This window comes from Phycicoccus sp. DTK01, from assembly GCF_017312765.1.
Classification (GTDB): domain Bacteria; phylum Actinomycetota; class Actinomycetes; order Actinomycetales; family Dermatophilaceae; genus Phycicoccus; species Phycicoccus jejuensis.
Genome location: NZ_BOPU01000011.1, coordinates 1 through 55,877, shown reverse-complemented (window position 1 = coordinate 55,877; position 55,877 = coordinate 1). Strand labels below are relative to the sequence as shown.

The 55,877-nt window shown below is 73.5% G+C and carries 53 protein-coding genes, 3 tRNA genes and 1 pseudogene (1 of these 57 running past the window's edge); 9 read left to right on the top strand and 48 right to left on the bottom strand.

The annotated features are described in order from the left end of the window. The 21 genes from rpoB to J3473_RS17460 all read right to left on the bottom strand — a co-directional run. A protein-coding gene (rpoB, locus tag J3473_RS17560; protein WP_207025145.1) for a DNA-directed RNA polymerase subunit beta crosses the window boundary here: on the bottom strand, positions 1 to 1,119 show its 5' portion. The gene continues 2,367 nt to the left of window position 1, outside the view; 1,119 of the gene's 3,486 nt are visible here — the first part of the coding sequence; it begins with the start codon at positions 1,117 to 1,119; its stop codon lies off the left edge, out of view. A 350-nt stretch (positions 1,120 to 1,469) separates the two neighbouring features. Next, entirely contained in the window at positions 1,470 to 2,189 is a 720-nt protein-coding gene (locus tag J3473_RS17555) for a hypothetical protein (RefSeq protein ID WP_207025144.1), read from the bottom strand. Further along, positions 2,173 to 2,658: a hypothetical protein gene (locus tag J3473_RS17550; RefSeq protein WP_207025143.1), complete on the bottom strand. Its 486-nt coding sequence runs from the start codon at positions 2,656 to 2,658 to the stop codon at positions 2,173 to 2,175. The genes J3473_RS17555 and J3473_RS17550 overlap by 17 nt, the downstream gene beginning before the upstream one ends. Further along, complete coding sequence (locus J3473_RS17545) at positions 2,655 to 3,911, bottom strand: MCE family protein (protein ID WP_207025142.1); 1,257 nt, start codon at positions 3,909 to 3,911, stop codon at positions 2,655 to 2,657. The genes J3473_RS17550 and J3473_RS17545 overlap by 4 nt, the downstream gene beginning before the upstream one ends. Then, positions 3,908 to 5,140, bottom strand: a complete 1,233-nt coding sequence (locus tag J3473_RS17540) for an MCE family protein (RefSeq protein WP_207025141.1) — start codon at positions 5,138 to 5,140, stop codon at positions 3,908 to 3,910. The genes J3473_RS17545 and J3473_RS17540 overlap by 4 nt, the downstream gene beginning before the upstream one ends. Next, positions 5,137 to 6,324, bottom strand: a complete 1,188-nt coding sequence (locus J3473_RS17535) for an MCE family protein (protein ID WP_207025140.1) — start codon at positions 6,322 to 6,324, stop codon at positions 5,137 to 5,139. Before J3473_RS17535 ends, J3473_RS17540 begins: the two co-directional genes overlap by 4 nt. Next, positions 6,321 to 7,346 (bottom strand): MCE family protein, encoded by a 1,026-nt coding sequence (locus J3473_RS17530; protein WP_242525948.1) that lies wholly within the window; start codon positions 7,344 to 7,346, stop codon positions 6,321 to 6,323. Before J3473_RS17530 ends, J3473_RS17535 begins: the two co-directional genes overlap by 4 nt. Further along, complete coding sequence (locus J3473_RS17525; RefSeq protein ID WP_207025139.1) at positions 7,343 to 8,374, bottom strand: MCE family protein; 1,032 nt, start codon at positions 8,372 to 8,374, stop codon at positions 7,343 to 7,345. Before J3473_RS17525 ends, J3473_RS17530 begins: the two co-directional genes overlap by 4 nt. Beyond that, on the bottom strand, positions 8,371 to 9,669 hold the full coding sequence (locus J3473_RS17520) for an MCE family protein (RefSeq protein ID WP_207025138.1): 1,299 nt from the start codon (positions 9,667 to 9,669) through the stop codon (positions 8,371 to 8,373). The genes J3473_RS17525 and J3473_RS17520 overlap by 4 nt, the downstream gene beginning before the upstream one ends. Beyond that, the gene (locus J3473_RS17515; protein ID WP_306790196.1) at positions 9,666 to 10,430 is read right to left on the bottom strand and encodes an ABC transporter permease; all 765 of its coding nucleotides are present in this window, start codon (positions 10,428 to 10,430) and stop codon (positions 9,666 to 9,668) included. Before J3473_RS17515 ends, J3473_RS17520 begins: the two co-directional genes overlap by 4 nt. Before the next feature lie 68 nt (positions 10,431 to 10,498). Further along, on the bottom strand, positions 10,499 to 11,266 hold the full coding sequence (locus J3473_RS17510; RefSeq protein ID WP_030526807.1) for an ABC transporter permease: 768 nt from the start codon (positions 11,264 to 11,266) through the stop codon (positions 10,499 to 10,501). Next, positions 11,263 to 12,234: an ABC transporter ATP-binding protein gene (locus tag J3473_RS17505; RefSeq protein ID WP_207025136.1), complete on the bottom strand. Its 972-nt coding sequence runs from the start codon at positions 12,232 to 12,234 to the stop codon at positions 11,263 to 11,265. The genes J3473_RS17510 and J3473_RS17505 overlap by 4 nt, the downstream gene beginning before the upstream one ends. 283 nt (positions 12,235 to 12,517) lie before the next feature. Then, entirely contained in the window at positions 12,518 to 12,910 is a 393-nt protein-coding gene (gene rplL / locus J3473_RS17500; protein WP_030526805.1) for a 50S ribosomal protein L7/L12, read from the bottom strand. A gap of 68 nt (positions 12,911 to 12,978) precedes the next feature. Next, positions 12,979 to 13,596, bottom strand: a complete 618-nt coding sequence (gene rplJ, locus J3473_RS17495) for a 50S ribosomal protein L10 (RefSeq protein ID WP_207025135.1) — start codon at positions 13,594 to 13,596, stop codon at positions 12,979 to 12,981. 330 nt (positions 13,597 to 13,926) lie between these two features. Then, positions 13,927 to 14,754 carry a hypothetical protein gene (locus J3473_RS17490; RefSeq protein ID WP_207025134.1) on the bottom strand — a complete coding sequence of 276 codons (828 nt, stop codon included), beginning with the start codon at positions 14,752 to 14,754 and terminating at the stop codon, positions 13,927 to 13,929. A 178-nt stretch (positions 14,755 to 14,932) separates the two neighbouring features. Further along, positions 14,933 to 15,649: a 50S ribosomal protein L1 gene (gene rplA / locus J3473_RS17485; RefSeq protein WP_030526802.1), complete on the bottom strand. Its 717-nt coding sequence runs from the start codon at positions 15,647 to 15,649 to the stop codon at positions 14,933 to 14,935. A gap of 77 nt (positions 15,650 to 15,726) precedes the next feature. Beyond that, entirely contained in the window at positions 15,727 to 16,158 is a 432-nt protein-coding gene (rplK, locus tag J3473_RS17480) for a 50S ribosomal protein L11 (RefSeq protein ID WP_030526801.1), read from the bottom strand. Positions 16,159 to 16,246: 88 nt separating this feature from the next. Then, the gene (gene nusG, locus J3473_RS17475) at positions 16,247 to 17,137 is read right to left on the bottom strand and encodes a transcription termination/antitermination protein NusG (protein ID WP_207025133.1); all 891 of its coding nucleotides are present in this window, start codon (positions 17,135 to 17,137) and stop codon (positions 16,247 to 16,249) included. 59 nt (positions 17,138 to 17,196) lie between these two features. Then, positions 17,197 to 17,454 (bottom strand): preprotein translocase subunit SecE, encoded by a 258-nt coding sequence (secE, locus tag J3473_RS17470; protein ID WP_051750194.1) that lies wholly within the window; start codon positions 17,452 to 17,454, stop codon positions 17,197 to 17,199. A gap of 125 nt (positions 17,455 to 17,579) precedes the next feature. After that, positions 17,580 to 17,652, bottom strand: a tRNA-Trp gene (locus J3473_RS17465). Positions 17,653 to 17,805: 153 nt separating this feature from the next. Continuing rightward, positions 17,806 to 18,672: an endonuclease/exonuclease/phosphatase family protein gene (locus J3473_RS17460; protein WP_207025132.1), complete on the bottom strand. Its 867-nt coding sequence runs from the start codon at positions 18,670 to 18,672 to the stop codon at positions 17,806 to 17,808. A 162-nt stretch (positions 18,673 to 18,834) separates the two neighbouring features. On the opposite strand from J3473_RS17460, the gene J3473_RS17455 reads away from it, so the two are divergent. From J3473_RS17455 to J3473_RS17440, 4 genes are all read left to right on the top strand, one after another. After that, positions 18,835 to 20,136 carry an aminotransferase class I/II-fold pyridoxal phosphate-dependent enzyme gene (locus tag J3473_RS17455; RefSeq protein WP_207025131.1) on the top strand — a complete coding sequence of 434 codons (1,302 nt, stop codon included), beginning with the start codon at positions 18,835 to 18,837 and terminating at the stop codon, positions 20,134 to 20,136. Positions 20,137 to 20,140: 4 nt separating this feature from the next. Beyond that, a complete protein-coding gene (locus J3473_RS17450) occupies positions 20,141 to 20,644 on the top strand; it encodes a DUF5709 domain-containing protein (protein WP_030526795.1) in 504 nt (167 codons plus the stop codon). A gap of 29 nt (positions 20,645 to 20,673) precedes the next feature. Further along, positions 20,674 to 21,729: an adenosine deaminase gene (locus tag J3473_RS17445; RefSeq protein ID WP_207025164.1), complete on the top strand. Its 1,056-nt coding sequence runs from the start codon at positions 20,674 to 20,676 to the stop codon at positions 21,727 to 21,729. A gap of 425 nt (positions 21,730 to 22,154) precedes the next feature. After that, positions 22,155 to 22,757, top strand: coding sequence for a helix-turn-helix transcriptional regulator (locus J3473_RS17440; protein ID WP_207025130.1), 603 nt, complete (start codon positions 22,155 to 22,157; stop codon positions 22,755 to 22,757). Between the two features lie 78 nt (positions 22,758 to 22,835). Here the strand turns inward: J3473_RS17440 and J3473_RS17435 are convergent, their stop codons facing one another. The 8 genes from J3473_RS17435 to J3473_RS17400 all read right to left on the bottom strand — a co-directional run bounded on the left by J3473_RS17435 (position 22,836) and on the right by J3473_RS17400 (position 26,984). Further along, entirely contained in the window at positions 22,836 to 23,906 is a 1,071-nt protein-coding gene (locus J3473_RS17435; protein ID WP_207025129.1) for a UDP-N-acetylmuramate dehydrogenase, read from the bottom strand. Next, positions 23,906 to 24,328: a MaoC family dehydratase gene (locus J3473_RS17430; RefSeq protein WP_030526791.1), complete on the bottom strand. Its 423-nt coding sequence runs from the start codon at positions 24,326 to 24,328 to the stop codon at positions 23,906 to 23,908. Before J3473_RS17430 ends, J3473_RS17435 begins: the two co-directional genes overlap by 1 nt. Then, positions 24,328 to 24,777 (bottom strand): MaoC family dehydratase N-terminal domain-containing protein, encoded by a 450-nt coding sequence (locus J3473_RS17425; protein WP_030526790.1) that lies wholly within the window; start codon positions 24,775 to 24,777, stop codon positions 24,328 to 24,330. The genes J3473_RS17430 and J3473_RS17425 overlap by 1 nt, the downstream gene beginning before the upstream one ends. Positions 24,778 to 24,902: 125 nt before the next feature. After that, on the bottom strand, positions 24,903 to 25,070 hold the full coding sequence (gene rpmG, locus J3473_RS17420; RefSeq protein ID WP_030526789.1) for a 50S ribosomal protein L33: 168 nt from the start codon (positions 25,068 to 25,070) through the stop codon (positions 24,903 to 24,905). A gap of 130 nt (positions 25,071 to 25,200) precedes the next feature. Then, positions 25,201 to 25,274: transfer RNA gene (locus tag J3473_RS17415), tRNA-Met, on the bottom strand. A gap of 52 nt (positions 25,275 to 25,326) precedes the next feature. Then, a tRNA-Thr gene (locus tag J3473_RS17410) sits at positions 25,327 to 25,399 on the bottom strand. A 50-nt stretch (positions 25,400 to 25,449) separates the two neighbouring features. Further along, positions 25,450 to 26,220: a helical backbone metal receptor gene (locus tag J3473_RS17405; protein ID WP_256437961.1), complete on the bottom strand. Its 771-nt coding sequence runs from the start codon at positions 26,218 to 26,220 to the stop codon at positions 25,450 to 25,452. Between the two features lie 2 nt (positions 26,221 to 26,222). Then, complete coding sequence (locus J3473_RS17400; protein ID WP_207025128.1) at positions 26,223 to 26,984, bottom strand: SDR family NAD(P)-dependent oxidoreductase; 762 nt, start codon at positions 26,982 to 26,984, stop codon at positions 26,223 to 26,225. A gap of 78 nt (positions 26,985 to 27,062) precedes the next feature. Here J3473_RS17400 and J3473_RS17395 point away from each other — a divergent pair, with 78 nt between their 5' ends. Together J3473_RS17395 and J3473_RS17390 are read left to right on the top strand one after the other, a co-directional pair. Then, positions 27,063 to 27,860: a deoxyribonuclease IV gene (locus J3473_RS17395; RefSeq protein WP_207025127.1), complete on the top strand. Its 798-nt coding sequence runs from the start codon at positions 27,063 to 27,065 to the stop codon at positions 27,858 to 27,860. A 97-nt stretch (positions 27,861 to 27,957) separates the two neighbouring features. Then, a complete protein-coding gene (locus J3473_RS17390; protein WP_207025126.1) occupies positions 27,958 to 29,208 on the top strand; it encodes a glycoside hydrolase family 76 protein in 1,251 nt (416 codons plus the stop codon). A gap of 41 nt (positions 29,209 to 29,249) precedes the next feature. On the opposite strand, the gene J3473_RS17385 is transcribed toward J3473_RS17390, so the two are convergent. From J3473_RS17385 to aroQ, 4 genes are all read right to left on the bottom strand, one after another. Further along, a complete protein-coding gene (locus tag J3473_RS17385) occupies positions 29,250 to 32,723 on the bottom strand; it encodes an ABC transporter ATP-binding protein (RefSeq protein WP_242525949.1) in 3,474 nt (1,157 codons plus the stop codon). Positions 32,724 to 32,857: 134 nt separating this feature from the next. Then, positions 32,858 to 36,100 (bottom strand): fused isobutyryl-CoA mutase/GTPase IcmF, encoded by a 3,243-nt coding sequence (gene icmF / locus J3473_RS17380; RefSeq protein ID WP_207025124.1) that lies wholly within the window; start codon positions 36,098 to 36,100, stop codon positions 32,858 to 32,860. Between the two features lie 61 nt (positions 36,101 to 36,161). Continuing rightward, positions 36,162 to 37,211, bottom strand: a complete 1,050-nt coding sequence (locus J3473_RS17375) for a diguanylate cyclase (RefSeq protein ID WP_207025123.1) — start codon at positions 37,209 to 37,211, stop codon at positions 36,162 to 36,164. A gap of 92 nt (positions 37,212 to 37,303) precedes the next feature. Next, positions 37,304 to 37,750, bottom strand: a complete 447-nt coding sequence (gene aroQ / locus J3473_RS17370) for a type II 3-dehydroquinate dehydratase (RefSeq protein WP_207025122.1) — start codon at positions 37,748 to 37,750, stop codon at positions 37,304 to 37,306. A gap of 59 nt (positions 37,751 to 37,809) precedes the next feature. Between aroQ and J3473_RS17365 the strand changes: the two genes are divergently transcribed. Continuing rightward, on the top strand, positions 37,810 to 39,264 hold the full coding sequence (locus tag J3473_RS17365) for a M20/M25/M40 family metallo-hydrolase (protein ID WP_207025121.1): 1,455 nt from the start codon (positions 37,810 to 37,812) through the stop codon (positions 39,262 to 39,264). A gap of 78 nt (positions 39,265 to 39,342) precedes the next feature. Here J3473_RS17365 and J3473_RS19605 read toward each other — a convergent pair whose 3' ends face one another. From J3473_RS19605 to J3473_RS17345, 5 genes and pseudogenes are all read right to left on the bottom strand, one after another. Beyond that, positions 39,343 to 40,659 (bottom strand): DUF4153 domain-containing protein, encoded by a 1,317-nt coding sequence (locus tag J3473_RS19605; RefSeq protein ID WP_306790195.1) that lies wholly within the window; start codon positions 40,657 to 40,659, stop codon positions 39,343 to 39,345. A gap of 373 nt (positions 40,660 to 41,032) precedes the next feature. After that, a pseudogene (locus J3473_RS19770) lies at positions 41,033 to 41,737 on the bottom strand (ATP-binding protein); the annotation flags it as partial. Between the two features lie 227 nt (positions 41,738 to 41,964). After that, positions 41,965 to 42,663 carry a response regulator transcription factor gene (locus J3473_RS17355; protein WP_207025120.1) on the bottom strand — a complete coding sequence of 233 codons (699 nt, stop codon included), beginning with the start codon at positions 42,661 to 42,663 and terminating at the stop codon, positions 41,965 to 41,967. Between the two features lie 91 nt (positions 42,664 to 42,754). Next, positions 42,755 to 43,438, bottom strand: a complete 684-nt coding sequence (locus tag J3473_RS17350; protein WP_207025119.1) for an NADPH-dependent F420 reductase — start codon at positions 43,436 to 43,438, stop codon at positions 42,755 to 42,757. 40 nt (positions 43,439 to 43,478) lie between these two features. Continuing rightward, entirely contained in the window at positions 43,479 to 44,438 is a 960-nt protein-coding gene (locus J3473_RS17345) for a GlxA family transcriptional regulator (RefSeq protein WP_207025118.1), read from the bottom strand. 82 nt (positions 44,439 to 44,520) lie between these two features. Here J3473_RS17345 and J3473_RS17340 point away from each other — a divergent pair, with 82 nt between their 5' ends. Continuing rightward, positions 44,521 to 44,811, top strand: coding sequence for a hypothetical protein (locus J3473_RS17340; RefSeq protein WP_207025117.1), 291 nt, complete (start codon positions 44,521 to 44,523; stop codon positions 44,809 to 44,811). A gap of 24 nt (positions 44,812 to 44,835) precedes the next feature. Here J3473_RS17340 and J3473_RS17335 read toward each other — a convergent pair whose 3' ends face one another. The 10 genes from J3473_RS17335 to J3473_RS17290 all read right to left on the bottom strand — a co-directional run bounded on the left by J3473_RS17335 (position 44,836) and on the right by J3473_RS17290 (position 54,219). Next, positions 44,836 to 45,603, bottom strand: a complete 768-nt coding sequence (locus J3473_RS17335) for an SRPBCC family protein (RefSeq protein ID WP_207025116.1) — start codon at positions 45,601 to 45,603, stop codon at positions 44,836 to 44,838. Positions 45,604 to 45,610: 7 nt separating this feature from the next. After that, positions 45,611 to 46,459: a xanthine dehydrogenase family protein subunit M gene (locus J3473_RS17330; protein ID WP_207025115.1), complete on the bottom strand. Its 849-nt coding sequence runs from the start codon at positions 46,457 to 46,459 to the stop codon at positions 45,611 to 45,613. After that, positions 46,456 to 48,936, bottom strand: a complete 2,481-nt coding sequence (locus tag J3473_RS17325; protein ID WP_207025114.1) for a xanthine dehydrogenase family protein molybdopterin-binding subunit — start codon at positions 48,934 to 48,936, stop codon at positions 46,456 to 46,458. The genes J3473_RS17330 and J3473_RS17325 overlap by 4 nt, the downstream gene beginning before the upstream one ends. Further along, the gene (locus J3473_RS17320) at positions 48,936 to 49,418 is read right to left on the bottom strand and encodes a (2Fe-2S)-binding protein (RefSeq protein ID WP_030526772.1); all 483 of its coding nucleotides are present in this window, start codon (positions 49,416 to 49,418) and stop codon (positions 48,936 to 48,938) included. The genes J3473_RS17325 and J3473_RS17320 overlap by 1 nt, the downstream gene beginning before the upstream one ends. Before the next feature lie 213 nt (positions 49,419 to 49,631). Further along, complete coding sequence (locus tag J3473_RS17315; RefSeq protein WP_207025113.1) at positions 49,632 to 50,798, bottom strand: XdhC/CoxI family protein; 1,167 nt, start codon at positions 50,796 to 50,798, stop codon at positions 49,632 to 49,634. Then, the gene (locus J3473_RS17310; RefSeq protein WP_207025112.1) at positions 50,791 to 51,927 is read right to left on the bottom strand and encodes a VWA domain-containing protein; all 1,137 of its coding nucleotides are present in this window, start codon (positions 51,925 to 51,927) and stop codon (positions 50,791 to 50,793) included. Before J3473_RS17310 ends, J3473_RS17315 begins: the two co-directional genes overlap by 8 nt. Before the next feature lie 14 nt (positions 51,928 to 51,941). Continuing rightward, the gene (locus J3473_RS17305; RefSeq protein ID WP_030526769.1) at positions 51,942 to 52,832 is read right to left on the bottom strand and encodes a MoxR family ATPase; all 891 of its coding nucleotides are present in this window, start codon (positions 52,830 to 52,832) and stop codon (positions 51,942 to 51,944) included. 44 nt (positions 52,833 to 52,876) lie between these two features. Continuing rightward, positions 52,877 to 53,224: a DUF202 domain-containing protein gene (locus J3473_RS17300; protein ID WP_157577319.1), complete on the bottom strand. Its 348-nt coding sequence runs from the start codon at positions 53,222 to 53,224 to the stop codon at positions 52,877 to 52,879. Positions 53,225 to 53,231: 7 nt separating this feature from the next. After that, positions 53,232 to 53,606 carry a DUF202 domain-containing protein gene (locus J3473_RS17295; protein WP_207025111.1) on the bottom strand — a complete coding sequence of 125 codons (375 nt, stop codon included), beginning with the start codon at positions 53,604 to 53,606 and terminating at the stop codon, positions 53,232 to 53,234. Positions 53,607 to 53,613: 7 nt separating this feature from the next. Beyond that, complete coding sequence (locus J3473_RS17290; protein WP_242525945.1) at positions 53,614 to 54,219, bottom strand: NTP transferase domain-containing protein; 606 nt, start codon at positions 54,217 to 54,219, stop codon at positions 53,614 to 53,616. A gap of 90 nt (positions 54,220 to 54,309) precedes the next feature. Between J3473_RS17290 and J3473_RS17285 the strand changes: the two genes are divergently transcribed. After that, positions 54,310 to 55,431, top strand: coding sequence for a crosslink repair DNA glycosylase YcaQ family protein (locus J3473_RS17285; RefSeq protein WP_207025110.1), 1,122 nt, complete (start codon positions 54,310 to 54,312; stop codon positions 55,429 to 55,431). Positions 55,432 to 55,877 lie beyond the last annotated feature (446 nt).

The following is a 55,877-nucleotide window of genomic DNA, read 5'->3' as shown; positions in this document are numbered from 1 at the left end:
CTGGATGAGCTCGCCGACGTTGCGCAGGCGGCGGTTGCCGAAGTGGTCGATGTCGTCGGTCTCGACGCGGATGTCGACGGTCTCGCCGCGGCGGGTGCCCGGCATCGTCTCCTCGCCGGCGTGCAGCGCGACGAGGTACTTGATCGTGGCGACGATGTCCTCGAGCCCGAGGGTCGAGGTCGACAGCTCGGTGTCGAGGCCGAGCTTCTTGTTGATCTTGTACCGGCCGACCTTGGCGAGGTCGTAGCGCTTGCCGTTGAAGTAGAGGTTGTCGAGCAGGGTCTGCGCGGCCTCCTTGGTCGGCGGTTCGCCCGGGCGCAGCTTGCGGTAGATGTCGAGCAGCGCGTCGTCCTGACCCGTCGTGTTGTCCTTCTCGAGGGTCATGCGCATCGACTCGTAGTCGCCGAACTCCTCGAGGATCTCGGCCTCGGACATGCCGAGGGCCTTGAGGAGGACCGTGACGGACTGCTTGCGCTTGCGGTCGACGCGCACGCCGACCATGTCGCGCTTGTCGATCTCGAACTCGAGCCAGGCGCCGCGGCTCGGGATGACCTTGGTGGAGTAGACGTCCTTGTCGGAGGTCTTGTCCGGGGTGCGCTCGAAGTACACGCCCGGGGAGCGGACGAGCTGCGAGACGACGACGCGCTCGGTGCCGTTGATGATGAAGGTGCCGCGCTCGGTCATGAGCGGGAAGTCGCCCATGAAGACCGTCTGGCTCTTGATCTCGCCGGTCGTGTTGTTCATGAACTCGGCGGTGACGAACAGGGGCGCGGAGTAGGTCTGGTCGCGCTCCTTGCAGTCCTCGATCGAGTACTTGACGTCCTCGAAGCGGTGGTCGCGGAAGCTCAGCGACATCGAGCCGCTGAAGTCCTCGATCGGGGAGATCTCCTCGAAGATCTCCTCGAGGCCGGAGCGCTCCGGGACGTCGTCGCGGCCGGCCTCGAGGGCGGCGGCGACGCGCTCCTGCCAGCGCTCGTTGCCGAGCAGCCAGTCGAAGCTCTCGGTCTGCAGGGCGAGGAGGTCCGGGACCTCCAGCGGCTCACGGATCTTGGCGAACGAGAGACGGCCCGAAGCCGTCAGAGCGGTGGTCATCTTGGACGTGGTGCGCGAGGCAGCCAAGGAGGGTTCCTTCCACGGGCCTGGTCTGTTGTGCGAACTGGCCGCTCCCGACCCCTCCGACCACCGTGTGCCGTGCCCACGCGGGTCCACCCGGGACAGCCGGGGGCATGGCGATGGGACGACTCGACGACGAGCGAGGGAAGGTTAGGGGCAGCGCAAAGAGATAGCATACCCGAAGAAGGCAGCACCGTCCAACCGCGTCAAGCCCCCAGGCTCCCGGTGCGGCCCCCCGCGTGAGCGGGTGACGCGCAACAGGATGACGCCGCCGGGTGCCCGCGTCAAGCGAAACCGCCGTTCCCGGCGTGCCGCGCCGCGCCGGACGGGCCCGCAGGGCGCCCCGGCGGGTCGTGTCAGTAGGCCGAGAGCCGCTCGACGAGCCAGCGTCCGTCGACCTTGCGCATCGTCGCGATGACCCGGTTCTGGTCCACCGACGGCTGCTCCTCGCCCTCGGCCGTCTTGGCCTGGTTGAGGAAGACCTGGACGGTGACGGTGTCCGGGGTCTGCCCCATGACGCCGGCCTCGTAGCTGCGCGCCTGGACCGTCACCTTCTGCTTCTCGGCGACCGGGGCGATGGCCCCGGCCATCGTCGTGGCGTACTCCGTCCGGAACGAGCCGGTGAGCAGGCCGGCGTTGCGCTGCGCCTGGGCGTCGAGGGTCTTCCAGCTGTAGGAGAGCAGCTGCTCGAGGGAGGTGCGCGCGGCCGCGGTCGCCGCGCGGGCGTCGCGCTCGCGGTCCCCGGGGTCGCGCAGCGACACCGTGAGGACGAGCGCGAAGGCGACGAGGGCGAGGACGAGGAGGGTCAGCGGGGTCGCCGCACCGGCCGGCAGGCGGCCGCGGCGGCCGGCGTCCTCGTCGGGCTCCACCGTCTCGACCGGGTCGGCCGTCTCGGGCTCCGCCGAGGCCTCGGGCACCTCCGGCTCGACGGTCTGGGGCTCGAGCACCTCCGGCTCGACGACCTCGGGCTCCGGGGCCGGCGTCGTCGCGGGCGCGGGCGGCTCCCCCGACGGGCGGCCGTGCCGGCGGCGCTGGCCCGCGACCCGGGGGCGACGACGGTCATCCGACGAACTCAAGGCGCTCCACCTTCCACGTGCCGCCGAGCTCCCGCAGGCCGAGCTTGACCCGGTAGGTCTTGGTCTCGCCGTCCGGGACGTTGGTGTTGGTCGTCGGCGCGACGATGCCGACGATGACCTGCGCGGAGTCGCGGTCTCCCGAGACGAGGGCGGCCTCGGCCCGCTCGACCCGTGAGGTCGACTTGTTCTGGACGACGACGCTGCGCAGGTCGGCGAGGCTCTTGCCGTAGCTGTCGAGGAACTCCCCCGTGGCCCCGTCCTCCACTCGCTTGGTGTCGGCGTCGACCTGCCGGTAGTCGAGCGTCGCGAAGTTGACGGCCAGCTGCCGGCCGGCCGCGAGCGCGTCGCGCTGGGCCTGCTCGAGCTGCCGGCCCTCGTACCAGGCGCGGCCGCGGGTCGCGCCGAGCACGACCGTCGCGACGACGACGAGCGCGACGAGGGCCCACAGGACGCGGACGGTGCGGGTCATCGGGTGGCCTCCTCCATGATCCAGGACAGGCCGCCGCCGGCGGCCGGGGCGACGGGCGCCGAGACCGTGGCCGGCGCCCCGTAGGCGGTGGTCCCCAGCGGGACCGGCTCGGAACCGTACGCCATGGCGTACGTAGCGCTGCCGGCCGGGCGGGCCCCCGGCGCGTTCTGGGCGCCGCGGACGGTCGAGGCCGAGCCGCGCGGCAGCGAGCACCGGGCGTCGGTGTTGGCCTTCGGCAGCCCGCTCGTCCGGTTGGGGTCGGTCCTCGTCGTGCCCCCGTAGCCCTGCGTGCACGGGCCGGGCGACTGCGAGAGCTGGAGCCCGAAGTGCGCGGTGCCGTCACCGGGGACGACGGTGTAGCCGCCCGCGACGACCTCGGGGTAGGTGATGAGCAGCTGGTCGATTCCGTCGACGCGGGCGCTCGTCACCTGCCCGACCGTCACGAGGTTGGCGAGGAGCGTGGCCAGTGAGGTGCGGTTCTCGGCGACGACGGCCTCGAGCTCGGCGGACGCCACCGCACCGCGGTCGAGGACCACACGCAGGTCGGGGTCGGAGTCGCGCAGCGTCTCGGAGATCCGGGCGAGGTTGCCCGAGAACGTCCTGATCTGCGAGGCGCCGTCGCGCTGGGTGTCGAGCACGACCTTGCCCGAGCGCAGCAGGGCCACGGTGTCGGGCAGCGCCTCGATCGCGCTGCGCGTCAATGCGTCCCCGCCGTCGATGAGCCGGCCGAGGTCGTCGCCGGTGCCCTCGAAGCCGGTGCCGAGCTCGTCGACGACGGTCGAGAGGTCGTCCTTGGGGACCGAGCGCACGGTGCGGTCGACGTCGAGCAGCAGCTGGTCGACGCGCAGCGGGGTGGCGGTGTCGTCGCGCGGGATGACGTCGCCGTCGGCGAGGTAGGGGGCGCCGTCGGCCCGCGGCTGGAGGTCGAGGTACTGCTCCCCCACCGCCGAGCGGTTCTCGACGACGGCGCGGGTGTCGGTCGGCACCTCGACCCCGCTCTCGAGCTTCGCGTGGGCGCGGACGCCGTCGGCGCTGAGCGTCAGGTCCTCGACGCGGCCGACCCGCACGCCGCGGTAGGTCACCTCGGCGCCCTCGAAGATGCCTCCGGAGCTCGCGAGGTCGACGACGACGGTCGGGCCGGTGCCGAAGACGCGCTCGGTCAGCCCGACGTAGCTCGCCGAGAGGATCGAGGTCGCGACGACGGTGATGACGAGGAAGAGCCCGAGCTGGACCCGGGTCAGGCGACGGATCACGGCTGCCCCCCGGTGTAGAGCGTCGTCCACGAGGCGTCGTCGGCCGCACCGCCCCCGAGGCAGACCGGCGGGCAGAGCGGGCCGCCCGAGCGCGTCGGCAGCGGCAGGCTCGGGAGGATGGTCGGCACCGGCACCGTGACGGTCGGCAGGACCGTGGGCAGCGACGTCGGGAGGACCGTGGGCAGCGACGTCGGCAGGACCGTCGGCAGCGACGTCGGGAGGATCGTCGGCAGCGCGGTCGGCAGGGGCAGGGTGAGGCCCCGGAGGTCGAGGTCGGCCGTCACGTGCAGGTTCGTGTAGTCGCCCTTGATCGCCTGGAGCGAGGAGTCGGGGAAGGGGTAGGTGAGGAGCAGCTGGAGGCTCTTCGGCAGGTCGTCGCCGGCCTCGTTCAGCTGCGCGAGAACCGGCTTCAGCGCGGCGAGGTTCGCCAGCGTGTCCTCGCGCGAGGCCCGGACGACCCGCGTGCCGACCTTCCCGAGCCGGTCGAGGGAGGTGAGCATCGTCGTCAGCTGCTCGCGCTGGTCGGCGAGGATCGCGAGACCCTTCGGCAGCTCGCGCAGCACGCCCTCGAGCTCGCCGCGGCGCTGCGCGAGGCTCGCGCTCAGCCGGTCGATGCCGTCGATGGCCCGGACGATCTCGGCCTTCTGGTCGTCGAGACCGCCGACGAAGGTGTCGAGCTGCGTGACGAGGCTGCGGATGTCGTCGGTCCGGCCGCGCAGGGCGTTGTTCAGCTCGCTCTCGATGACCTTGAGCTGGCCCACTCCCCCGCCGTTGAGCAGCATCGAGAGGGCGGCCAGCACCTCCTCGACCTCGGGGTTGCGCCCGGTGCGCTCGAGCGGGATGAGGTCGCCGTCGCCGAGCCGGCCGGTGCCACCACCCTCGGGACGCTCGAGGGCGACGTACTTCTCGCCGAGCAGCGAGGTCTGCTTGAGCTCGGCGCGGGTGTCGTCGGGCAGGTCGCTGGCGGCCGGTACCCGCATCGTCACGCGGGCGGTCCAGCCGTCGAGGTCGATGGCCGTCACCTCCCCCACGGTCACCTCGTCGATCTTGACCGACGAGCGCGGGACGAGGTCGAGGACGTCGGCGAACTCGGCCCGGACCGTGATCTGGCGGCCCTCGGCCCGCGGGCCGCCGGGCAGCGGGAGGTCGTAGACGCTCGTGCAGCCCGCGAGGACGAGCGCGGTGAGCGCGCCGACGGCGGCGGTGAGGCGGCGGCGGGTCGTGGTCATCCGAGCAGCCCTCCGAGGGTGGGGTCGGCCCCGCGGAGCAACCCGCCCGTCTCGCCCCGCGAGCCGGTGAGCCCGCCGAGGACGTCGGGCAGCTTCAGGTCGAGGAGGCCGGAGCTCTTGCACAGGTCTGTGTTGCCGGTCCCCGTCGGCCCGGTGATGAGGGAGCAGAGCAGCAGGCCGGGCCGGTCGGTGCCCTGGATGGTCGCCCGGGTGTCGAGCGTGCCCGTCCTCTCGTCGTAGGCGAGCTGGAGGTTGGAGAGGGCGACGGGGGCGTCGTCGAGGGTCTCGGCGAGCGCCTTGCGCTCCTGCGCGACGGCGGAGGTGACGTCGGTGAGGCGCCCGACGTCGTCCGTGAGCACGGCCCGGTTGTCGCGGACGAACGAGGTGACCTGGTCGAGGGCCACCGCGAGGTTGGCCAGCGCCGAGGCGAGGTCGTCGCGCTCGTCGTCGAGGGCCGTGGTGACGGAGGCCAGGTTGTCGTTGAGCCGCCGCACCTGCTTGTCGTTGGCCGCGACCGTCTCGGTGAAGGTGTTGAGGTTCTTCACGGTCGAGAACAGGTCGCCGCGCCCCTCGGCGAACGTCTGCACGGCGCGCGACAGGTCGACCGTCGTGTCGTGCAGCGTCTGCCCGTTGCCGTCGAGGTTGGCGGCGCCGGTCTCGAGCACCCGCGAGAGCGCGCCGTCGGCGTTGGCCCCCTGCGGCCCGAGGGCGACCATCAGGTCATCGAGGCTCTGGCTCACGCGGTCGAGCTCGACGGGGACGGCGGTGCGCTCCAACGGGATCCGTGCGCCGTCGCGCATCCGCGGTCCGTCGGTCCAGACCGGCAGCAGCTGGACGTACCGGTCGCTGACGAGCGAGGGCGCGACGATCGCGGCCTGCGCGTCGGCGGGCACCGGGTGGTCGGTCGTCACGTCGAGGTCGACCCGGACGGTCTCGCCGCGCGGCTCGACCGCCGTCACCTGGCCGACCTTGACGCCGAGGATCCGGACGTCCGAGCCGGGGAAGAGCCCGACCGCCCGGACGAACTCGGCGCTCAGGTGCATCGGCTGGGGCCGCGGCCAGGCGACCGCCACGACCGCGACGAGCGCGAGGACGAGGACGCCGGCCGCGAGCGCGACGCGGCGGGGAGTGCGGCGGGCGACGGCGGCCAGGCGGGCGCCACCGGGGAGCGTGCGTCGGGTCATCCGCGCCCCACCCCCCCGACGGGGTTGGTGAGGTTCTGGATGTAGGTGTCGAACCACGGCCCGGTGCCGAGCGTGTTCGCGAAGAGCCGGGTGAACGGGGCCATCGCGCGGATGGTGTCGCGCAGGTCCTGCTCGTGGGCCTGGAGCGTCGCGAGGACGCCCTTGAGCTGCTCGAGCGCCGGCCGCAGCTCGGCCCGGTTGTCCTCGACCAGGCCGGTGACCTGCTCCGCGAGGGCGCTCGTGTTCGTGAAGAGGGTGTGGATGGCCTCGCGCCGCGTCTCGAGCTCGGCCACGAGGAGGTCGGCGTCCTTGATGAGCTTGTCGACGACCGCGTTCTGCTCGGCGACGGTCCCGGTGACGGAGTCGGCGGCCCGGAGCAGCTCGCGCAGCTTCTCGTCCCGGCTCGCGATGGTCGAGGACAGCCGGCCCAGGCCGTCGAGCGCGCCCCGGACGTTCTCGGGGGTGTCCTTGAACTCGGTCGCGAGGACGTCGAGCGAACGCGCGAGCTGGTCGGTGTCGATCCGCTCGGTCGTGCGGGTGAGGTCGGAGAACGCCGTGACCACGTCGTAGGAGGAGACGGTGCGCGACAGCGGGATCTGCGCGCCGACCTTCATCCGCCCGGTCCCCCGCGGTTCGAGGCCGACGTACTTCTCGCCGAGCAGGGTCTTGATCCGGACCGACGCCCCGGTCGAGGGGCCGAAGGCGACGTCCTCGGTGACCCGGAAGTCCACGCGGACGTGCGAGCCCTCGAGGTCGACGCCGGTGACCTTGCCGACGGTCACGCCGGCGATGCGGACGTCGTCACCGTCGCGCAGCCCGCCGGCCTCGGTGAAGGCCGCGCTGTAGTCGTCACCGCCACCGATGAACGGCAGGCTCGACGCGTTGAACGCCAGCACCATGAGCACGACCATCGCGGTGATGCCGGCGAGGCCGAGGCGCAGCGTGTTGCGGTCGCGCGGGGGCCGCCCGGACCGCGCGTGGCGGGCGGACAGGCGCGGCACCCGCAGCCGGGGCGCCCTCACGACCGGCACCTCGCCGCCGCCACGTCGTACCCCAGCCCGCCGGGCGTCTTGCCGGTCGGCAGCAGCAGGTTCTGCACGTCGAAGCGGCAGAGGTAGAAGTTGAACCACGAGCCGTAGGTGGCCGTCCGGGTGATCGTCGAGATCTTCGTCGGCGCCTGCCCGATGAACCGTTCGAACTCCTTCGTGTTGGCCGGCTCGTTCAGCGTGCTCGCGAGGTCCCCGAGGTTCGCGATGTCGCTCCGGAGGTCGGGCCGGGCCGCCTGCAGGAGGCTCGCGGTGTCACCGGTCAGCGCGTTGATGTTCGTCAGCGAGTCGCCGATGGCCGTGCGGTCCTCGGCGAGCCCGGACACGAACCGTTGGAGCTGGCGCAGGAGGTCGGCGAACGCGGTGTCGTTGGACTCCACCGTCCCGAGCACGGTGTTGAGGTTGTCGATCGTCCGGCCGATCACCGCGTCGCGGTCGGCGAGCGCCTTGGTCAGGGACGCGGTCTGGCCGAGGAGGCTGTTGATGTCACCGCCCTCGCCCTGGAGGACGGAGATGATCTGCGCGGAGAGCTCGTTGACGTCCTGCGGCGAGAGCGCGGCGAAGAGCGGCTTGAACCCGTTGAACAGGACGGTGAGGTCGAGCGCCGGGTGGGTGCGGGTCAGGGGGATCGTGCCGCCCTCGGGCAGCGGCGTGGCGTCCCCGGGCTCCTGGGTCAGCGCGACGTACCGCTCCCCGACGAGGTTGCGGTACTTGATGGTCGCCGCCGTCCCCTGCGTCAGGGTCGAGCTGCGCAGCACCTCGAAGGTCACCTCGGCGCTGACCCGGTCCGTCGCGACCCGGATGTCCTTCACGGTCCCGACGCGCACGCCGGCGATGCGGACGTCCTGGCCGCTGCTCAGGCCCGTGACGTCCGTGAACAGCGCGCGGTAGGTGGCCTTGTCGCCCGGCAGGACGTTGGCGATCGTCGCCGCGAGCACGCCCGTGGCGAGCACGGTGACGACGACGAAGGCGAGGAGCTTGACGAGGCTGGGTCCGGTCCTCACTGGTCGACCACCGCCCCCCGCAGCATCGGCCCGGCGAGGAGGGTCGTGAGCGCCGACGGCTCGCCGTGCCCCTCGGAGGCGAGCGCGATGGCGACGACCTCCTGCTCGGCCTGCGTCCCCGCCAGGCCGGAGTCGACGTTGCCGACGGCGACCCCACCGGGCGCGAGGAGGGCCGAGGGCAGGGCGGAGCGGGCGCTGCCCCCGGTGCCGTCGGCGAAGGTGACCGCGCGGCGCGGGTCCTTCTGGCTCCCGCCGGGCGACGGCAGGCCGCGGCAGGACGGCCCGCGGTCGTCCTGCCAGGCCGGCTCCTGCCCCGGCCGGTAGGCGCTGCGCTGCGGCGGCGTCTCGACGGTGATGTGGAACTGGCCGCCCGCGAAGATCCCCTCGGCCCGCGGGATCCAGGCGACGAGGCCTCGCGCGAGGCAGGGGTAGACGGGCGCGTGCTTGGCGAGGACCTGCAGCGTCGGGCGTTGGACCCGGCCGACCTGGATGATCCGGTCCTCGTTCTGCTCGAGGAAGGACGCCGTGGTGTTGGCGAAGCCGGCCGTGCCGGCGAGGAAGCCCGAGAGCTGGTCCTGCTTCTCGACGATCGTCGTGTTCGTCGTGCGCAGCGCGTTCGCGGCGCGCAGGAGGTCGGGAGCCGCCTCGGCGTAGGTGCTCGCGAGGTCGGCCAGCCCGCTGATGTCCTCCTGGATGAGCGGCAGGCTCGGGTTGAGCTCGGTGAAGTAGCGGTTGACGAGCACGAGGTTCTCGCCGAGCCTCGTCCCGCGGCCGTCCAGCGCGGTCGCGAGCGCGTTGAGGGTGGCGGCGAGCTTCTCCGGCCTGACGGTGCGCAGCAGCGGGAGGAGCTCGTCGAAGACGCGCTCGAGCTCGATGGCGACGGACGTGCGGTCCTGCGGGATGACGTCGCCCTCGCGGATCGCGCGGCCGGGGTCGCCGCTCGGCGCGACGAGGTCGACGAAGCGCTCGCCGAAGAGGGTCTTGGGCAGGAGGCGGGCGCTGACCGACGCCGGGACGAGGTCGGTGGAGGCGGGGTCGAGCGCCAGGGTGAGCGTCGCGCCCTGCGGGCTCGAGCTGATCGAGCGGACCTCGCCGACGACGACGCCGCGGATCTTGACGTCGGCGGCCTCCTGCATCTGGCTGCCGATCCGGTCGGTGCGCAGGGTGACGGTCACGACCTGCGTGAAGACCTTCTCGAAGGTCGCGACCGAGGCCGCGACACCGAGCACGGCGACGAGCAGGAACGCGACGCCGTACGCCCGCTCCCGCAGCCCCGCGAGGAACCCGCCACTCATCCGGCGATCCTCACCGTCGTCGTGGCGCCCCAGATCGCGAGGCTGAGGAAGAAGTCGATGACGTTGACGGCGACGATCGAGGTGCGCACCGCCCGGCCGACGGCCACACCGACCCCGGCCGGGCCGCCGCTCGCGGTGTAGCCGTAGTAGCAGTGGATGCCGATGATGACGACGGCGAAGACGAGGACCTTGGCGAAGGACCAGAGGATGTCTCCGGGGGGCAGGAACAGGTGGAAGTAGTGGTCGTAGGTCCCCTTGGACTGCCCGAAGTAGTCGGTGACGATGAAGCGGGTCGCCGCGTACGACGAGAGCAGCCCGAGGACGTAGAGCGGGATGACCGCGACGAAACCGGCGATCATCCGGGTCGTCACGAGGAAGGGCAGGCTCGGGATGCCCATGACCTCGAGCGCGTCGACCTCCTCGCTGATCCGCATCGCGCCGAGCTGCGCCGTGAAGCCGCAGCCGACGGTCGCGGCCAGCGCCAGCCCGGCGACGAGCGGGGCGATCTCGCGGGTGTTGAGGTAGGCCGAGACGAACCCGGCGAACGCGCCGGTGCCGAGCTGGTCGAGCGAGCTGTACCCCTGCAGGCCCACCTGGCTGCCGGTGAAGAAGGCGAGGAAGGTGAGCACGCCGACGGTGCCGCCGATGACGCTGAGCGCGCCGGTGCCGAGCGAGACCTCCGCGAGCAGGCGGACGACCTCCCGCCGGTAGCGGCGCAGGGTGCGCGGGACCCAGCCGACGGACTGCACGTAGAAGCGCATCTGCCCGCTCAGCTCGTCGAGGAGCCGCAGCGGGGCGCGCGTCACGGAGGAGAGACGGGACATCGGCGTCAGATCTTCTGCGGGACGACTTGGAAGTACACGGCGCTGATGACGAAGTTGACGACGAACAGGAGCATGAAGGTGATGACGACGGCCTGGTTGACGGCGTCGCCGACGCCCTTCGGGCCGCCCCCCGCGGTGAGCCCCTTGTAGGAGGCGACGAGGGCGGCGAGCATCCCGAAGAGCAGGGCCTTGATCTCGGCCGTGACGAGGTCGGCCGTCTGCGCGAGGGCGGTGAACGACGCGACGTAGGCGCCGGGGGTGCCGCCCTGGACCAGGACGTTGAAGACGTAGCCACCGGCGACCCCGACGACCGACACGAGGCCGTTGAGGAGGGCGGCGACGAGCATCGTCGCGAGCACCCGCGGCACGACGAGACGCTGGATCGGCGAGATGCCCAGCACCTCCATCGCGTCGATCTCCTCGCGGATCTTGCGCGAGCCCAGGTCGGCGCAGATGGCCGAGCCGCCGGCGCCGGCGACGAGGAGCGCGGTGACGAGCGGCGAGGCCTCGCGCACGACCGCGAGCACCGAGGCCGCCCCCGTGAAGGACTGCGCCCCGAGCTGGCGGGTCAGCGTGCCGAGCTGGAGGGCGATGACGGCGCCGAAGGGGATCGAGACGAGCGCGGTCGGCACGATCGTCACCGACGCGACGAACCAGGCCTGCTGGATGAGCTCCTTCAGCTGGAAGGGCCGCTTGGGCAGCGCCTTCGCGACGTCGAGCACGAGCCCGAAGAACGACCCGGCCTGGCGCAGGCCGTTGGTCACGACCGTCATGCGTCCGCCCCCGGGCGCACGCCGACGATGCCGGCCGTCGTCGAGGCGAAGCTGCCGGGCGGTGGGGTGACGTCGTTCGCGCGGCACCACTCCCCCGCGGTGCGCTCGGCGCGGCGGGGTCGGCCGTCGCTCGTCGGCAGCTGGAGCGGGATCGGCGGCAGCGGCGGCAGCTCCTGGCCGGACTCGGCCGCGAGCTCGTCGGCGTCCTTCTCCTCGGACATCCCGATCGGGCCGACCGTCTGCGCGTTGAGGAACTGCCGCACGACCGGCTCCTCCGAGGACAGGAGCATCTCGCGGGGCCCGAACATCGCGAGGTGCTTGTGGTAGAGCAGCCCGATGTTGTCCGGCACGGTCCGGGCCGTGTTGATGTCGTGCGTGACGATGAGGAACGTCGCGTCGATCTGCGCGTTGAGGTCGACGAACAGCTGGTTGATGTAGCTGGTGCGCACCGGGTCCAGGCCGGAGTCCGGCTCGTCGATGAGGAGGATCTGCGGGTCGAGGACGAGGGCGCGGGCCAGGCCGGCGCGCTTGCGCATCCCGCCGGAGATCTCTCCGGGGAGCTTCTCCTCGGCGCCCGCGAGGCCGACGAGCTCCATCTTCTCGCGCACGATGGAGGCGACCTCCTTCTCGCTCTTGCGGGTGTGCTCGCGCAGCGGGAAGGCGACGTTGTCGAACAGGCTCATCGAGCCGAAGAGCGCGCCGTCCTGGAAGAGCACCCCGAAGAGCTTGCGCACCTCGTAGAGGTCGTCGCCGCGCAGCTGCACGACGTCGCGGCCGTCGATGACGATCGAGCCGCGGTCCGGGCGGATGAGGCCGACGAGGGTCTTGAGGAAGACCGACTTGCCGGTGCCCGAGGGGCCGAGGAGGACGGAGATCTCGCCGGCGGGGAGGGTGAGGGTCACGTCGTCCCAGATGAGCTGGCTCCCGAACCTCTTGGTCAGGCCGCTCACCGCGATCTCGACACCCATGTCGACCCTTCGTCGTGTGGCGCTTCCGTGCGTGGGCGCCGAAGTTACCCAGTGGTAGGCCCCCGGCGCCGCACCATCAGACCATGGGACGGACGAGGTCGGCGCTTTGAGCACCTATGGGTTTTCTCAGGTGGACGAATGCCCGCGTCGGCGCCCGGACCCGGCCACGCAGACGGGTTCGGAGCCCTCCCCCCGGGCGGATGGGTGCGGACACGCGAGCGGGGCCCGACCGCGAACGGTCGGGCCCCGCTGGTGCGAAGCGAGTCCCCTCACGGGGACGGGCTCACTTGAGGGTGACGGTGGCGCCGGCGCCCTCGAGCTGCTCCTTGGCCTTCTCGGCCGCGGCCTTGTCGACCTTCTCGAGGACGGGCTTCGGGGCGCCGTCGACGAGGTCCTTGGCCTCCTTGAGGCCGAGGGAGGTCAGCGCGCGGACCTCCTTGATGACGGCGATCTTCTTGTCGCCGGCGGCCTCGAGGACGACGTCGAACTCGTCCTGCTCCTCGGCGGCGGCGGCGTCGCCCGCACCACCGGCGGGGGCGCCGGCGGCGGCGACCGCGACGGGCGCGGCGGCGGTGACGTTGAAGGTGTCCTCGAACTCCTTGACGAACTCGGAGAGCTCGATGAGGGTCATCTCCTTGAAGGCGTCAAGGAGCTCGTCGGTGCTGAGCTTGGCCATGATGGCGTCCTTTCGTTGCTGCACTGTGCCGTGAGTGGCGGATTGTGTGGTGAGCGGACCCGCGGGGGTCAGCTCTCGTCGCCACCCTCGGCGACGTCGGTGGCCGGGGCGTCAGCCTCGGCGGGGGTCTCCTCGGCCGCGACCGGGGCAGCGGCGGTGTCCACCGGGCCCTCGGTCTCGACCTTGGCCCGCAGCGCGTCGACCGTGCGAGCGGCCTTCGAGAGCGGAGCCGCGAAGAGGTAGACGGCCTGGCTGAGCGACGCGTTCATGGCGCCGGCCAGCTTGGCCAGGAGCACCTCGCGGGACTCGAGGTCCGCGAGCTTGGTGATCTCCTCGGCGGAGAGGGTCTTGCCCTCGAGCACGCCGCCCTTGATCACCAGGAGGGGGTTGGCCTTGGCGAAGTCGCGCAGACCCTTGGCCGCCTCCACCGGGTCGCCCTCGACGAAGGCGATGGCGGACGGGCCGACGAGCTGACCGTCGAACGCGGTCACCCCGGCGTCCTTGGCGGCGAGCTGGGTCAGCGTGTTCTTGACCACGGCGTAGGTCGCGTTGCCACGCAGGGTGTTGCGCAGGTCGGTGATCTGCTTCACCGAGAGTCCCCGGTACTCCGTGAGGACGGCGGCGTTACTGCTCTGGAACTTCTCCGAGAGCTCGGCGATCGCCGCGGCCTTGTCGGGACGTGACATTCGGGCCTCCTTCCGTCGGGTCGGACCGCACGGGAAGGGCCGAGAACGAGAACGAGCCCCGGCGCAGGGCACGGGGCTCGGGCAGCACGACGGGTCGTGGCGTTCCGGTACTTCGTGGCCTGCGCTGGTCGCCCACTCGCGGTGGAACCTTCGGTCACGTGCGGGTGCACGCGACGACCGGCGGTCTGTGGTCGTGCACCAGCGTACGGGACGTCGCCCCCCGCCCCAAATCGCGGCCGGGGCCGTCCCGGGTCCCCGCACGCCCGCGGCGCCCCGGGAGGTCCCGGGGCGCCGCGGCGGGTGGTGCGGGGTGCGGTTCGCGTCGAGCGATCAGCTCGTCGGCATCTCGAAGGAGCCGACCTCGCTGGCCGGCGGGGCCTCGACGGTGACGGGCTCGCCCCACTTGGAGTACTTCATGACGAGCTTCTGGCCGGCCAGGTCGGTCGTGACCGTCTGGGGCAGGCCCTCGGCGTCGAAGGACATCTCGTACGAGACGCCGTCGGGCATCTGCTTGAGCGCCTCCTCGGTGACGCCCGGCATGCTCGCGGCCTGCTTCTTGACCATCTCGGCGAGCTGCTCCTTGGAGAGCTTGACCTCGTAGGTCGTCACGCCGTTCTCGACCTTGGTGACGGTGCCCGGGACCCCCTCGACGTCCTTGAGCTGCTCGGTCGGGTTGGCCATCGCCGACTCCATCTGCGACAGCATCGGGCCCATCATCTTCGACATCGCGTCGTCGGCCGAGGGGTCGATCTTGATCCACGGCTTGCCGCCGGCCATCTCCTTGAAGGTGTCGCCGCCCATGTACATGACCTTGTCGATGTAGACGACCTTGAAGGACTCGCCGGACTCGCTCATGTCCATCGCCATCTTCGGCGAGGAGCCGCTGTAGTCGAGGTCGGCCTCGATGGTGCCCTCGCTGCCGGTCGTCATCGACATGTGCGCGGTCTTCTTGGCCTGCACGGCCGCGGCGCTCTGCTCGGCGAGGGTCTTGAGCTCGACCGTGTCACCGACCTTGGCGGTCGGGGCCTGCGTCTCCTGCGCGGCCGAGGAGGAGGCGGCGGAGCCGGAGCCGGAGGAGGTCTCGTTGGTGCTCGAGCCGCAGGCGCCGAGCACGAGGGCCCCGGACAGGGCCAGGACGGACAGGACGGTGCGCTTCATACGGTGCTTCCCCCGATGGGTCGTCGTGTGGACGGAGGCGCGTCGAGGCCTCCGGGTGCTTGTCAGCGTACTTCTGCGACGGGGCGTGCGCCCCACCGGTTCCCCGTTCGTGACCACTTCGCGACGGAGCCCGCCGCCCCGGGAAGGGGCGACGGGCTCCGTCGTGGTGGGGCGCCGCTCAGGCGTCGACCTGCTCCTCGAGGAGGTTGCGGGTCTTGCTGGAGTCGAGCGGGATGCCCGGGCCCATCGTCGTCGACAGGGTCGCCTTCGTGATGTACCGGCCCTTGGAGGCGGACGGCTTGAGCCGGAGGACCTCCTCGAGCGCGGTGGCGTAGTTCTCGACGAGCGACTTCTCGTCGAAGGAGGCCTTGCCGATGATGAAGTGGAGGTTCGCGTGCTTGTCGACGCGGAACTCGATCTTGCCGCCCTTGATGTCGGACACGGCCTTGGCGGTGTCCATCGTCACGGTGCCGGTCTTCGGGTTCGGCATGAGGCCGCGCGGGCCGAGCACCTTGCCGAGACGACCGACCTTGCCCATGAGGTCCGGGGTGGCGACGACGGCGTCGAAGTCGAGCCAGCCGCCGGCGACCTTCTCGAGGAGGTCGTCGGAGCCGACGTAGTCGGCGCCGGCCGCGGTCGCGGCCTCGGCCTTGTCGCCGTTGGCGAAGACGAGGACGCGGGCGGTCTTGCCCGTGCCGTGCGGGAGGTTGACCGTGCCGCGGACCATCTGGTCGGCCTTGCGCGGGTCGACCCCGAGGCGGAAGGCCACCTCGACGGTCTCGTCGTACTTGGCGGACGCGACGTCCTTGGCGAGGCGGACGGCCTCGAGCGGGCTGTAGAGCTTGTCCGCGTCGATCTTCTCGGTCGCGGCGTTGTACGCCTTGCTGCGCTTCATGTGCTGCTCCTGGGAGTGGTGGTGGAGTCGTGGTCGTCGGGCCAGCGCAGGCCCTGCCACAGGGGGTGGGACCGGGCTCAGAGCTCGGTCTCGATGCCCATCTGACGGGCGGTGCCGGCGATGATCTTCATCGCGGCGTCGACGTCGTTGGCGTTGAGGTCGGGCATCTTGGTCTCGGCGATCTCGCGGAGCTGGTCCTTCGTGAGTTTGCCGGCCTTGGTCTTGTGCGGCTCGCCCGAGCCCTTCTGGACGCCCGCGGCCTTCTTGATGAGCTCCGAGGCCGGCGGGGTCTTCGTGATGAAGGTGAAGGAGCGGTCTTCGTAGACCGTGATGACGACGGGGATGATGCTGCCGCGCTGGTGCTCGGTCGCCGCGTTGTACGCCTTGACGAACTCCATGATGTTGACGCCGTGCTGACCCAGGGCCGGGCCGACGGGCGGGGCCGGGGTCGCGGCGCCGGCCTGGATCTGCAGGTTGATGTACCCGGAGACCTTCTTCTTGGGGGGCATGTCTGTCCTTCTTCGGTGGTGTGGGCCGACGCCGTGGGCGATGACCCCTTTGCAGTGTCCGCGGGTCCCCCGCGAAAGGGGCCTCCGGTCAGATCTTGGCGACCTGGCCGAAGGAGAGCTCGACCGGGGTCTCCCGGCCGAAGATCGAGACGAGCACCTTGAGCTTCTGGGTGTCGGCGTTGATCTCGGAGATCGTCGCCGGCAGCGTCTCGAAGGGGCCGTCCATGACGGTGACCGACTCGCCGACCTCGAAGTCGACGACGGCGGCGTCGCCCGAGGAGGAACCGGAGGAGGACGCGGCGCCACCGGAGGCGGCCGCGACGACGGGCGTCTCGAGGTCGGCCGGCTTGAGCATCGTGAAGACCTCGTCGAGGGTCAGCGGCACGGGCTGGTGCGCGTTGCCGACGAAGCCGGTGACGCCCGGGGTGTGCCGGACGGCGCCCCACGACTCGTCGGTGAGGTCCATCCGGACGAGGACGTACCCGGGCATCCGGACGCGGCGGACCAGCTTGCGCTGGCCGCTCTTGATCTCGGTGACCTCCTCCATGGGGACCTGCACCTCGAAGATGTAGTCCTCCATGTTGAGGGACTGGGTGCGGTTCTCGAGGTTGGCCTTGACCCGGTTCTCGTAGCCCGCGTAGGAGTGCACGACGTACCAGTCGCCGAACTTCGAGGCGAGGTCGTCCTTGAACGCCTTGACCGGGTCGACCGCGTCGAGGACGTCGCCGTCCTCGTCGACCGGGAGGGCCGGCTCGTCGACCGCGTCGTCGTCGGACGCCTCGTCCGCGGGGTCGTCCGCGACGGTGGCGTCGTCCACGACCTCGTCGGTCGCGGCGTCACCGTCGGTGTCGGCCTCGTGGGCGGCGTCGAAGGACTCGGCCGCGGCGGCGTCGACCTCCTGCACGGGGGTGTCGTCGACGGGAACCTGGGCGGTGTCGTCGGACCCCTGCTCGGGGGTGTCGGTCCACTGGTCGGACACGGGTGACCTCTTCCTTCGTCTGGCGGGTGCCGGGGGCGGGTGGCGCGGGTGGGCGCGCGTCAGGAGCCGAGGACCAGGCCGACGAGCTTGCTGAAGCCGAGGTCGAGACCGGACACGATCGCCATCATCACCGTGACGAACACGATGACGACGAGCGTGTAGTTCCAGAGCTCGTTCCGGGTGGGCCGGACGACCTTGCGGAGCTCGTCGAGGATCTGGCCGACGAACAGCCCGATGGCGCGGAAGAGTCGCGAGACGGGGTTGCCGCCGCGCTCACGGCCCTTGGCGGGGCGGGAGCCGGCCTCGGTCTGGCCCAGGTCGGTCACGACTTGCCTCTTCACGTCGAGCTGGTCGGGTTCGGATGCCTACGGCGCGGCACGACCGTGAAAGGGGGCCCGGACGAGACCGGGCCGCAGATCGTGGACGTACCACACGTGCGACGCAGGGCAGGAGGGACTCGAACCCCCAACCGCCGGTTTTGGAGACCGGTGCTCTACCAATTGAGCCACTGCCCTGTGGGACCACCGTTGGGTGGTGGACCCTGGGTGGTGCGACCTTCTGCCGGGCACGCCGACATGGTGGTCACACCGAACGGACAGCATACGTGAGCCCCGGCCCCGGCGCGAACCCGCCCCGGGGCCGAGGGCCCTCGTCACCGTCCGTGGACCTCACGCCAGGCGCAGCGTGCCCCACAGGATGCGGTGGTTGGACGGCGTGCAGCCGTTGGCGTCACGCTTCGTCGAGTTGCAGGTGCTCTCGCTGCCCTGGCCGAAGACGAACCCGGTCGTCGACCCGAAGATGTAGTCGATCTTCCGCGTCTGCCAGAGGGTCGGCTTGCCGCCCCGGAAGCTCTGCCCGGTCGCAGCCTGGTGGAGCTCGAGGAAGCGGCCTGCGGCGCCGCTGCCGATGCCGTAGATCGAGCTCATGGCCGCCTTATCGGGCTCGGTGTTGAAGTCGCCGGCGAGGATGACGCGGGTGCCGTCGGCCATCCACCCGGCCGACAGGCCGTTCAGCTCCGCGGTCTGTCCCTCACGGACCGCGGCCATGTTGTCGCCGGCGGCGAGGTGCGTGGAGCACGCCTTGTTCTTCTTGCCACCGTAGGTGAACACGACGCACGCGATGCCGTACGTCTGGTCGGACGGCTGGCCCGGCTGCGCGGTCAGGTCGCGCACGTTCTTGCTGACGAAGTCGCCACCGGTCCACACGGCGACCTCACCGATGTTGCTGCCGTCCGCGCAGTGTCCGTGCCGTCGGACGTGCCACGAGTAGTTCTTCCCGAGCTTGCTCTCGATCCGCGAGCGCATCGACCCGCAGACCTCCTGCATCGTGATGACCTCCGGTCCGGAGGTGGCGTTCTTCTTCGCGATGACGGCGTCCAGCGCACCCGGCAGCTTCGCGAGGTTGTGCTGGACGACACGGATCTGGACCGGCGCGGCCTCGGCGGACGGTGCGGTCGCGGTCGTGCCGACCAGGCCGGCGGCAGCGACCCCCACCGTGGCGAGCGCGGCGAGGATCGGACGGGTGCGGAGCTGCATGGGCTTCCCCCAGAGGTTCGTGGGGGACGCCGATCGCCCCCCGGCGGTCCTCAACCTGCCATCTCGCTCGTCCGCTCTCGATGGGGAGCACTCCCCCGACGGGCCCGTTCGCAGCGCGGTCCGCCCCGACGTCACGCCGTCGTGCTCTGCCACGATGGAGCGGTGAGCACCTCAGCCTCCTCCCGCACCCCCCTCGCCGAGCGCTCCCCCGAGGAGCTGCGGGCGTTCGCCGACGAGCAGCGTGCCGCCTACGCCACCCTGCGCGAGCGCGGGCTCTCCCTCGACCTCACGCGGGGCAAGCCCAGCCCCGAGCAGCTCGACCTCGCCGAGCGGATGCTCACCCTCCCCGAGGGCCACCGCGACGGCCAGGGCACCGACGTGCGCAACTACGGCGGCCTCGAGGGGCTGCCCGAGCTGCGCGCGATGTTCTCCGAGCTGCTCGGTGTCGACGCCGACCAGGTCGTCGCGGGCGGCAACGCGAGCCTGACGATGATGCACGAGGTGCTCGTCGACCACCTGCTGCACGGCGGCGTCGGCTCGCCGCGGCCGTGGAAGGACGAGGAGAAGGTCACCTTCGTCTGCCCGGTGCCCGGCTACGACCGGCACTACACGATGCTCGAGCACTACGGCATCGAGATGGTCACCGTCCCGATGCTCGACGACGGCCCGGACGTCGCCGCGGTCGAGGCCCTCGTCAAGGACGACCCGAGCATCAAGGGCATGTGGATCGTCCCGACGTACGCGAACCCGGCCGGCTCGGTCGTCACGCAGGAGGTCGCGGCCCGGCTCGCGTCGATGCCCACCGCCGCCCCGGACTTCCGGCTCTTCTGGGACAACGCCTACGCGCTGCACCACCTGACGAGCGACGAGGCGAAGTCGGCCGACATCCTCTCGCTCGCCTCGGCGGCGGGGAACCCGCACCGGCCGATCGTCTTCGCGTCGACGAGCAAGATCACCTTCGCCGGCGCCGGCGTCGCTTTCCTCGCCGGGTCGCGCGAGACGGTGGCCTGGTACCTGTCGCACCTGAAGTTCGCGTCCATCGGCCCGGACAAGGTCAACCACCTGCGCCACGTCCAGTTCTTCGGGTCGGCCGACGGCGTGCGGGAGCACATGGGCCGTCACCGCGAGATCCTCGCCCCCAAGTTCGCGGCGGTCGGCGAGGCGCTCGCCGCGGAGCTCGAGGGTCTCGGCGTCGCCGAGTGGAGCACCCCGCGCGGCGGGTACTTCGTCAACCTCGACGTCCCGGACGGCTGCGCGTCGCGCGTCGTGCAGCTGGCCAAGGAGGCCGGCATCGCGCTGACACCGGCGGGGGCGTCCTTCCCGTACGGCAAGGACCCGCGCGACCGGAACATCCGTCTCGCACCGTCGTTCCCGTCGCTCGAGGAGGTCCGGACGGCGATGGCCGGCGTGGCGACGTGCGTCGCGCTCGCGGCCTCCGAGCAGCTCCTCGCGGACGTAGGGTGAGGCGATGAGCGACCAGCCGGAGAACGTGACCGACGACCTCGGGAGCTACTCCCTCGACGACGAGGACCAGCTCCAGCCCGAGGACACCCTGGAGGACGGGGTGGACGACCCGCTGGACCGCGGCTACTCCCCGCCCGAGAAGCTGCACGGCTCCCTCGCGCACGGCGTGACCGCCGAGGAGCAGAGCCGCGACGAGACGATCGAGGAGCGCATCCACCAGGAGGTGCCGGACCCCTCGACCGCGTACGGCGCGCCCGACAACGAGTCCGGCCTGGACGTCGACCGCGTCGGCGGCGACGACCCCGACGCCATCGACGCCGAGGACGACTGGCTCGGCGACGGCGAGGTCGGCGACGAGCGCGCCGGGCGCCTCGTCGCCCCGGACGAGGGCCTCGGCGAGGACGACGAGAAGGACCTCGTCGGCGACGACGTGGGTGTCGACGGCGCGGCGGCCTCCGCGGAGGAGTCGGCGATGCACGTCGTCGACGAGGAGACCTCGGAGGAGTGAGCGAGGCACCGACCGGGCGCACCCCGGCGGTGCGTCGTGACGACGGCCGCGTCCCCTCGGGGGCGCGGCCTCTCGCGACCCTGCCGAAGGCGCACCTGCACCTGCACTTCACCGGCTCGATGCGGGTGGCGACCGTGCGCGACATGGCTGGTGCGCACGGGATGCGCCTGCCTGCGACGCTGACCCGCGACTACCCGCCACGCTTCGACGCGGCCGACGAGCGTGGCTGGTTCCGGTTCCAGCGCCTCTACGACGTCGCGCGGGCGTGCGTCCGCGGCGAGGCCGACATGCGACGGATCGTCCGCGAGGCCGCGCTCGACGACGGCGCGGAGGGCTCGCGGTGGCTGGAGATCCAGGTCGACCCGACGTCGTACGCGCCCTTCGTCGGGGGCATCACGCCGGCGCTCGAGATCGTCCTCGACGAGGCGGCGGCGGTGTCGCGCGAGCCCGGGGCGGCGCAGGTCGGTGTCGTCGTGGCGGCCTCGCGGATGCGCCACCCGCTGGAGGCCCGGACGCTGGCCCGGCTCGCGGCGCGGTACGCGGGGAGCGGCCCGGGGGCGGTCGTGGGGTTCGGCCTGTCGAACGACGAGCGACGCGGCGACACGGCGGAGTTCGCGGCCGCCTTCCGCATCGCGCGGTCGGCGGGGCTGGCGTCGGTACCGCACGCCGGTGAGCTGCTGGGCGCCGACGCGGTGGCGGCGACGCTGGACGCGGCGGCGCCGGACCGGATCGGGCACGGCGTGCGGTCCGTCGAGGACCCGCGGGTGCTGGAGCGGGTGGTCGCGGCGGGAGTGGCGCTGGAGGTGTGCCCGGGCTCGAACGTGGCGCTCGGCGTGTACGACGAGGCGCCGGACGTGCCGCTGCGGCAGCTGCTGTCGGCGGGGGCGGTCGTGGCCCTCGGGGCGGACGACCCGCTGATCTTCGGGAGCCGGCTCGTGGAGCAGTACGAGACGGCACGGGCGGTGCACGGCCTGTCGGACGAGGAGCTGGCCGGGCTGGCGCGCTCCTCGCTCGCGGCGAGCAGGGCGCCCGACGACGTGCGGGCCGCGGCCGAGGCCGACGTCGACGCCTGGCTGGCGGGCTGAGCGTCCCACCCACGCCGCGCCGGCTCCGGGCTCGCGGGCCCGTGAGAGGTGCACCGGCCGCTGTTGTTCGCTTCACCCACCGAAGCAACCGGGATGAGCGGTCGCCTGCGTCACACCTCGCAGCAACTGGGATGAGCGGTCTCGGTTGCGTCGCAAGCGGAAGAACCCGACCGCTCGTCCCGATTGCTCCACCCACGGACGCAGCCGACCGCTCGTCCCGATTGCTCCATCACCGGACGCGACCGACCGCTCGTCATGGTTGCCTCACATGTCGGGGCGAACGACAGCGCGAGCGGCGCCCCTCGTCTCCGGGCGGGACGCGACGGGATCGTGACTCGTCCACAGGCGGACCGCGCGGGCGTCGTCGTCCACAGTCCGCTCGAGGGGTCTGGCGCCGGTCGCCGAGCGGGGGCGACGCTCCCGGCATGAGACTCCTCCCCCTCACCTACCCCACGTTCGCCCGCGAGCTGCTCGCGGCCCGGGCGGCGCTGACGGTGCCGCACGAGGTCGGCCTGGCGCTGCGGGCGCACCGACGGACGCTCGGCCTCGGGCAGCGCGCCTACGCCCGGCGCCGAGGCTGGTCGGCGAGCCACGTCGCACGGCTCGAGACCCGCGCCGGCGACCTGCGGCTCACCGACGTGGTCGCCGCCCTCGGACCGACCGGGTACTGCCTGGCGCTGTGCCACCGGGGCGCCACCCCCGACCCGGAGCCAGACCCCGACACCCCGGCGCCGCCGGCCGCCCTCCCGGTGCCGGTGTCGCCCACCCACTGGCCGCGTACGGAGCTCCTCGCCCTCGTGCGCGACGGCAGTCGGCGCTTCCCCGCCCACCACGACACCACGCAGGTCACCTACCCGCCGAACTGGTGGTGGCAGACGGAGGCCACCCGCATCGGGACCCAGCGCCCGACCTGGTACGCCGACCCGTCGGGACTCGCAGCGCGTCGCAGGGCCGCGAGCGCAGAGCCGTCCTCCGGGGTGGCGACACCCGCGACGCGTGACGACGACCAGCACCCGCTCAGCGCATGAGCCCGAACGAGCACGACGACCCGTCCCTCGCACCACCGCACGCCCGTGGGGACGCAGCGGGTGCGACCCGGCCGGGCGTCAGAGGGTCTGGCCGAGGATGACCGGCTCGTTGACGAGGGTCACCCCGAAGACGTCCTGCACGCCGTCGCGCACCTCGCGGGCGAGGGCGACGACGTCCGCCGCACGCGCCTGCCCGCGGTTGGTCACCGCGAGCGTGTGCTTGGTCGACAGCGCCGCCGGCCCGGGCATCGCGTGGCCCTTGCCGAACCCGGCGCGCTCGATGAGCCACGCGGCCGACGTCTTGACCCGACCGCCCGCCTCGGGGAAGCGCGGCGGCGTGACGTCGGCGCCGAGGCGCTCGGCGACGCGCGCCTCGAGGGACTGGAACTCCTCGGCGGTCAGCACCGGGTTGGTGAAGAACGAGCCGCACGACCAGGTGTCGTGGTCCTCGGCGTCGAGCACCATCCCGCGGCGCCGCCGCTGCGCGAGCACCGCCTCCCGCGCGTCGGCGAGGGGCACCCGGGCGCCGACGTCGACCCCCAGCTGCGTCGCGAGGTCCGCGTAGCGCACCGGCCCCGAGAGGTCGGCGAGGACGAGCTGGAACATCACGTCGAGCACGACGTAGCGGTCGGTGCCCTTGAAGAGGGAGTGCCGGTAGGTGAACCGGCAGTCCAGCGACATCATCGTGCGGACGCGCTCCTCGAGCCGGTCCCACACCCGTACCCGGGCGATGGTCTGGGCGACCTCCTGCCCGTACGCACCGACGTTCTGGACCGGCGTGGCCCCGGTCGACCCCGGGATGCCCGACAGCGCCTCGATGCCCGACCAGCCCTCGGCGACCGCCCGCTCGACGAACGGGTCCCACGGCTCACCGGCCGCGACGACGACGTTCGCGCCCCCGCACGAGTCGGCCGAGTCGACCTCGACCCCCTGCGTGGCGACGAGCACGACCGTGCCCGCGAACCCCTCGTCGGGGAGCACGAGGTTCGAGCCACCCCCGAGGACGAGCAGCGGCTCGTCGGCGTCGTCGACCTCACGCACGGCGTCGACGAGCTCGTCGGTGGTCTCCGCGACGACCATCCGCGCCGCCGGGCCGCCGACGCGCATCGTCGTGTACCCCGCGAGGGGCTCGTCGTGCAGCTCGCGCATCAGTCGAGGCGGACCACGGCGACGCACCGGCCGAGGACCTTCTGGCCCTCGCTCGTGGCGGTCAGCTCGACCGTCGCCCGACGCGTCTCCGGGTCGAGCGCCTTGACGGTGCCCTCGACGACGAGCTCGGCGCCGGCGGCCGGGACGACGACCGGCTTGGTGAAGCGCGTGCCGTACTCGAGGACCCGGCCGGCGTCACCGACCCACTCGGACACGACCGTGCCGGCGGCGCCCATCGTCCACATCCCGTGGGCGATGACGTCGGGCAGGCCGACCGAGCGGGCGAAGTCCTCGTCCTGGTGGATCGGGTTCTGGTCGCCCGAGGCGTTGGCGTAGGCGACGAGCGTGTCGCGGGTGACGGGCACGGTGACCGGCCCGACGGTGTCGCCCACGGCGACGGACTCGAGCGTGCGGACGGCCATCAGTCCTCCCCTCCCCGGACGACGATGGTCGAGGTGCACGTCGCGAGCGCCTCGCCGCCGGTCGTCGCGAGCTCGGTGCGGGTCGTGACCATCGAGTGGCCACCGGCCTGCCGGACGGCGTCGACGGTCAGCGTGCCGACGACCTCGTCGCCGGCGGTGATCGGGCGGTGGTGGACGAACCGCTGCTCGCCGTGGACGACGCGGCTGTAGTCGATCCCCGCCTCCGGGTCGGCGACGTACGCCCGGTCCGAGGCCTGGGCGAAGCGCACGGCCATCGTCGGCGGCGCCACCACGTCGGCGTAGCCGGCGGCGCGGGCGGCCTCGGGGTCGGTGTGGACCGGGTCGCTCGAGCCCACGGCCGCGGCGAACGCGGCGATGAGCGCGGCGTCGACGGGGTAGGGCCCGCTCGGCGGGTAGGTGCGTCCGACGAAGTCGGGGTTCACGGCCATGCCGCCCACTCTAGGGGCCGGGGCCGACCGACCGGCGGGAGGACCCGGGCACGACGCGAGGCCGCCCGCACCCCGGGGGTGCGGGCGGCCTCGTCGGCTGCGGGCGCGTCGGTGACGCGCCGGCGTCAGCGGGTCTCGCGGTGCGCGGTGTGCTTCTTGCAGCGCGGGCAGAACTTCGCCAGCTCGAGCCGGTCGGGGTCGTTGCGCCGGTTCTTCTTGGTGATGTAGTTGCGCTCCTTGCACTCCGTGCACGCCAGCGTGATCTTGGGGCGGACGTCGGTGGCCTTGGCCATGGAAGCAACCTGCTCTCGGGAAACGAAGTGTGGATCTCGGGTGGCGCGTCGGCGCGGTCCTGGACTGCGCGCGGCACCAAGCACAACAGGGTACGCGCTCCGTGCGGTGACACGGAAATCGCGACCTCGGTAGCGGGAGCGGGGCTCGATCCCGCGACCTCACGATTATGAGTCGTGCGCTCTAACCAGCTGAGCTACCCCGCCTTGGGGAACGACCGGGAGCCCTTCTCGGGGAGTCGGACTGCGGCCGGACCAGAGCCCCCTGTCGGAATCGAACCGACGACCTTTTCCTTACCATGGAAACGCTCTGCCGACTGAGCTAAGGGGGCGTGCGCGCCAGTGGAAAACCGCTCTGGAGCGCGACGGAGACACTACACGGTCACGCTCGGTCGAGCGAAATCCGGGCCTCCACGAGGGCGGGTCCGTACCAGGTGAGGAGCCGTCCGGAGACGAGCCGGGTGGGTACCCGCGCGAACGCCTCGGGCCCGTCGGCCGCGGTGAACTCGTAGGGCTCGTCGGGCAGCAGGACGAGGTCGGCCAGCGCCGGGTCGTCCAGCGTCGCCACGTCGGCGCTCGGGTAGCGGCCCGTCCCCACCTCTCCCCCGACGACCTCGTACCCGCAGCGCGCGAGCAGGTCGGCGGTGAACGTCGGCCGGCCGACGACCATCCACGGGTCGCGCCACACGGGGACGACGACCCGCGTCGTCGGTGCCGGCACCGGCCCCGACCACGCGGCGCGCGCCTCCCCCAGCCACCCGGGCTCGGGGACCTCCAGCGCCTCACCGAGCAGCCGCGCCATCGAGGCGAGGGACTGCGGGACGGTCTCGATGTCGGTCACCCAGACCGCGAGCCCGCGCTCGCGCATCCGGCGCACGTCGAGCTCGCGGTTCTCCTCCTTGTTCGCGACGACGAGGTCGGGCTCCAGGGCCGCGACGGCGGCGAGGTCGGGGTTCTTCGTCCCGCGCACCCGGGCGACGTCGAGGTCGGCCGGGTGGGTGCACCAGTCGGTGGCCCCGACGAGCCGGTCGGGGCAGGTCGCCGCCAGCGCCTCGGTCAGCGAGGGCACGAGCGAGACGACGCGGCGCGCCGGGCCCGCGAGGGGCACCGGCGCGCCGAGGTCGTCGCGCAGGGGTGCGCGGGTGGCCGCCACGGTCAGCGCGGCGCCATCCGCAGCGCGCCGTCCATCCGGACCACCTCGCCGTTGAGGTAGTCGTGCTCGACGATCGCGAGCGCGAGCTGCGCGTACTCCTCCGGGCGCGCGAGGCGCTGCGGGAACGGGACGCCCGCGGCGAGGCCGGCGCGGAACTCGTCCGAGACGGTCGCGAGCATCGGGGTCTCGACGATGCCCGGGGCGATCGTCATGACCCGGATCCCGTGCTGCGCGAGGTCACGGGCCGCCGGCAGCGTGAGGCCGACGATGCCGCCCTTGCTCGAGCTGTACGCGGCCTGGCCGACCTGGCCGTCGTACGCGGCGATGCTCGCCGTGTTGACGACGACGCCGCGCTGGCCGTCGGCGTCGGGCTCCGTGGCCGCCATCGCCTCGGCGGCGACGGTGAGGACGACGAAGGTGCCGAGGAGGTTGACCTCGACGACCTTGCGGTAGAGCTCGATCGAGTGCGTGCCCTTGCGGCCGAGGATGCGCGCCGACGGGCCGATGCCGGCGCAGTTGACGACGACCCGCAGCGGGCGGGCGTCGTCACCGGCCGCGACCGCGACGGCGGCGCGGACGTCGGCCTCGGAGGTGACGTCGGTGGGGACGTACTCGACGCCGTCGACGGCGGCTGCGTTCTCGCAGGCGTCGGGGAGGTCGAGGGCGACCACGCGGGCGCCCCGGCCGGCGAGGGCGGCGGCGGTGGCCGCGCCGAGGCCGGAGGCGCCGCCGGTGACCAGGGCGGTGGTGTCAGCGATCTGCATGGCGCCATCCTGCCCTGCCCCGGGCGCTGGGCCGGGATCGGGCGACCGCCGGTCGGCGGCCGGTCGTACGGTGGGCGCATGGAGCTGCGCATCGGAGGACACGTCGACCAGGCCGACCCGGTGGCGGAGGCCGTCGCCCGGGGCGCCACCCTCAGCCAGCTCTTCCTCGGCGACCCGCAGAGCTACAAGGGCCCGGTCGTCGAGTACGCCGGGGGCGCCCAGGCGCTGCGGGCGGCCGCCGAGGCCGCGGGTGTCGACCTCTACGTCCACGCGCCCTACCCGATCAACGTCGCCTCGACGAACAACCGCATCCGCATCCCCGGCCGCAAGCTGCTCCAGCAGCACCTGCACGCCGCCGCCGAGATCGGGGCGAAGGGCGTCGTCGTGCACGGCGGGCACCTCGGCAAGGACGAGGACGCCGCGACGGGCTTCGACAACTGGCGCAAGTGCGTCGACGGCCTCGAGATGCCCGTGCCGCTCCTCATCGAGAACACCGCCGGCGGCGACAACGCGATGGCCCGTCGGCTCGAGGCGGTCGAGCGCCTCTGGGAGGCCATCGGCCGGGCCGAGGGCGGCGACACCGTCGGCTTCTGCCTCGACACCTGCCACGCGCACGCCGGCGGCAACGACCTCGCCGACGTCGCCGCCGAGGTGCGGGCCATCACGGGGCGCATCGACCTGGTGCACTGCAACGACAGCCGCGACGAGTTCGACTCCGGCGCCGACCGCCACACCAACCTCGGGTCGGGGCACATCGACGCCGCCGACATCGCGCACGTCGTCCGCGAGGCCGGCGCCCCGGTCGTCGTCGAGACCCCCGGCGGGGTCGAGGGCCAGCGCGCCGACATCGCGTGGCTGCGTGACCGGTTGGCCTGACGCGATCGGACAGGCCGGCCGCCCGCGTCGACGGCCATCCGCCATCTCCGTAGCGTCCTGACGGGTCCACGCCACCGGCCGAGGAGACCCGACGACGATGTCGACCCACCGCGCGACCAGCCCCACGACCCGCCTCTCCCGCCGCACCGTCGGCGGAGCGGCCCTCGCCCTCGGCGCCCTCGGCGCGACGGGCCCCACCGCCTCCGCGGTCACCTCCCGACCCGGGCCGGCGACGGGCCGCGGCCGGTGGGCCGAGCGCGCGGAGGACGCCTACGCGGCCCTGCAGCGGCACTTCGCCGTGCGCGACGGCAGCCGCCTCTACCTCGAGCACTGGCCTGCGGCGCCGGAGGACCCGACCTACTCGTACGAGTGGCCGTTCTCGCAGGCCCACGGGGCGACCCTCGACCTCACCGGCCTGCCCGGCGCCACCGGGCGGCGCTACCTCGACGACCTCGCCGAGCGCCGGACCGGGCAGCGCCGCTACTACAGCGCGGCCGGGTCGACCGGCCTGCCCGGCTACGCGTCCGCCCCGACCGCGCCGTGGGGCAGCGGTGGCGACTTCTTCTACGACGACAACGAGTGGGTCGGCCTCATCGACGTCCAGCGCCACCTCATGCATCGTGACCCCGCGGCCGTGCGCGACGCCCGGATGATCTTCGAGCTCGTCGTCTCCGGCTGGGACGACGACCCCTCGCACCCGGCCCCGGGCGGTGTGTTCTGGACGCAGGCGGACTGGAGCCAGGACCGGAACACGGTCTCGAACATGCCCGGCGCCCAGCTCGGGCTGCGGCTGTTCCAGCTGACCCGCGAGCGCCGCTTCCTCGACTGGGCCCGCCGGATGTACGCGTGGACCAACCAGCACCTGCAGATCCGCGAGGGGGCGCAGGCCGGGCTCTACCACGACCACCTCGACCTCGCGGGGACCGTCGAGAAGACCGTGTGGAGCTACAACCAGGGCGTCCCGGTCGGCGTCAACACGCTGCTGCACCGGGTGACCGGCGAGCGGCGGTACCTGCGCGAGGCCTGCCGCGTCGCCGACGCCGCACGCCGCTTCTACGCCCAGCCCGACCCGGAGCAGCCCGGCCTGACGCGGCTCGACACCCAGCCGGTGTTCTTCAACTCGATCTACTTCAAGAACCTCCTGCTGCTGGCGTCGGTGACCGGCGACCGGCGGGCCGCCGACGACATGGCGGCCTACGCGGACCGGCTGTGGCGCACCCGCCGCGACCGGGAGACCGGCGTCTTCCGCTTCGGCGGCGACTCGACGCAGATGATCGAGCAGGCCGCGGTCGTGCAGCTGTTCGCCGTCCTCGCCTGGTCGCGCAAGGACTGGTCGCTCCTGTACTGAGGTCGCGGGCCGCCCGGGGCTCCCGGGCGGCCCGCGTCGGCTCAGCCGGCGAGGTGCCCCCAGGCGCCGGACAGCTCGCGCCACGGCCCGGTCGCGGCCACCCGCCCGTCGACGAGCACGACGACGCGGTCGGCCTCGGCCAGCGCGGCGCGCTTCGAGGTGGCGCCGACGACCGTCGTGCGGCGGGCGCGCAGGGCCTGCCACAGCTCGACCTCCGTCGCGGCGTCGAGCGCGCTCGAGACGTCGTCGGCGAGCAGCAGCTCGGTCTCGGCGGCAAGGGCCCTAGCGAGGGCCAGCCGCTGCACCTGCCCTCCCGAGAGACGCACCCCGCGGTGGCCGACGAGCGCGTCGTGCCCGCCGGCCTCGCGGACGTCGTCACCGAGCCGCGCGTCGGCGATGGCGCCCTCGAGCGAGCGGCCGTGCCCGAGGGCGACGTTGTCGGCGAACGAGCCGGAGAGGACCCGGGGCACCTGCGCCACGTGGGCGACCTGGCCCGGCCGGAGGAACACCTGGGCGTCGTCGACCTCGACGCCGTTCCACGTGATCGAGCCGGTGTGCTCGAGCAAGCCCGAGAGCGCGGACAGCAGGCTCGACTTGCCGGAGCCGACCTGCCCGAGGAGCAGGACGAGCTCGCCGGCGTGCACGGTGAGGTCGACGCCCTCGACCCCGCGGGTCCCGTCGTCGTGGACGGCCCCGACGCCGCGCAGGCGCAGCTCGCGCAGCGGCACCCGGCCGGGGACCGGGGCAGGGGGCGCGGTGCCGGCGACGAGGTCGACCCCCTCCGGCAGCCGCACGAGGTCGACGCCGCCGGCGAGCCGGCTCGTCGCCTGCTGCCACGAGCGCGTGCCCGGGGCCTCGGTGACGACGGCGCCGGCGACCCGGCCGAACCAGTCGAAGCCGTTGACGGCGCCGGCGACGAGGATCGCGGTGGCGAGGGACCATCCGCCGAGGACATAGGTGCCCCAGGCCGCGACGACGCCGGCCTGCACCATGACGATCGGCACGCCGTCGAGCACGGCCTGGACGCGGTGCTCGAAGACGGCCGCGCGCACCCGCCCGGCGTCGACCCGCCGCAGGTGGCGGTGGGCGGACGGGGTGGCCGCGGCGAGCTTGACCGTGCGGGCCGACTCGAGCACCGACACGACGGCCCGGCCGAAGCGTGCGCGGGCCCGCGAGGACTCGGTGGCCGAGCGGCCGGCGATCGGCCGGCCGACCGCCGAGGCGAGCGCCGCCCCGACGAGGACGCAGAGCAGCACCCCGCCGGCGAGCAGGCTGCCGCCGAGCAGCGCGGTGACGACGACGATGCCGAGGCCGTTGAGGAAGTCGACCCACCGGTCGGCGTACAGGGCGTAGCGGTCGGCGTCCATCGACCGGGCGACGACCTCGCCGGCCGGGGTGCGCTCGAGCCGGTGCTGGCGGGTCTGGCCGAGCAGCACCGACATCCGGACCCGGAGCATGACCTCGATCCACCAGCGGGGGTAGCGACGCATGGCGGCGACGAGGACGAACGGTGCGACGAGCACCGACGCCGCGGTCAGCCCGGTGAGCACGGCGGTCGTCGGGTCCCACGCGGCGTCGGTCTGCAGGCGCTCGACGAGGCGGCCCCAGACGAACCCGGTGCCGGCCCCGAAGGCGCCGCCGAGCGCGGAGACGAGGAACAGGACGGCCGGCCACACCCCCCAGCGCGGGCGGACGAGCAGCGCCGAGAGGATGCCCCGGGTCAGCGAGGGCCCGTGCCCGGGGTCCGGCAGCTCCGGGGGCGGCCCGGCCCGGCGCGCCCCGGCGACGGCGGTGGCGGTGGGCTCGGACGCAGGGTCGGCCGGGGCCGGCTGCTCCGGGCGGCCGGGCTCGAGGTCGTCGCCGCTCGCCGCGAGGAGGGCGCGGAAGGGACCGTCGGCGCGCGCGAGCTCGGCACGCGCCCCCTGCTGGACGACGCGACCGTGGTCGAGGACGGCGACGCGCTCGGCCCGCCGGGTCGTCGAGAGCCGGTGCGCGACGAGGATGCCGGTGCGGCCGGTCAGCAGGCGGTCGGCCGCGCGCACGACGAGGGCCTCGGTCAGCGGGTCCATCCGGGCCGTGGCTTCGTCGAGGACGACGACGGACACGTCGCGCACGAGCAGGCGGGCGAAGGCGACGAGCTGCTCCTCGCCGGCCGACAGCGAGGTGCCGCCCGGGCCGAGGAGGGTGTCGAGGCCGTCGGGCAGGCCCGCGACCCAGCGCTCGAGCCCGAGCTGCGCGACCGCGCCCTCGATGCGCGACCGGGGCAGGTCGGCGAAGAGGGTGATGTTCTCGGCGAGGGTCCCGGCGAGCACCTCGGTGCGCTGCGTGACGACGCCGACCGCGGCGCGCAGCTGCTGCAGGTCGAGGTCGAGGACGTCGACACCGCCGAGGAAAACCGTGCCCGGCTCGGGCTCGACCGCGCGGGAGACGAGGGAGGCGAGGGTCGACTTGCCCGACCCGGTGCGCCCGACGAGGGCGCAGGTGCGGCCGCCGGGCACCGTGAGGTCGACGTCGCGCAGCGCGAAGTCGCCCTGGGCGTACCCGAAGTGCAGGTCGCGGAACTCGAGCTCGAGGGGGCCGGCGGGGACGGGGAGACCGCCGGTGGGCTCGGGCGCGGCGCCGAGGAGCTGCCGCAGGCGCGTCACGGCGCCGAGCCCGGCCTGGAGCTCGGGCAGGTGGCGGGCCATCTGGTCGACCTGGCCGACGAAGGTGCTCGTGACGAGGAAGAGCGTGACGAGGCGGGCGACCGACAGGCCTCCCCCGGCGACGAGGGCCACCCCGGCGACGGCCGTGCCGGCGAGCATCCCGTAGAGCAGGACGCCGGTGCGGCGGGTGACCCGCGCCTGGAGGTCGACGACCTGCGCGAACCGCTGGTGGACGACCGACGACAGGGTGGCGAGACGGGCGACGACGTGGGCCTGGCCGAGGCTGGTCCGCAGGTCGTCGCGGGCGGTCACGCCCTCCTCGAGGGCCGCGGCGTGGTCGGTCCAGGCGACCTCCTCGGCGACCTTGCGCTCGGCGATCGTCGGCAGCAGCCGGCGGACGAGGAGCACGGCGGCGGTCGCGGTGACGGGGAACAGGACCCACGCGGGCCACCACGTGAGGCCGGCGACGACCCACATCGGCACGGCGGCGAAGACGGTCTTCAGCGCGTCCCACACCTGGCGGCGCAGCATCGTGCCGACGTCGTGGGTGTCGGCGTCCACGCGGTCGAGGATCTCGCCGACCGCCTGCTCGCCGAGGGCGGGAAGCGGCTGGGCGAGCGCGGCGGCGACGAGGTCGTCGCGCAGCCGGCCCTCGGCGTGGTCGACGACGCCGGCCCACACGGTGCGGCCCGCGGTGTCGAGGACCGCGGCGCCGACGACGCACAGGGCGAGCAGCCCGACGAGGCGGGTCGACGGGTCGGCGGCGAGGAGGCCGGCCACGACCGTGCCGAGCGTCCGGCCGAGCGCGCCGGTGGCCGACGCGACGAGGGCGAGGCCGGTCGGCCAGCCGCGCAGTCGCCCGAGCCGCAGGGTGCGCTCGGCGGGCACGACGGCATCACCCGCCGGCGCGAGCGTCGGCGTGACGGGTGCTGCGGTCGTCGTCCCCACGTGAGAAAACTACGGCGTGCCACCGACGCCCGGCACCCGGGTTTCCGGGCGCGGGGTCAGACGTTGCGGCGGTACTGCCCGCCCACCTCGAAGAACGCCTCGGTGACCTGCTGGAGGGAGCACACGCGTGCGGCGTCGACGAGCACGGCGAACACGTTCTCGCCGTTCGTCGCGGCGGCCTTGAGCCGCGCGAGGGCGACCTCGGCCTCCTCGCGGTGGTCGGCCCGGAAGGACTCGACACGGGCGAGCTGCCCCTCCTTCTCCTCCTCGGTGGCGCGCGCGAGCACGACCTCCTTGGGCGAGACGTCGGCCTCGGGCCGCACGAAGGTGTTGACGCCGACGATCGGCAGCGAGCCGTCGTGCTTGCGGTGCTCGTAGAGCATCGACTCGTCCTGGATGCGCCCGCGCTGGTAGCCGGTCTCCATCGCGCCGAGCACGCCGCCGCGCTCGGAGATGCGGTCGAACTCGGCGAGCACGGCGGCCTCGACGAGGTCGGTCAGCTCGTCGACGACGAACGAGCCCTGGAGCGGGTTCTCGTTCATCGCCAGCCCCCACTCGCGGTTGATGACGAGCTGGATCGCCAGGGCCCGACGCACCGACTCCTCCGACGGGGTCGTGACGGCCTCGTCGTAGGCGTTGGTGTGCAGGCTGTTCGCGTTGTCGTAGATGGCGGTGAGCGCCTGCAGCGTCGTGCGGATGTCGTTGAAGTCCATCTCCTGCGCGTGGAGGGACCGGCCGCTCGTCTGCACGTGGTACTTGAGCTTCTGGCTGCGCTCGTTGGCGCCGTACTTCTCGCGCATCGCGACGGCCCAGATGCGCCGGGCGACGCGGCCGATGACCGTGTACTCCGGGTCCATCCCGTTGCTGAAGAAGAAGGAGAGGTTCGGCGCGAAGTCGTCGATGGCCATGCCGCGCGCGAGGTAGGACTCGACGTAGGTGAAGCCGTTGGCGAGGGTGAAGGCGAGCTGGCTGATGGGGTTCGCCCCGGCCTCGGCGATGTGGTAGCCGCTGATCGAGACCGAGTAGAAGTTGCGGACCTGGTTCTCGATGAACCACTCCTGGATGTCGGCCATCATCCGCAGCGAGAACTCGGTGGAGAACAGGCAGGTGTTCTGGCCCTGGTCCTCCTTGAGGATGTCGGCCTGCACGGTGCCGCGGACGGTCGCGAGAGCCCGGGCGCGGACGGCGTCCCGCTCGTCGTCGCTCGGCTGACGACCGTTCTCCTGCACCCACTTCTCGACCTCACGGTCCATCGCGGTGTTGAGGAAGAACGCGAGGATGGTCGGCGCCGGCCCGTTGATCGTCATCGAGACGCTCGTCGTCGGCGAGGTGAGGTCGAAGCCGTCGTAGAGCGCCTTCATGTCGTCGAGGGTCGCGACGGAGACGCCGGAGGTGCCGACCTTGCCGTAGATGTCGGGGCGGCGGTCGGGGTCGCGGCCGTAGAGGGTGACGGAGTCGAACGCCGTCGACAGGCGCGTCGCCGGCTGCCCCTCGGAGAGCAGCTTGAAGCGGCGGTTGGTGCGGAACGGGTCGCCCTCTCCGGCGAACATCCGGGCCGGGTCCTCGTTGTCGCGCTTGAACGGGAACACGCCTGCGGTGAAGGGGAACCGGCCGGGGAGGTTCTCGCGGCGGAGGAACGTGAGCAGGTCGCCGTCGTCGGCGTGCCGTGGCAGGCTGACGCGACGGACGACGTTGCCGGACAACGTCTCCCGCGTCAGCTTGGTGCGGATCTCCTTGTCGCGCACCACGACGACCTGCTCGTCGCCCGAGTACGCCTCGACGACGGAGGGCCACTGCTCGAGGGCCTTGCGGGCCTCGGCGGGCAGGGCGTCGCGCGCGTCGGCGAGCAGCGCGTCGAGGTCGGCGGTCTCCTTGCCGGCCGCCGCGAGCGCCTCGCGGGCGTCCCCGAGGCGCTGCACCCGACGGGCGGCGTCGGCCCAGCCCTCGGTCTCCGCGTGGAAGCCGCGGACGGTCTCGGCGATCTCGGCGAGGTAGCGCACCCGCTGCGGCGGCACGACCTGGCGCAGCATCGTCGAGTGCCGGACGTCGACCGGGGCGAGGGCGCCGTCGTCGACGGGCAGGCCCTTCGCGGCGAGCTGCGCGCGAAGCTCCTGGTAGAGCGCGGTGACGCCGTCGTCGTTGAAGGTCGCGGCGCTGGTGCCGAAGACGGGCATGTCCTCCGGCTTCTTCCCGAAGGCCTCGCGGTTGCGGACCATCTGGCGGCCGACGTCGCGCAGGGCGTCGAGGGCGCCGCGTCGCTCGAACTTGTTGACGGCGACGACGTCGGCGAGGTCGAGCATGTCGATCTTCTCGAGCTGGCTCGCGGCCCCGAACTCCGGCGTCATCACGTAGAGGTTGACGTCGGCGTACGAGGTGATGGCGGCGTCCCCCTGGCCGATGCCGGGGGTCTCGACGACGACGAGGTCGTAGCCGGCGGCCTTGAGGACCGTGAGGACGTCCTCGAGGGCCTCGGGGATCTCGCGGTTCCCGCGCGTCGCGAGGGAGCGGAAGTAGACCCGGTCGCCGTCGAGGCTGTTCATCCGGATGCGGTCGCCGAGCAGCGCCCCGCCGCCGCGACGTCGCGTCGGGTCGACCGCGACACAGGCGATGCGCAGTTTGTCCTGCTGGTCGGTGCGCAGCCGGCGGACGAGCTCGTCGGTGAGGCTCGACTTGCCGGAGCCGCCGGTGCCGGTGATGCCGAGGACCGGCACGGTGCGGGCCGCGGCGGCGCGCTGCAGCTCGCCGCGGAAGGCGTCGTCGAGGTGGCCGGTCTCGGCGCCGCTGATGGCGCGCGCGACGGCCGGGCGCTCGCCCGCGAGGACGGCCTCGACGCTCGTCGGCGCGAGCTCCCAGAGGTCGGTGTCGCAGGCGGCGACGACCTGGTTGACCATCCCCGGCAGGCCGAGCCGCTGGCCGTCCTCGGGGCTGAAGATCGTCACCCCGGCGGCGCGCAGCCGCTCGATCTCGCGCGGGACGATGACGCCGCCACCACCACCGACGACCTGCACGTGGCCGGCGCCGGCCTCGCGGAGCAGCTCGACGAGGTACTCGAAGTACTCGACGTGCCCGCCCTGGTAGGAGCTCACGGCGATGCCCTGCGCGTCCTCGTCGAGCGCGGCGTCGACGACCTCGCGGACCGAGCGGTTGTGCCCGAGGTGGACGACCTCGGCGCCCTGGCTCTGCATGATCCGCCGCATGATGTTGATCGACGCGTCGTGCCCGTCGAACAGGCTCGAGGCGGTGACGATGCGGACGGGGTGGGTCGGGACGTGGAGTCCCTCGCTCGGCTTCGCTGCCATGGGGTGGTCCTTCCGGGGTCGCCGGGTGGCGTTCTCCCGAGATAGTAGGACGTCCAACTACCTACCCGGAAGTCACGACCTCGGCGGGAACGGTGCCGACCTGGTCGCGCCCGGCCCGCTTCGCGACGTACAGCGCCCGGTCCGCGGCCGCGTAGAGGTGACGCAGGTCCACCGCGTGCGTCGGGGCGTGGGCCACGCCGACGCTGATCGTCAGGGCGATCGCCTCGTCGTGCGCCCGCTGGAACGGGCTCGCGCGGACGGCCTCGACGAGCTCGGACGCACGACGACGCGCCGCCTCGTGCGTGCTCCCGGGGAGGAGGAGGGCGATCTCGTCACCGCCGAGCCGGCTGATGACGGCCCCCGGTCCACCGTGCCGGCGGACGGTGTCGGCCAGGTGGACGAGGACGGCGTCCCCCGTCGGGTGCCCCCAGGTGTCGTTGATGGTCTTGAACTCGTCGACGTCGAGCAGGACGAGCGCCGTCCCGCCGTCACCGTCGGCGACCGAGAGGGCGGACCGGGCGGCGTCGTCGAGCACCCGACGCGTGACCAGTCCCGTGAGCGGGTCGACGGCCGCCAGCTCCCGCAACCGGTCCGTGAGCCGGGCGTTGCGCTCACCGGCCCGGACCAGGAGCCACGTGCTCAGCACGAGCGCCACGCTGACGTACAGGAGGTCGACGGCGGCGTCACCGGACGGCGTGACCGACACCACGAGGACCCCGTCGGCGACCACGGCACAGGTGGTCACGAGCCAGGCCGACGCCCCCGGCAGCTGCGAGGCGGCGAACAGGACCGGCGCGCAGAGGAAGACCTGCCCCGACGCCGACGCGTCGCGCGAGGCGAGGCCGGAGAGCACGATGGTGAGGATCCCCAGGAGCGGGACGGGGAGCCACAGCCAGGACTGCAGCCTCTCGCCGGCGACGACGAGGAGGACCCCGACGACCATCATCGCGAGCGACGCGCCGATGACGGCGGCCTTCATCCCGATGGACATGCCCTGGGGGACGAGGCTCGTCATCACCACGCTGAGCCCTCCGGCGACGAGACAGAGCACCGCGCCGAAGCGGGCGGCCGTCTCGCGGTCCCGGGGCCTCGGGAGGGACGGCGGTCGCATGCGGCAAGGCTAGGGAGAGCCCCCCGCGACGTGGCCGACTCCGACCGACATCGGCCGTAGGGACCACCGGGTCGGACCGATCGGCCGCCGGGTCACGACCCTGCGGGACGGGACGCCAACCAGTCGACGGCCTCGGCGTAGCCGGCGACCCCGTGCCCGACGACGTGGTGGTCGCAGACGTCGGCGAGGTAGGAGAAGTGGCGGAACTCCTCGCGCGCGTGGATGTCGCTGATGTGCACCTCGACGCGCGGCACCCGGCAGGCCGCGAGCGCGTCGCGCAGGGCCACCGACGTGTGCGTGTACCCGGCCGCGTTGACGATTATCCCGGCGATGCCCGAGCGCCCCTCCTGCACCCAGTCGACGAGCGTGCCCTCGTGGTTGGACTGCCGGAAGTCGACGGTCAGGCCGTGCCGCGCGGCCGCCTCGCGGCACAGGCGCTCGACGTCGGCGAGGGTCTCGTGGCCGTAGACCGCCGGCTCCCGCTCGCCGAGGAGGTTAAGGTTCGGTCCGTTGAGCACGAGCACGGTGCGGGCGTCCATGCGCCGCAGCATCCCACGCCCCGGTTGCGGGCCCGGGGTGACGGACGTCTGATGGGGCGATGACCTCCACCCACCGGTCCCCCTCCCCCTCGCGACGCACCCTCATCGCCGGCACCGTCGGAGCCGGCGGCGCGCTCGGTGTCTCCGCGGTCGCCGGTCCGGCGGCCGCCGCGGCCTCGTCCGGCGAGCACGGCCGGCGCGACGGCGACTGGCCCGACGGCCCGGGACGGTCGATCCGCCCGCAGCGGCCCACCGACGAGCTGCGCAGGATGCTGCGCGAGCTGGACCCGGCGCGCATCGACGCGACGATCCGCCGACTCGTCGCGTTCGGCACGCGGCACACCCTCTCGTCGCAGGACGACCCCCGCCGCGGGATCGGGGCCGCCCGCGACTGGCTCTTCGACGAGCTCTCGCGCTCCGCCCGCGCCTCCGGCGGCCGGATGACGGTCGCGAAGCAGTCCTACGTCCAGCAGCCGGCGAGCCGCATCCCGGTGCCGACGCGCATCACGAACGTCGTCGCCACGCTGCGCGGCTCGAGCGAGCCCGAGCGCGTCTACGTCGTCTCGGGGCACTACGACTCGCGCGTCACCGACGTCATGGACGCCACGAGCGACGCGCCCGGTGCCGACGACGACGCCTCGGGCGTCGCGGTCGTGCTCGAGATGGCGCGGGTCATGGCGCGGCACCGCCCGGCCGCGACGATCGTGTTCGCGGCCGTCGCCGGCGAGGAGCAGGGCCTCTACGGGTCGACGTACCTCGCCGAGTCGTTCCGCGCCGCCGGCACCGACGTGCAGGCGATGTTCACCAACGACATCGTCGGCAGCCCCACCGCCGACGACGGCACCCGCGACCCGCGCAGCCTGCGGCTCTTCGCCGAGGGCGTCCCGAGCGACGAGACGCCGGAGGAGGCCGCCGTCCGCCGGTCGGTCGGTGGCGAGAACGACTCCCCCGCACGCCAGCTCGCCCGGTTCGTCACGGACGTCGCGCACCGCGACGTCACCGGGATGGACGTGCGGGTCGTCTACCGCCGCGACCGCTACCTGCGCGGTGGTGACCACATCCCCTTCCTCGAACGCGGCTTCCCCGCCGGCCGGTTCACCGAGCCCGACGAGGACTACGACCACCAGCACCAGGACGTGCGCGTCGAGGACGGCCGGCAGATCGGTGACCTGCCGGAGTTCTGCGACCCGCGCTACGTCGCCGGGGTCGCCCGGGTCAACGCGGCGACCCTGTGGTCGCTGGCGACGGCTCCGGGGACCCCGACGGGAGTCACGGTCGAGACCACCGAGCTGACGAACGACACGGTCCTGCACTGGGCGCCGACGCCCGGCGCCGCCCGGCACGAGGTGGTGTGGCGGCCGACGACCGCGCCGGACTGGACCCACGTCATCGATGCCGGCTCGGCGAGCACCCTGCGCGTCGACCTCTCGAAGGACAACGTCGTGTTCGGCGTGCGGTCGGTCGGTCGTGACGGGCGGCGCAGCCCGGCGGCCTTCCCGCAGCCGCAGCGCTGAGAGCCCGTCGAGTGAACAGAACACGCCGCCGGCACCCTGCTGCGGACGGCGCGTCCTGTTCACTCGACGGGTGGGGGCTCAGCGGCGGAGCGTGTCGGTCATCACCGCGTCGCAGCCGGCGGGCTGCGGCGTGACGGTCCGGACCACGTCGGCCGCCCGGGAGCGGCCGAGGTTCCAGCCCAGCCAGTCGTCGTCGGTGCCCGTGCTGCCGGTCCCGCTGGAGTACGGCCGCTGGAGGACGCAGTCCGCGACGGCGCGAGGCAGCCGCTCGGCGATGACGGGCGCGGCGTCGGCCGACAGGTCCGAGAGGTACAGGGCGTCGAGGGTGCGGCCGGCCTCGTAGCGGTCGATGTTGCGGTCGGCCACCCACGCGTCGGGGTTCATCGCGGCGAAGCCGAGGGTGAAGACCGCCCCCGCCACGAGGACCGCCCGGGGCACCCAGCGCCACGACAGCCGCAGCACGCCGACGAGGAGCAGCACGACGACCGTGCCGAGCCACAGCTCGAACCCGTCGACGAAGACGCGCAGCACCGTGTAGCCGAACGCGTCCTGGTACAGCGACATCCGCGAGAGCGCCGAGGCGACGACCGCCAGCGTCGCGAGACCGAGCCCGCCGAGCAGCGCCCGCAGGACGAGCCGGTCGCGCGCCGACTCCCGCGCGGCGACCCGCAGGGTCGTCGTGATGACGAGGACGGTCAGCGCCGTCGCGACGGTGAGCTGGCCGAACCCCTGGTGGACGTACTCGGCGTGCGTGAGGCCGGTCGTGCGACGCAGGTAGGCGTCCCCGCCGAAGAGCGCCGCGGCCTGGGCGACGAGGAAGCCGACGAAGAGCGCGAGCACGAGGCCGACCGGGACCGCCCACTCCCACACCGGGCGCGCGCGCCGCCGCTCGGGCAGGACGACCGCGTCGACCTGCGGCGGGTTGAGCGCGAGGTAGGCACCGGTCAGGGCCACCCCGGACAACAGGACGAAGGTGAAACCGCGGACGACGATCGAGTCCCACCCGAGGTCGGGCACGAGGGCCGCCGCCCACGAGCCGAACACGGCGTCACCGGTGGCGAACAGGCCGCCGAAGACCACGAGGACGAGCGCGGAGACCGCGACGGTCCGCACCACCGGCCAGAGCATCCCGACCCGGCTCGTCGCCGTCAGGGTCCGCCCGAGCAGGGGCAGGCCGCGCAGCGCCGAGAGCGGCCACGCCGCCCAGCTCGTGACGATGGCCAGGAACCCGTGCGCCCGGGTCAGGGCGGCGGCCGCCACGGCGACCCCGGCGAGCACCGAGAGGACGACCACGCCCCCGGCGTCGCGCAGCGTGGGGACGAGCGCGAGCAGGGCGGCGGCGACCCCGCCGGCGACCGTCCACGGGTCGCGCCGGTGCCGCGCGACGACCCACATGAGCCCCCCCCGTCGCGAGCATGACGAGGCTCGTCACCAGCCCGATGTTCCGGTCGACCCACGTCAGCGCACCGAGCAGCCCGATGCCGAGCGCCGCGGCCACGACCCCGATGCGGGGACGGCCGTCGGGCTCGGGCCAGAGGCGCGCGACGGCGCCGTCGACGGGCCCGGCTCCCCCGCCGTAGGGGACGGCTGGGGCCGAGGAGGTCGCGGTCATGACGGGCTCCGGTGTGGTCGGTGGGACGGGGTCGCTGGACGGGGTGGAAGCGGCGAGCTCCTCGCGGACGTGCGAGGGGCGCCGGTCGCTGGGGGCGGTCGGCAGGGTGACCCGCAGCGTCGCGCCGGTCGCGCCCGCGGGCGTCGGGACGACCTCGACGCGGCCGCCGTGCAGCTCGCAGACCCAGCGGACGATGGCGAGCCCGAGACCGGTCCCGCCGGCGGCGTCGGCGCCGGTACCGAACCGCTCGAAGACGCGCTCGGCGTCCGCCGCGGGGATGCCGGGGCCGTCGTCGCGGACCTCGAGCACCCAGCGGCCGGCCTCGCCTACGCGTGCGTCGAGCCGGACGTCGCCGTGGGCCGGGCTGTGCCGCAACGCGTTGTCGACGAGGTTGGCCACGAGCTGCGCGAGGCGTGCAGCGTCACCGGTCACCGTGAGGTCGGGTGGCGACACCCGGTGGCGCACCCGGACCGGCCGGGCGGCGACCCGCACCTCGTCGACCGCCCGGGTGAGCAGCGACTCGACCCGCACCGGCGCGAGGGCGAGCGGAGCCACCCCGGCGTCGACACGAGAGAGGTCGAGCAGGTCCTCGACGAGCGCCGAGAGCCGTTCGGCCTGCGCGAGAGCGGATTCCAGCGTGGCGCGGTCCGGGGTCGACACGCCGTCGACGAGGTTCTCCAGCAGGGCCCGCTGGGCGGTCAGCGGCGTGCGCAGCTCGTGGGAGACGGTGGCCACGAGCCGCCGCCGCTCGAGGTCGGCGCCCGCGAGGTCCGCGGCCATCGCGTTGAACGCGCGCGCCAGCTCGCCGACCTCGTCCGACGAGCTCGTCGCGACGCGCTGGCCGTAGTCGCCCGCGGCCATCCGCCGGGCCGCCCCGGTCATCTCGCGCAGCGGCGAGGTCATCCCCCGCGCCAGCCACTGCGTCACCGCGACGGCCGCGCCGGCGGTCACCGGCAGGCTCGTCCACCAGGGCACCCCGGCGCCGTCGCCGATGGCGGCGACGAGCACGCCGGCGAGGACGCTCGCGCCGACGAGGACGCCGAGCTTGAGCTTGATCGAGGTGACCCCGTCGAGCGGGCGGTCGGTGTTCATCGCACGACCTCGAGGGCGTAGCCGACCCCGTGCACGGTGCGCACCCGGTCGGCGCCGATCTTCGCGCGCAGCGCCTTGACGTGGCTGTCGAGCGTGCGGGTGCCCGAGGCGTCACCCCAGCCCCAGACCTCGCGCATCAGCTCCTCCCGCGGGCGCACGACGCCCGGGGCGGCCGCGAGGGCGCAGAGGAGGTCGAACTCCAGCGGCGTGAGGTGGACCTCGACTCCGTCGACCGCGACCCGCCGGGTGGCGGGGTCGACGACGAGGCCCGCGAGGTCCACCCGGCCGGTCGAGCGGGCCAGCTGCTCGGCCCGCTCCACGCGGCGCAGCAGCGCCCGCAGGCGGGCGACGACCTCGCGCATCGAGAACGGCTTGGTCACGTAGTCGTCCGCACCGACGCCGAGACCGACGAGCAGGTCGGTCTCGTCGTCGCGCGCGGTGAGCATGAGGACGGGTACCGGCCGCAGGGCCTGGATGCGCCGGCACACCTCGAGGCCGTCGAAGCCGGGGAGCATCACGTCGAGGAGCACCGCGTCCGGGTCGTGCTCCTCGAACGCGGTGACGGCGGCCGGGCCGTCGCCGGCCGTGACGACGCCGAACCCCTCGGCGCGCAGCCGGTCGGCCACCGCCTGCCGGATGGTCGGCTCGTCCTCGACGACGAGGACGACCTGCGCCCCGCTGCTCCCCTCGCTCATGTCGACGAGACTAGGGACACCGGCGTGGGGGCCGCCCGCGTGACGTGTGGAGATCGTGTGAAGGAGCGGCCCGGGGCGCGGGCCGCTCGCCTCACATGTCGCGGTAGCGGCGGGCGGCGGCGACCCGCTCGCGCAGGCGCGCGGCGTCGGCGGGCACGGGGTGGGACCAGTCGTCGCCGTCGGCGTACGGCAGCCCGTAGGCGGCGGTGTCGCGCTGGGTGCGCCAGCCCTCGGCGAGCGGCCCGAGGTCGAGCGCGTCGTAGCCGATGGAGTCGAGGAAGGCGGTGACGGCGGCCTTGGCGTCCGCGTCGTCGCCCGCGACGGCGAGCGCCGAGCGGTCGGGCGCTCCTGCCGGGCGGGCGAGCGTGCCGAGAGCGCCGGAGGTGATGTTGTTGAAGACCTTGACGACCCGGCTGTCCGCGAGGTGCTCCTGGACCAGCTCGCTCGTCGTCGTGCTCTCGTCGTCGAGCGCGGCGACGTGCCCGTCGCGCTCCGGGTAGTAGTTGATCGTGTCCATGACGACCTTGCCGGCGAGCTCCGCGGCCGGGAGGTCGCGCAGGGCGACCAGGGGCACGGTGACGACGGCGAGGTCGGCGGCCTTCGCGGCCTCCTGCGGGGTCGCGGCGCAGGCCTGCGGGCCGAGCTCCTCGACGAGGTCGCGCAGCGTCTCGGGTCCGCGCGAGTTGCTGAGCACGACGTCGTGGCCGGCGGCGACCGCCAGCCGGGCCAGGGTGCTCCCGATGTGTCCTGCTCCGACGAGTCCGATGGTGCTCATGGCGAGGAGAACGACGGCGGGCGCGGGCCCATTCCGACCCTCAGGCACCCTCGGGGCAGCGGTACTGGCTGCGGAAGGCGGTGGGCGAGACGCCGGTGCACTTCGTGAAATGGTGCCGCAGGAGCGCGGCGGTGCCGAAGCCGGCGTCCCGGGCGACGTCCTCGACCGACAGGTCGGTCTCCTCGAGCAGCTCGCGCGCCCGGAGCACGCGCTGCTCGGTGATCCACTGGTGCGGCGTCGTGCCCGTCTCGGCGACGAACCGACGGGCGAAGGTCCGCTCCGACATCGCCGCGAGGCGCGCGAGGTCGGCGACGGCGTGCTGCTCGTCGAGCCGGTCCAGGACGTGCGTGAGCACCGGCCCGAGCGACTCGGCCTCGGTCGTGGGCACGGGTCGCTCGACGAACTGGCGCTGGCCACCGTCCCGGTGCGGCGGGACGACCATCCGCCGGGCGATCCGGCCCGCGACGGCGGCCCCGAGCTCGAGCCGCACCAGGTAGAGCGCGGCGTCGATGCCCGCCGCCGTCCCGGCGCTCGTCACGACGTTGCCGTCGTGCACGTAGAGGACGTCGGGGTCGACGCTCGCCAGGGGGAAGCGGGCGGCGAGGTCGGCGGCGTGGCGCCAGTGGGTGGCGCAGCGGCGGCCGTCGAGGAGCCCGGCAGCCCCGAGCGTGAAGGCCCCGGAGCACACGGACAGCACCCACGCCCCCCGCTCGGCCGCCGCGCGCACGACACGGACCACCTCGGGCGAGGGCTGGTCGGCGCTCGAGGAGGCGGGGACCGCGACGAGGTCGGCGTCGAGCGCCGCCTCGAGGCCGTGGGCCGCGGTGACGCTCGTGCCGTTGCCCGCGTCGAGGGCCCCGGGCCGCTCGGCGCACACCCGGTAGTCGACGGGCGGGCACCCGTCGTCGGTGCGGTCGATGCCGAAGACCTCGGCGAGCACGGCGTACTCGAAGAGCTGGACGGGCTCCTGGAGGATCACGGCGACGGAGCGGAGGGGCACCCCCCGAGTATGGCAGGAAGTTGACGAGCAGCGACAGGTCTGCCACTGGTGGCGTGATCTGCATCAGGCACAAGATCGTGCCATGACCATCACGGAGATCCTCGACACCGCCACCACCCTCGCCGTCACCGGCGCGCTCGTCGCCCCGGTCGTCTACCTCCTCGAGCGGACCCACCGCCGCGCGTCGCTCGACGCGGGCGGCCGCGCCGACCGGTGGCTGCGGGCGCACGACGTCGACGACGCGGACGCCCGTCGCCTCGCGGCCGACCTGCGCGCCGCGCACCCGAGCGTCGACACCCCGGCCCGGCGGCCGAGCCCGAGCCGCACGCGCCGCGTCGGCCCGCAGCCGGCGTGCGTCAGGCCGGCGCGCTGACCGCGACGCCCACCGGCCGGGGCCTCAGCGGTTGCCGATGAGCCACCCGATGACGAGACCGATGACCCCGACGACGACGTAGGGCGCGTAGGACTTGACGAGGACCGGCAGCACGGTGGCCCCCAGGTCGATCGCGTCGTCGTCGTTCGCCGCCGGCCGGGGTGCCGGGCGCGGAGCGGGCGTGGGCGCGGGGCTCGCAGCCGCGGGGACCCCCGCGGTCGGCACCGCGACCGGCTCGTCCGTCGTGGGCGGCGCCTCGGCCGAGGCCGCCGCGCCGGCGGTCGACGCGTCGGCGGCCTGGGCCGTCGCGTCAGGTGCCGTCGCGTCCGGTGCGTCGTCGGCGGCGGACGCCTCGCCGAGCACGCCCTCGATGCAGCCGACGAACTGGCCGAGCAGCTTGTCCGAGACGTCCTGCATGACACCGCGCCCGAACTGCGCCGGCTTGCCCGTGACGGCGAGGTCGGTGACGACCTCGACCCGGGTGCCGGTGCCGTCCGGGGCCAGCTGGATGCGGACCGTGGCGCCGGCCGTGCCGTTGCCGCGCTTGTCCTTACCCTTGGCCTCGATGACCGCGTGCTTGGCCGCGTCGTCCTTCTCGACGAAGTGGCCGGTGCCCGTGTACTGGAGGGCGATCGGGCCCAGCTTGACCTTCACCGTCCCCGCGAACCCCTCCTCCGAGACCTCGGTGACGGTGGCACCCGGGAAGCAGCTGCCGACCCGCTCGAGGTCCATGAACGTGGCCCACGTCGTGTCGACGTCGGCGGGGACGGTGAAGTCGTGCGTCAGCTCCATGCGGTGATCAGCCCTCCATGGCCTTCTGGACGGCCCGTCGGGTGAGGACCGTGGCGAGGTGGCGCCGGTAGTCGGCGTCGCCGTTGAGGTCGCTCGGCGGGTTGGTGCCCTCGGCGGCGGCGCCGCAGGCGTCGGCCAGGGCGTCGGCGGACGAGCCGACGAGCGCCTGCTCGACCGCACCCGCGCGCAGCGGCGTGTTGCCCATGTTCGTCAGGCCGACCTTCGCCTCGGCGATGCTGCCGCCCTCCACGCGCACCGTCGCCGCGACCGCGACGATCGACCACTGGTGGGCGACGCGCACGAACTTCTCGTACGCGGCGCCCCAGCCGGTGTGCTTCGGGATGCGGATCTCGGTGAGCAGCTCGCCGTCCTCGACCGCCGTCTCGAAGAGGTCGCGGAAGAACTCCGTCGCGGGCACGGTGCGCTCGCCGCCGGACCCCGCGATGACCATCGTCGCGTCGAGCGCGAGGATCGGCGCCCCGACGTCGCCGGCGGGGTCGGCGTGGACGATCGCGCCGCCGACGGTGCCGCGGTGGCGGATCTGCGGGTCGGCGACGGTCTCGACGGCCTTGACGAGCAGGGCCGCGTGCTCGCGCACGAGGTCGCTCGCCACGATGTCGCTGTACGCCGTCATCGAGCCGATGGCGATGTGGTCGCCGCCGTCCCGGATGCCGCGCAGCGCCTCGATCCGGCCGAGGTCGACGACCGTCTCGGGGGCGTTGAGCCGCATCCGCAGGATGGGCAGGAGCGACTGGCCGCCGGCGAGGACCTTGGCGTCGTCGCCGTGCTCGGCGAGCGCCGCGAGGGCCTCGTCGACGCTCGTCGGGGCGAGGTAGTCGAAGGATGCGGGGATCACTGCGCTGCTCCGTCCGTCGTGCCGGCTGCCGGGTCCTGGTTGGGTGCACCCTCACCGAAGTGGGCCTGGGCGTCGGCCGTCGGGGCCTTGTCCTGCTGGGCTCCCGCCGTCCGGATGGCCTTCCACACCCGCTCGGGCGTGCACGGCATCTGGATGTCGTCGATGCCCATCGGCCGCAGCGCGTCGACGATGGCGTTGACCACCGCCGGGGTGGAGGCGATGGTGCCCGCCTCGCCGACGCCCTTCGTGCCGAGCGTGTTCGTCGTCGACGGCGAGACCGTGTGCTCGCTGACGTAGTTGATCGTGTCGGCCGCGGTCGGGAGGGTGTAGTCGACGAACGACCCGGACACGAGCGTGCCCTGCTCGTCGTACTCCGCGCCCTCCCAGAGCGCCTGCGCGATGCCCTGGACGAGGCCACCGTGGATCTGCCCCTCGACGATGAGCGGGTTGATGATCGTCCCGATGTCGTCGACGCAGACGTACTTGCGCATCGTGCTCTGCCCGGTCTCGGTGTCGACCTCCATCGCGCACAGGTGGGTGCCGTGCGGGAAGGAGAAGTTGACCGGGTCGAACGTGGCGTCGGCGTCGATGCTCGGCTCCACGCCGTCGGGCAGGTTGTGCGCCGCGAAGGTCGCGAGCGCGATGTCCGTGATGCCGATGCCCTTGTCGGTGCCCTTGACCGTGAACTGCCCGGCCTCGAACTCCAGGTCGTCGACGCTGGCCTCGAGGAGGTGGGCCGCGATGGGCTTGGCCTTCTCGATGACCTTGTCGGCCGCCCGGACGAGCGCCTCGCCGCCGACGACGAGCGAGCGGGACCCGTAGGTGTCCAGGCCCTTCGGTGCGATCTGGGTGTCGCCGTGGAGGACCTCGACGTTCTCGAACGGGATGCCGAGGCGGTCGGCGACGATCTGGCTCCACGCCGTCTCGTGGCCCTGGCCGTGCGGGGTGGCGCCCGAGACGACCTCGACGGTGCCGGTGGCGAGCATCCGGATGCTCGCGCTCTCCCAGCCGCCGGCGCCGTAGCTCAGCGAGCCGAGGACGCGGGAGGGGGCCAGGCCGCACATCTCGGTGAAGGTCGAGACGCCGAGGCCGAGCTGGACGGTGTCGCCGGACTCGCGCCGGCGCTTCTGCTCCGCGCGCAGCTCGTCGTAGCCGAAGAGCTCGAGCGCCTTGGACGTCGCGGCCTCGTAGTTGCCCGAGTCGTAGGTCATGCCCGCGACGGTGGTGAACGGGAACTCGTCGTGCGTGATCCAGTTCTTCTCGCGGATGGCGATCGGGTCGACCCCGACCTCCGCGGCGAGCTCGTCCATGATCCGCTCGATGGCGTAGGTGGCCTCGGGCCGCCCGGCGCCGCGGTAGGCGTCGACCCACGTCTTGTTGGTCAGCACCGTCTGGCAGTTGAACTGGTACGCGGGGAACTTGTAGATGCTGTTGAACATCCACGCCCCGAGGACGGGCACGCCGCCGCCGACGATCGCGACGTAGGCGCCGAGGTCGGCCAGGAGGTCGACCTTGAGCGCGGTGACCGTGCCGTCCTTCTCGGCGGCGAGGGTCATCTTCTGCCACTGGTCGCGGCCGTGGTGGGCCGAGACCATCGTCTCGCTGCGGGTCTCGGTGTACTTGCAGGGCTTGCCGAGCTTGCGCGCGATGGCGATCGTCGCGAACTCCTCCGGCGTCGTCTGCAGCTTGCCGCCGAAGCCGCCGCCCACGTCGGGGGCGATGACGCGGACCTTGGACTCGGGGATGCCCATCGTCGCGGCGATCGCGAAGCGCAGGATGTGCGGCACCTGCGTCGCGGACCAGATGACGACCTGCTCGCCCGTGGGGTCGACGACCGTGGAGCGCGGCTCCATGAAGGCCGGCACGAGCCGCTGCTGGCGGTACTCGCGCTCGATGACGATGCCGTCCTGGCGGGCCTTGGCGATGGCCTCCTCCACGTCGCCGCCGGTGCCGGCCGCCTTGGAGTCCAGCTGCCAGAAGGCCGACTTGTTCGTCCCGGCGTCGGGGTGCGCGAGGACCTCGTCCTTCATGGCCTCCTTGAGGTCGAGGACGGCGGGCAGCTCCTCGTAGTCGACGTCGACGAGCTCGGCGGCGTCGCGGGCCAGGGCGGCGCTGCGGGCGACGACGACGGCGACGATCTCGCCGGTGTGCGCGACGCGCTCGCTCGGGACGGGGAGGTGGGTCGGGGTGACCTGGTCCGGGGTGATCGGCCAGGCGTTGATGTTGACGCCCTGGCTGTCGGCGAGGTCGGCGCCGGTGAAGACGGCGTGGACGCCGGGGGCGGCCTTGGCCTCGTCGGTGCCGATCGAGAGGATCTTCGCGTGGGCGAAGGGGCTGCGGACCATCGCGAGGTGCAGCATCCCGGGCAGCTGGATGTTGTCGGTCCAGCGGGTGCGGCCGGTGATGAGGCGCTGGTCCTCCTTGCGGCGGCGGTCCTTGCCGACCTCGGTCGTGGGGCGGTCGTCGACGGCGGTCATCAGGCGTTGCTCCTCTCGCTGCTCATCGATCCGGCGGCGGCGGCCACGGCCTTGACGATGTTGTGGTAGCCGGTGCAGCGGCAGAGGTTGCCCTCGAGGCCGACCCGGATCTCCTCCTCGGTGGGGTCCGGGTTCTCGCGGAGCAGGTCGACGGCCTGCATGATCATCCCCGGTGTGCAGTAGCCGCACTGGAGGGCGTGGTTCTCGTGGAACGCGGTCTGCATCGGGTGCAGCTCGCCGTTGGTGGCGAGCCCCTCGATGGTCGTCACCTCGTGGCCGTCGGCCTGGACGGCGAGGACGTTGCAGGACTTGACGCTGCGCCCGTCCAGGTGGACGGTGCACGCACCGCAGTTGCTGGTGTCACACCCGACGACGGTGCCGACCTTGCCCACGACCTCACGGAGGTAGTGGACGAGCAGCATCCGGGGTTCGACGTCGTCGGCGTTGGAGACGCCGTCGACGGTGACGTTGATCCGAGTCATCATTGACTCCTTCGCGAGTGGATCCGTGGTCGTGTCCGTGATCTTGCTTCACCCATCGTCGGTCGGCAAGGGGTATGGACGAACCCGCCGACCGGACAGGTCGCTGCGGCTTTCCGCACAGGAAACGGCCGTCGGGGCACGCCGAATCGCGTTGCGCCACAACCGGGTCGCGGCGGTTACCAAGTTGACGCCGCGGATGCGGTCGGATCCGGCTCAGACGGGCGCAGGTGCGGAGGTCTCGGCGTCCTCGCCGTGGTGGTGGATGGGACCGCCGACGTCCTGGAGCCGCTTGCCACCTCCGCCCCACTGCAGGGCGACGATCTCGGCGGCGATGGACACCGCCGTCTCCTCCGGTGTGCGAGCACCGAGGTCGAGCCCGATCGGGCTGGAGAGCCGGGCGAGCTCGTCGTCGGTGACGCCCGCCTCGCGCAGCCGCTCGAGCCGGTCCTCGTGGGTGCGCCGGCTCCCCATCGCCCCGACGTAGGCGACCTCGGGCAGGCGCAGCGCGCGCTCGAGGACGGGCACGTCGAACTTGGGGTCGTGGGTCAGCACGCAGACGACCGTGCGCCCGTCGACCGCCCCGGCCTCCTGCTCGGCGGCGAGGTACTTGTGCGGCCACTCGACGACGACCTCGTCGGCCGCCGGGAAGCGGGAGCGGGTCGCGAACACCGGCCGCGCGTCGCACACCGTCACGCGGTAGCCGAGGAAGCTGCCGACGTGGGCGACCGCCGCCGCGAAGTCGATGGCGCCGAAGACGAGCATCCGCGGGCGCGGGGCGAAGGCGTTGACGAAGACCCGCATCCCCTCGCCGCGGCGCTCGCCGTCCGGGCCGTAGGTGAGGGTCTCGGTGCGGCCGGAGGCGAGCAGGCCGCGGGCGTCGTCGGCGACGGCGGAGTCGGCCCGGGGGGAGCCGATCTCGCCGACGACCGGCACCTCGGCGTCCTCGGGGCGCACGACGAGGCGGCGGCCCAGCCACGCGGGGTCCGGGTGGTCGATGACGGTGGCGACCGCCACCGGGCGACCGGCGGCGACGTCGTCGGCGACGTCGCCGAGCTCGGGGAAGGTCGCCCGGGAGACCGGCTCGACGAAGACGTCGAGGATCCCGCCGCAGGTCAGGCCGACGGCGAAGGCGTCGTCGTCGGAGACGCCGTAGCGCTGCAGCACCGGCGTCCCGCCGTCGACGACCTCCTGCGAGAGCTCGTACACCGCGCCCTCGACGCAGCCGCCCGACACCGACCCGACGGCCTCGCCGCCCGGGCCGAGCAGCATCGAGGCGCCCGCCGGCCGCGGGGCCGAGCGGAACGTCGCGACGACGGTCCCCACCCCGACGGTCTCGCCGGCCCGCCACCAGGTCATCAGCTCGTCCAGCACGTCACGCACGCGCGACCACCTCCGTCAGCTCCTCGAACGCCGCCATCGAGTGCCCGGCGACGAAGTCGTCGACGTGCGGCAGCACCGCCATGATGCCCCCCTGGACCGGTTCGTAGCCCGCCCTCCCCCGGTGCGGGTTGACCCACACGACCCGGTGGGCGACCGCGTGCAGCCGCCGCACCTGCTCGCCGAGCGCCTCCGGGGCGTCACGCTCCCAGCCGTCGCTGAACACGACGACGACCGCGCCGCGGGCCATCCCCCGGCGGCCCCAGCGGTCGAGGAAGACCTTGAGCCCCTCGGCCAGACGGGTGCCGCCGGACCAGTCGGGGATCGCCTCCCCCGCCGCGACGATGGCGCGGTCCGGGTCGCGCTGCTGCAGCGGACGGGTGACGTGCGTGAGGCGCGTGCCGAGGGTGAAGACCTCGGTCGGAACGTCCGACACGCAGTAGGTGTGGCAGAGCCGGACGAGCGAGTCGGCGTAGGCGCTCATCGACCCGGAGACGTCGAGGAGGAGGACGACACGGCGGGGCCGGCTGCCGCGGCGGCGCCACGCGACCTCGCCGGGCTCCCCCATCCGCCGGAGCATGGCGCGCAGCGTGCGGCGGGCGTCGACGGCGCCGCGGGGGGACTCCTCCCAGCGGTGCGCCCGGCGGCGCGGTGCACGGGGGCGGAGGCGACCGAAGAGCCGCGCGAGCTCCTCGCGCTCGCGGCGGCTGAGGGTCGTGACGTCCTTGCGGCGCAGGACCTCGGTGGCGGAGGCCTGGGCGTGGACGTCGTCCGGCTCGTCGCGGCCCTCGCCGGGGCCGGGCTCCTCGGCGCCGAGGGACGCGCGGGGAACGAGCCGGCTCAGGGGGTCGCGGGGCTTCGTGCCGGCCCTCGTGCCGCCGAACCACTCGGCGAAGACGAGGTCGTGGCGCTCGAGGTCGGCCGGTGACGCGCAGAGGGTCGCGCGACCGGCGTGGTAGACCGCCGCCGGGTCCTCGAGCCCGACGGCGGCGACCGCCTCGAGGTAGGTGCGCTCGCGGTCGGCGGTGACGTTGACCCCGGCGGCGCGCAGCGTGCGGGCGAACCCGACGAGGACCTCCTCCGGGGTGCGGACGAGCTCGGCGGCGTCGAGGCGGTGCTGGGCGATGGTCATCGGCGTGGCGCGGGTCAGGGGGTGAGCATGACGTCGAGGGCGCGCTTCACCCGCTCGGCGTCCTCGCGGTACTTGACGGCGACGCCGAGGGTCGCGGCGGCGGTCTCGGTGTCGAGGGTGCGGGTGCCGAGCTCGTAGAGGGCGCGCGCCCAGTCGAGGGTCTCGGCGACGCCCGGAGGCTTGAGCATCTCGCGGTCGCCGCGGATGGCGTGCACCGCCCGGACCACCTGCGCCGCAAGCGCTTCGGGCACCTCGGGAGCGCGGCTGCGCACGATCGCGAGCTCGCGCTCGATGCCGGGGTGCTCGAGCCAGTGGTAGAGGCAGCGGCGCTTGAGCGCGTCGTGGAGCTCGCGGGTGCGGTTGGAGGTGAGGACGACCACCGGGGGCGTGGCGGCCCGGACCGGGCCGAGCTCGGGGATGGTCACCTGCCACGTCGAGAGCACCTCGAGGAGGAAGGCCTCGAACTCGTCGTCGGCCCGGTCGACCTCGTCGACGAGGAGGACGGCCGGGGCGTCGCGCAGGGCCTGGAGGACCGGACGAGCGAGGAGGAAGCGCTCGTCGAAGAGGTCGGCCTCGAGCTCGCGGACGTCCTTGGCCCCGCCCTCGACGGCCTCCAGCGCGCGGACGTGGAGGATCTGGCGGGGGAAGTCCCAGTCGTAGAGGGCCTGGCTCGCGTCGATGCCCTCGTAGCACTGCAGCCGGATGAGCGGCAGGTCCATCGTCTCCGCGAGCGCCTCCGCGAGAGCGGTCTTGCCGGTGCCGGGCTCGCCCTCCATGAGCAGGGGGCGCCCGAGCCGGAGCGAGAGCCAGGTGACCGTCGAGAGCGCGTCGTCGGCGAGGTAGCCGACCCCTCCCAGCGCGCTCGCGAGGTCGTCGGCCGAGGCGAACGTCGTCCTGGGGTCCATGGCCACAGCATCACCCACGACCGGCCCCTGTGGAAGGACGACGCTCACACGAGGTCGGCGAGTGCGGCGACGGCGGCGGCCAGCTCGCCGACCGCGAGCACGACGACGACCACCGCGACGGCCGCGACGAGGCGCCCGTCGCGCAGCACCGAGAGGCGGGGGTCGGCCGGCCCCGCGACCCCGAGCCGGCGCTGCCGCACGGTCGAGAGGACGACGTAGGCGGCGAGCGCGGCGACGAGCACCGTCGGCAGGACGACCGCTCCCCCGAGCCGGTCGAGGGTCAGGCGGCCGACGGTCAGCGCGCCGACGAGCAGCGCGAGCCCGGTGCGCCGCCACGCGAGCGTCGTGCGCTCCTGCTGCATCCCCGGGTCGCGGACGACCTGCTCGGTCACCCGGCGCTCACCCGACCCCGCGCAGCACGCTCGCCCCGGCGAGGACGACGCCGGCGACGACGATCGGCGCCACGACGACGACCATCGTCGGGTTGGAGGGCAGTGGTGTCCCCTCGCGCATCGCCCGCTCGGTGCGGGCCCAGGTGCGCCACGCGGTGGCGGCGGTGACCAGGCCCGCGAGGGCGAGGAGGGCGGCGAGCAGCGCCTGCACGGTGTCCTGGAGGGGGAGGTCGAGGGCGTCGAGGGCCGCGGCCCCGGCGAGCAGGGCGAGGGCGGTGCGGGCCCACGCGAGGAAGGTGCGCTCGTTGGCGAGCGAGAAGCGGGGGTCGGGGTCGGCGCCGTGGTCGTAGACGCTCGCCGGCCACCGTCTCCTGTCGCTCACCCGGCCATCATGGCGCGTGGGGGTGCCGGCTCAGGGCCTCGGGGGTGTCGGCGTCGGCGCCGCTCGCGAGGTCGCCGCACTCGACCGGGGTCGGCGGGTGCGCGGCGAGGTGGTCCCGGGCGCCGCGGTCGCCGCGGGCGGTGTCGGCGACGGCGGCCCAGTGGGCGCGTCCGAGGACCACGGGGTGGCCGGCCGTGCCGTCGTAGGTGGCGCGCAGGAGGACCTCCGGGCCGGTGCCCCGGGTCGCGGACAGCACCCGCCGGTACACGCGGGTGCCGACGTCCGGCAGGTCGACGAGGGTGACGACGGCCGCGTGGACCTCCGGCGCCGCGGTGGCGTCGAGGTGGCGCAGCCCGGCGCGCAGCGAGGCCCCCATCCCCTCGTCCCAGTCCTCGGCGACGACGACGCAGACGCCGGGGACGTCGGCCGTCGCGCGGGCCTCGTCGGCGGCGGCCCCGAGGACGACGACGACCTGCTCGAGCCCCGCGCCCACCAGCCGGTCGAGCGTGACCTCGAGCAGAGTCGGCCCGTCCGCCGTCGGCCGGACCAGGGCCTTGGGGCCGCCCATCCGGCGTCCCGCACCCGCGGCGAGGAGGAGCCCGACGGTCGTCACGCGCCCCAGCCTGCCACCGACGGCCCGGCCAGGGCGCCGGCAGCAGCATCCGGACGGCGACCGTCCGGATGGCCGGTTAGGTTCGTCGGCATGGTGCTGGAGCTCAGCCGACGCGACGCACGGCGCATCGCGGTGCGCGCGCAGCTGCTGACGCGGGACCGGCCCGCCGACGCGCTGTCGGTGGTGCGCCACCTCGGGCTCGTGCAGATGGACCTCACCGCGCACGTCGCCCCCAACGCCGACCTCGTGCTGTGGAGCCGGCTCGGGTCCGTCTACTCCCCCCAGGTCCTCGACGACCTCCTCGGATCGGGTCGGCTCGTGGAGCTCCTCGGCTACCTGCGTCCGGCCGAGGACATCGCCCTGTTCCGGGCCGAGATGGACGCCTGGCCCGGGGTCGAGCCGCTCAGCCCGTGGCGGCGTGAGCTCGAGGCGTGGGTCGAGGCGAACCGCGCCTGCCGCGACGACATCCTGACGCTCCTGCGCGCCGAGGGACCGCTGCCCGCGCGCGAGATCCCCGACACCTGCCTCGTGCCGTGGCGCTCGTCGGGGTGGACGAACAGCAAGAACGTCCAGCGGATGCTCGACATGATGGAGCAGCGGGGCGAGGTGGCGGTGGCGTCCCGGGAGAACCGGGAGCGCACCTGGGACCTCGCCTCCCGCGTCCACCCGGACGACCCCGCCGTCCCCTACGCCGAGGCCGAGCAGGAGCGGGACCGACGCCGGCTCGAGGCACTGGGCATCGCCCGTGCCCGGGCCACCTTCCCCCCGGGCGAGCCGAACCACGTCGGAGAGCACGGGGTCGAGGCGGTCGTCGAGGGCGTGCGGAGACGCTGGCGGGTCGACCCGGGGTACCTGGAGGGCGGGTTCTCGGGGCGCACGGCGCTGCTGTCCCCGCTGGACCGACTCGTGATGGACCGCAAGCGGATGACCGAGCTCTTCGAGTTCGACTACCAGCTCGAGATGTACAAGCCGGCGGCGTCGCGTCGTTGGGGCTACTTCGCCCTGCCGGTGCTCCACGGGGACCGGCTCGTCGGCAAGGTCGACTCCCACCGGGACGCGGCGGCGGGAGTGTTGCGGGTCGCGGCCGTCCACTGGGACGTCGAGCCGTCCGGGGCGATGCGCGCCGGTGTCGAGCGCGAGCTGCGTTCGCTCGCAGCCCTGCTCGACGTCGACCTGCAGCTGCCCGATGACGGGGTGGCGGCCGGTGCCTGACGTGCACGCCGTCGAGCGCCGCCACCGCGCGTTCTACGACGCCGAGGCGCCGGCCCGGGCGCCGGGCTGGCGTACGTCGGCCTCGACCTGTCGGCCGGACCCGCGGCAGTAGTCCTGGCGGCCGAACGAGGTCGGAGCGGCCGGGCGAGCTCGCGGCGGCGGGCGAGGTCGGGGTGACTTCGCGGTGCCGTGGTCACCTCGCCGTGCCGGGGCGCCATGACAGGTCGGCCTGACGAGATCGGGGCGGCCGGACGGGATCGGGGCGGCCGGGCGGGATCGGGGCGGCCGGACGTCGGCGGTCCGGGGCGCGGCGCGGGTCAGCCGGTGGTGCGATGGGCGGGTTCGGTGGTGCGGGTGGCACCGTCGGGTCCGTGCCAGGTGACGGTGCCGTCCGGGTCGAGGCGGGGTCGCCACCGGCCTTGCTGCTTGAAGCGGTGGTGCCGCCG

Bases quoted from the DNA above. Each gene is read 5' to 3' on its own strand.
- J3473_RS17460 (WP_207025132.1), bottom strand. From the start codon at position 18,672: ATGCAGCTCCGCACCCGTCCGATCCTCGCCGCGCTCGCCACGGTGGGG.
- J3473_RS17320 (WP_030526772.1), bottom strand. From the start codon at position 49,418: ATGACTCGGATCAACGTCACCGTCGACGGCGTCTCCAACGCCGACGAC.
- J3473_RS17510 (WP_030526807.1), bottom strand. From the start codon at position 11,266: ATGACGGTCGTGACCAACGGCCTGCGCCAGGCCGGGTCGTTCTTCGGG.
- J3473_RS17515 (WP_306790196.1), bottom strand. From the start codon at position 10,430: ATGCGCTTCTACGTGCAGTCCGTCGGCTGGGTCCCGCGCACCCTGCGC.
- J3473_RS17375 (WP_207025123.1), bottom strand. From the start codon at position 37,211: ATGCGACCGCCGTCCCTCCCGAGGCCCCGGGACCGCGAGACGGCCGCC.
- J3473_RS17425 (WP_030526790.1), bottom strand. From the start codon at position 24,777: ATGGCCGTGAACCCCGACTTCGTCGGACGCACCTACCCGCCGAGCGGG.
- J3473_RS17335 (WP_207025116.1), bottom strand. From the start codon at position 45,603: ATGGAGCTGACGCACGACTTCACCGTCCCCGCCGACGTCGACACGACG.
- rplL (WP_030526805.1), bottom strand. From the start codon at position 12,910: ATGGCCAAGCTCAGCACCGACGAGCTCCTTGACGCCTTCAAGGAGATG.
- J3473_RS17520 (WP_207025138.1), bottom strand. From the start codon at position 9,669: ATGAGTGGCGGGTTCCTCGCGGGGCTGCGGGAGCGGGCGTACGGCGTC.
- J3473_RS19605 (WP_306790195.1), bottom strand. From the start codon at position 40,659: ATGTGGGTCGTCGCGCGGCACCGGCGCGACCCGTGGACGGTCGCCGGC.
- J3473_RS17325 (WP_207025114.1), bottom strand. From the start codon at position 48,936: ATGACCGCCGTCGACGACCGCCCCACGACCGAGGTCGGCAAGGACCGC.
- J3473_RS17395 (WP_207025127.1), top strand. From the start codon at position 27,063: ATGGAGCTGCGCATCGGAGGACACGTCGACCAGGCCGACCCGGTGGCG.
- J3473_RS17310 (WP_207025112.1), bottom strand. From the start codon at position 51,927: ATGACCATCGCCCAGCACCGCCTCGACGCCGCCGAGCTCGTCCGCACC.
- rpmG (WP_030526789.1), bottom strand. From the start codon at position 25,070: ATGGCCAAGGCCACCGACGTCCGCCCCAAGATCACGCTGGCGTGCACG.
- J3473_RS17550 (WP_207025143.1), bottom strand. From the start codon at position 2,658: ATGACCCGCACCGTCCGCGTCCTGTGGGCCCTCGTCGCGCTCGTCGTC.
- rplK (WP_030526801.1), bottom strand. From the start codon at position 16,158: ATGCCCCCCAAGAAGAAGGTCTCCGGGTACATCAACCTGCAGATCCAG.
- J3473_RS17365 (WP_207025121.1), top strand. From the start codon at position 37,810: ATGACCTCCACCCACCGGTCCCCCTCCCCCTCGCGACGCACCCTCATC.
- J3473_RS17355 (WP_207025120.1), bottom strand. From the start codon at position 42,663: ATGAGCGAGGGGAGCAGCGGGGCGCAGGTCGTCCTCGTCGTCGAGGAC.
- J3473_RS17390 (WP_207025126.1), top strand. From the start codon at position 27,958: ATGTCGACCCACCGCGCGACCAGCCCCACGACCCGCCTCTCCCGCCGC.
- J3473_RS17540 (WP_207025141.1), bottom strand. From the start codon at position 5,140: ATGACCACGACCCGCCGCCGCCTCACCGCCGCCGTCGGCGCGCTCACC.
- J3473_RS17435 (WP_207025129.1), bottom strand. From the start codon at position 23,906: ATGCGCGAGCTGCACGACGAGCCCCTCGCGGGGTACACGACGATGCGC.
- J3473_RS17440 (WP_207025130.1), top strand. From the start codon at position 22,155: ATGAGACTCCTCCCCCTCACCTACCCCACGTTCGCCCGCGAGCTGCTC.
- rplJ (WP_207025135.1), bottom strand. From the start codon at position 13,596: ATGTCACGTCCCGACAAGGCCGCGGCGATCGCCGAGCTCTCGGAGAAG.
- J3473_RS17340 (WP_207025117.1), top strand. From the start codon at position 44,521: ATGACCATCACGGAGATCCTCGACACCGCCACCACCCTCGCCGTCACC.
- J3473_RS17535 (WP_207025140.1), bottom strand. From the start codon at position 6,324: ATGACCCGACGCACGCTCCCCGGTGGCGCCCGCCTGGCCGCCGTCGCC.
- rplA (WP_030526802.1), bottom strand. From the start codon at position 15,649: ATGAAGCGCAGCAAGGCGTACAACGCCGCGACCGAGAAGATCGACGCG.
- J3473_RS17505 (WP_207025136.1), bottom strand. From the start codon at position 12,234: ATGGGTGTCGAGATCGCGGTGAGCGGCCTGACCAAGAGGTTCGGGAGC.
- J3473_RS17285 (WP_207025110.1), top strand. From the start codon at position 54,310: ATGGTGCTGGAGCTCAGCCGACGCGACGCACGGCGCATCGCGGTGCGC.
- J3473_RS17400 (WP_207025128.1), bottom strand. From the start codon at position 26,984: ATGCAGATCGCTGACACCACCGCCCTGGTCACCGGCGGCGCCTCCGGC.
- J3473_RS17450 (WP_030526795.1), top strand. From the start codon at position 20,141: ATGAGCGACCAGCCGGAGAACGTGACCGACGACCTCGGGAGCTACTCC.
- aroQ (WP_207025122.1), bottom strand. From the start codon at position 37,750: ATGGACGCCCGCACCGTGCTCGTGCTCAACGGACCGAACCTTAACCTC.
- J3473_RS17305 (WP_030526769.1), bottom strand. From the start codon at position 52,832: ATGGACCCCAGGACGACGTTCGCCTCGGCCGACGACCTCGCGAGCGCG.
- icmF (WP_207025124.1), bottom strand. From the start codon at position 36,100: ATGGCAGCGAAGCCGAGCGAGGGACTCCACGTCCCGACCCACCCCGTC.
- J3473_RS17430 (WP_030526791.1), bottom strand. From the start codon at position 24,328: ATGGCCGTCCGCACGCTCGAGTCCGTCGCCGTGGGCGACACCGTCGGG.
- J3473_RS17490 (WP_207025134.1), bottom strand. From the start codon at position 14,754: ATGAAGCGCACCGTCCTGTCCGTCCTGGCCCTGTCCGGGGCCCTCGTG.
- J3473_RS17350 (WP_207025119.1), bottom strand. From the start codon at position 43,438: ATGAGCACCATCGGACTCGTCGGAGCAGGACACATCGGGAGCACCCTG.